This is a genomic window from Brevibacillus sp. BC25 (assembly GCF_000282075.1).
Classification (GTDB): domain Bacteria; phylum Bacillota; class Bacilli; order Brevibacillales; family Brevibacillaceae; genus Brevibacillus.
In genome coordinates this window covers 1-47,624 of sequence record NZ_AKIX01000125.1, presented here as the reverse complement: position 1 = coordinate 47,624, position 47,624 = coordinate 1, and the positions used below count along the sequence as shown (strand labels likewise).

Here is a 47,624-nt window from a genome sequence, read left to right as displayed (position 1 = left end):
GTCGAGGACTTATCCACACACTCTTAGCAATCATGCGTATTCAGTTTTGAAGGAATGAGACGAAAAGCTGTATTCCCGATTACTTGTAAAAAGTAATGGAGAATGCAGCTTTTTTTGTATTTCCGCCAGCACCTACAAATCTGATTCAAAAAAATACGTGCTCTAATAAAAGGAGCGTGTGCACAGCCGAGATCGGCGAGTGTGGTCATTATTGTGATTCCAGTCGATTATGCTATGCTGAATGACATACAGCTTTTTCAAATGAAAGAGGGATCAATATGCTTATTCTTGCAGTGGAGGATGAAAAAGCGCTGCTTCAAACAATTGCAGGAGTCCTGACCGATGAAGGATATCAGGTGGACACGGCAGAGCGCGGAGATGACGGCTTGTTATTGGCGGAACGCGGCATCTACGATTTGTTGGTCCTGGACATTATGATGCCAGGAATGGATGGTCTTTCACTGGTGAGAACGTTGCGTGCAAAAGGTATCATGACGCCAGTTTTGTTTTTAACGGCAAAAGATAGCGTAGAGTCGAGAGTCGAGGGATTGGATGCCGGAGCAGACGATTATTTGGTCAAGCCTTTTGCGGCCGAAGAATTGACGGCGAGAGTGAGAGCCCTCTTGCGCCGACAAGGGAAACAGAACGCAGAAGGCGAGCTGGCATACGGTCCTCTATCGCTGAAGATAAATGAATATGACGGTTTTGTTGATGATGAGCCGATGAAGCTAACAACGAAGGAGTACGAGCTGCTTAAGTACTTCCTGCAAAATCGGGAGCAAATATTGACGCGCCAACAAATTTTTGACCGCGTATGGGGAATTGATTCAGAAGCGAATTACGGAGTGGTCGATTTGTATGTCCACTACCTGCGCAAGAAGCTGGGTGCTTACGAAGGCTTCATCCGAACGATCCGCAATGTGGGCTACATTTTGAAAAAGGAAGACAAATGATGTTTCGGAAAACGAGGATTCGGCTCGTAACGTTGAACGTAATAGTGGTACTTCTTTTGTTGAACGGGCTGGGGAGTGCAGTCTACTACACGATGAAGTATCGTCTCTATTCGCAGGTGGACAGAGAAATGACCAAAGTCAGTCAAAGGCTGGCAGTTGATTCTTTGCCTCGTCTCCATCGAATTGAAGATGACCCTTTTCCATACAACCGTCAGGAGAGGAAAAAGTTTAACGATCTGGATCGCCGATATGTTTTACTTGTCTGGGATAGCTTTGGGCGTGTCATCGGGACCGCATTTGGTGACCGGCTGGAGCCGGAGGAGTATGCAGAATTCCAGCATAACGGAAAAGCAGACGGAATCGAAACGAAAACAGTGAATAGACAAGTCTATCGCGTGCAGACAGTTACCGTTCCGAAAAAGGTCGTTGTAGGCAATCGGATACAGACCGCGTACCAGTTTCAACTGATTTACAATCTGGCACCTGAGCAAAATATGCTGGACAGCTTGCTGTACGTTGTCATAATCGGCGACATTATCAGTATTGTCATTGCGATCGTGGCTGGGTGGTTTTTAGCGAGAAGAGCACTCATCCCGATCCAAGTCTCGTGGGAAAAACAGCAGCAGTTTATTGCCGATGCTTCTCATGAACTGAGGACGCCGCTCACGGCCATTATGGTCAATCTGGAGAGGCTTTTCAGACATCCGGATCATACGATTGAGCAGGAAAGCGAAAAAATCATGATTGGGATGCAGGAGGCCAAGCGTTTGAGCAAGCTCGTCTCGGATTTGCTCACACTAGCTCGTAGTGATTCTAACGAGTTGCAGATCATGAATCAGACGCTGCGCTTAGACGAAGTCACAAATAAATGCACCCAGGTTTTTGCACAACTTGCCATCGTACGGGAAATTCGTCTCGAAACAGACATCCAGCAACCCATTGAGATGGTGGGAGACCAAGAACGTCTGCATCAGCTCATGGTCATCTTGCTGGACAATGCTTTGAAGTACACGAACGAAGACGGCCGGATTTATGTCTCTTGCAAAAAGGAAGGCGGTCGCGTTTCGATTCTCGTAAAAGACAGTGGGATCGGGATTTCCAAAGAGGATATTCCGTATTTGTTTGATCGCTTCTTTCGGGTGGATAAAATGCGCTCTCGAGCGACAGAAGGAACAGGCTTGGGGCTTTCCATTGCCAAATGGATCGTGGATGCGCACCACGGAAAAATTCAGGTCAGCAGTGAGGTAGGTATCGGAACGAGTTTTTTGGTTACACTTCCAATAAAGCCTTAAAGAGATGGAAAGAACCGTGTTCCCAGCGTAGGGAATCGGTTTTTTTTCAAATAGTGGGACAATTCCATTTAACATACTTTTATGTTTCAAATATCTCTAAATAGAGGTAAACTATAGGAAGAGAGGAGTGGCGTACTAATGAACATGACGATCACTAAAGCAGCGGTAGCATGGTTTCGGGAAGAATGGGGATGCAAAGAAGGAGACAGCATTCGTTTTTTTGTCCGGTATGGAGGCGTTAGTACGGTTCAGGATTCATTCTCGATGGGGATTGCCAAAGAGTTGCCGAATGAAATCGGCATTTCGACAGTAGAGGATGGCATCACATTTTATATGGAAAAAGATGAGTTGTGGTATATGAATGGAAGAGGGTTGATTGTCGATTATCGGCCAGAAACAGACGAAGTAGAATTTAAGCTGGATTAAAAAGGAATATGATAGCTAGTAGATGAAGGGCTCCGGATATACGGGGCCTTTTTACATGAGCGAAAAAACTAAAATATCATACTTTACAAACAAAAATGTATGTTATATTATGGGTACATAAATGGAAAAAGGAGGAAGATATATGCGTTTACTTGATTCTTACTTGGAGCTTGGCATTACGGGAATGGCACGTGCAGCTGGAGCGGGATGGTTCGATGGTCATTATGGGGCAGCTTTATTGGCAGGGTACTTCATGGATCGTGAGCACGATCTCCCTGAACATGTAAAAGAGGGTATTGAGCGGACATGCGAGTCCTTCCGCAAGCAAAAACCTGAATGGTTTGTTCCACTAGATCAAGACGAGCAAGCTGATCCCTCCTTGTTACAGCACGTCATCGATGGCCTCCAGCAAAATGTGAAGCAGCTTCGGACCTCAGGTCATGGACTAGCACTAGGTGTGTTGGCATTAAAAGCACTGCGCGAACGCCCTGATATGATCACTCCAACTGTGGTGGATGGCTTGGTCAAGATTCTTCAAGCGACGACAGAAGACAGGAAAGACCGTTATTGGGGCATCGAGAATTACCATGGCATGACGATTGAAGATGTCAAAGACGAAGTTGCGCCTTACGATACAACCGCAGAGATGGCAGAGCGGGCATTTGGCGAGCTACATTTGGTTATACCGCCGCGTAATATTAACGGAGTACGCTTTCATTTGGCGAGCGAGGTCGTTCATAACATCACACAAGCTCATGCGTTAACAGATCTGGAGCGATTCGGTTATGAGGATATTGTGAAGCCTGGTATCGTAAACCATCGTCTTCAAATCTATTTGAATCGCCATGTTCCTCCGTTTACTTTGGAGGATGAGGTGAAGGAGCCAGCGTTCGAGGAAATTTTTTCACCGCTATACTGGGATAGACTATACAGCGATCCTCATGCATTGAAGCTTCCGTATGCTGCATTGGATCTGCTAAAGCGGTTTCCTCCAGAGAAGAGAGCTCTTGCCGAGCGAAATTTGTGCAAGCTTTTGACGATTACGGATTAATACAATCACCTAAATAAAAAGAACAGGGAGGCCAATAGGCACTCTCTGTTCTTTTTCACTTCGCTATGAGTATCGTCTACCAGGTTGGAATGACAGTCGTAGTAGACTCCCGATTTGCATAGTAGCTTTTATGCTCGATCAGGGCATTGCGAATGGCAGACTCATTGATGTCGAAACCGATTCCTGGAGATGTCGGTACAGCCAGCATACCAGGTGCTGCAAAATCGATGACAGGTGTCACGATATCTTCAGCAAAGTAGCGATGGGACGGGGATGTGTCGCCGGCAATCGTGAAGTTGCTAAGCGAGGCCATCGCGATATTATGCGCGCGTCCAATCCCTGCCTCCAACATTCCTCCGCACCATACTGGAACGCCGCGTGTCGCACACAGGTCATGAATCTTCTTGGCATCGGTCAGACCGCCTACGCGACCGATCTTGATGTTGATAATCCGGCAACTGCCGAGCTCGAGTGCTTTGCGGGCATCTTCCACCGTATGGATACTTTCATCGAGGCAGATCGGCGTTTTTAGTTCCCTTTGCAAGGTCGCATGGTCAATGATGTCGTCATGAGCCAATGGTTGTTCAATCATGATCAAACCGAAGCCATCCAAAGCCTTCAGCATCTCCATGTCTGCCAGCGTATACGCAGAGTTTGCGTCCGCCATCAGCGGAACATCTGGTCCAAATGTGTTGCGGATCGCGCGCATTGGCTCGACATCAAAGCCCGGTTTGATTTTCACTTTGATCTTTTTGTAGCCGTCACGGATGAAGCCTTCTACGCGTTGCAGCAGTTTTTCGATTGTCGGCTCGATTCCGATACTCACACCGACGTCAATCGTCGTACGAGTTCCGCCTAATGCTTGGGAGAGGGAGAGGCCGTTCATTTTGGCGTACAAATCCCAGACGGCACCTTCCAAAGCGGCTTTGGCCATGTGGTTGCGTCGCATCCAGGAGAAGAGGCGGGATACGTCATCAGGATGCTCGATCTCCCGTGAAAACAGCTGCGGGATCAAATACTTTTCGAGCATGTACCAGACCGTATCAACATCTTCCTCGTTGTAGACGGGGACGTCCATCGCGACGCTTTCGCCGAACCCGACATAGGCACCGCTGTATGCACGCACCAGAATGCATTCTTTATGGGTTTCGACTCCCATGCTCGTCTCAAAAGGGGAATTCAACGGAATTTTGATTCGTTGCAGGTCCACGCGTTCGATTTTCATGTTCATCTCTCCTCAACCGTTCATATGGATTGTCGCTCAAACGTTTTTAGTACCGTTCTTGCCAAAATCTCGATGCCGTCTAGCAGTGCTTCTTTTTCAAAAGTCATCTGTGGATGATGAAGTCCTGGTGTCAGGCCACAGCCTAAACCAAGCATGGTCGCCCGAAGATGTGGACGTTCTTTTGTGTAATAGTGGAAGTCTTCCGCGCCTGGTGTCTGAATCGGCGGTTCGAGCTTTTCTTCCCCCAAGGTTTGGGTAATGGCATCCGCCATGATCAGTCTCGCTTCTTCGTTCACTTCCGCCGCATAGACACGTTCGGTGATCTCGTAAGATAGCTCAACTTCATACAGACGGGAGACATGCTGCAAAATGTGCTCGACACGGGAAAAAAGGGCGTGAATGACTTCATTCGTCTGTGCCCTCAGGTCCAAGTGGAAATGCGCCGAGCCCGGAATGATATTGCTGCTTTTGCTACCGGCTGCGAGCTGCGTCATTTTGACGGAATAAGGGACGAGTGGATCGAGATGAATGCCTTTTAACTGCTCAACAATCGCAGCGGCTACCTCGATAGCATTGACTCCGAGATGAGGTCGTGCGCCATGAGCATCGGCACCCTTGATTTGCCCGAATACTGTACCTGCCGCTCCGTGCAGGATGGCAGAAGTAGCTGTGCCGCATGGGATTTCCTGAATGGGACGAAGGTGTACGCCGTACAGAAAATCAATATCGTCCACTACTTGCTTGTTCACCATCGCAAGTGCGCCATTTCCGCTTTCTTCCGCTGGTTGGAAAATGAGCTTCAGGCGCCCGGGGAGCTGGATGTCCATTGCTTGCAGTACCATGAGGACGCCTAATGCCATGGTCATATGCGCATCGTGTCCGCAGGAATGGTTCGCGGTAAAGACGCCGTTTACTTCTTGCCAGAGTGCGTCCATATCTGCACGTACGCCTACAGTCAATTTTCCTGGTGTCGGATCGCCCCATTCGCCAACAACTCCCGTCACGTCGTCAAAGGTAGTGACGTGGCAATTGTGTTTTTTCAAGAAGTCAGCAATGAATGAGGTGGTTTGGACTTCCTCCCAGCTTATCTCTGGATGCTGGTGTAAATGCTCGTATAGAGAAAAAATGGCGGGCTGCAATTGTTTGATCGTTGTGCGCATGGTTCCTCCATCGGTTTGTTTGAGGGTAGTCGATATGTGAAGCGAAGGCTACGCCAATCCACTTGACGCAGCCAGTTTTGTGAAAAGCTCATTTGTTACGAAACGCCGATTGTCACTGCTACGATGAGTGCGATCGAGGCGATCACGGCCCAACCTGCTAGCAGCTTCCAAATGAATTTGACCCATTTCTCATACGGAATGCCTGCAACAGCCAGATAGCCCATCAACGCAGAAGAAGTCGGGATAATGGAGTTGGTGACCGCATCACCGTATTGGAAGGCAAGAACCGCTATCTGACGTTGGATGCCGAGCAGATCCGCAATCGGTACCATGATTGGCATCGTTGTCGCTGCCTGTCCACTACCGGAAGAAATGAAGAGATTGAGAAAGGCTTGAATCACAAACATGGCGATGACGTTTACGGCATCTGGCAAATGACCAATCGCCGAAGTCAGACTGTTAATCATCGTATCGATAATTTTTCCGTCTTCCAAGACGACCGTGATCGCGCGGGCAAAACCGACGATCAGCGCACCAAACGTAACGGCTCTCGCTCCAGCGACGAAGGAATCAAACAGCGTATTGACCGACAAACCTCCGACGAGACCAGCAACCAGGCCCATGATCAGGAAGGAAGCGGTAAGCTCTGTCAAGAACCATTCGTACTTGAATACACCGTATACGTTGAAGGCGAGACCACAGACCATTACCAGGAACACGAGCTTGTGGCGTGCATTCAGATCTGGGATGTCTACTGTTTCCTGTTCTTGACTTGCGTGATTCTCTACACCATAAAGCACACTCTTGGTCGGGTCTGCTTTGACACGATACGCATAGCGCATGACGTACCAGATGGCAAAAGCGAGAACGAAGACATACACAACAGCACGGAAGGTAAGACCAGAGAAGAGCGGCAATTGCGCGAGCGACTGCGCTACCCCAACCGTAAATGGATTGATCATCCCGCCCATGAAGCCGGCTGCCGCCCCCATGGTGATCATGGCTGTACCTGTTACGGCATCAAAGCCCATTGCACGAGCCAGCGCGATACCGATTGGAACGAAGATGATGCTTTCTTCTGCCATTCCCATGGTGAAGCCACCGATGGAGAAGAGGAACATGGAAGCAGGAATGAGCAGTTTTTCCCGACCCTCCAAGTGTCGGACACCTTTATTGATCCCGGCTTCGATCGCTCCGGTCTGGCGGATGATTCCGAATACACCGCTTACAATAAAAATGTAGAAAATGATTTGCGCGCCTTTTTGCATCCCTTCTGGAATCGCTTTGAACATGTCGAAGAACGAGACCGGATCACTTTCTACAGGATGGTAGCTGCCGTTGACTACGACGGTTTTGCCTGAGGCGACGTCCTTGACCCGTTCGAACTCACCAGCTGGGAGAACATAGGAAGCTAGGGCTGCCAAAATGATGATGATAAAGAGGATGGCATAGGTATGCGGCACAGAAAAACGTTTCTTTGCAGGTTTCAATGGATGTGTAGACATGAGGTCACCTCGCTTTTTTTTGCTTATGATAAGCAAGGGTCGTGCCAAGTGTCGAAATTTCCCGAATATAAGCGTTTTCAGTGGATTTTCATGGACAAGGCAAGGGAATAAAATGAGCTTTAGGAATGTTTATTAGGTTTTATTCAGCCTAATACACCCTATTATTCATTGGGCGGAAGCTAAATCCGCCCGTGTTTTCGCAACAATTCGATACCCGCGGGGGTGATGGAGGTTCCTTGTCGGGTCGTTCCTGAACGAACCAAACCTTGCTGCTCTAGAAGTTTTAGCTTGTGTCGCAGTGCGCTCTCTGTCCATCCTACGGATTGTAGTTCAGGGGAGTGCGCCAATTGATAACGTCCGACTGGTTTGTTAGATACGTAATAATGATGCAAGCAATACAAAATATCCAGGTCGCGGTTGTCGTCCAAATTGGGGATAGGAGCCGTCTGCTGCTTTTGAAACAGGCTATCCGTCAATCGTTTGGGGAGATCCTGAATGCCGATGACAGGATGCTCGCTTACCGTAATGGCATAGTCGACGACATTTTTCAGTTCGCGAATGTTCCCCCGCCAGTCATGGCGATAGAATAGCTCCATGACTTCTGGCGACCATGTTTTGCTCATGCCTTGCTGCTCCAGATGCTCATCGATAAGAAGGGGAATGTCACTGATTCGCTCGCGCAAAGCGGGAATCTGGATCGGCAGGACAGCCAAACGATAGAATAGGTCCTCACGAAAGCCTCCTTGAGAAACAGCGTCTTCCAAATCGCGATTGGTAGCAGCGATGATGCGGCAATCCACAGAGAGAATGCCTGTACCGCCCACGCGGATGACCTGCTTTTCTTGCAGCACGCGAAGCAGCTTGACCTGAATGGCTCCAGAGATGTCCCCAACCTCATCGAGAAAAATCGTCCCACCGTCCGCTTGCTCAAACAGACCGGGCTTTCCGCCTTTTCGTGCTCCCGTAAAGGCACCGTCTTCGTAGCCGAACAGCTCGCTCTCCAGCAAGTTTTCCGGCAAGGAGGCACAGTTGATTGCGACAAAGGGGCCGTTTTTGCGTAGGGAGTGCTGATGAATGGCATGGGCGAACAGCTCTTTTCCCGTCCCATTTTCCCCTGTCAGCAGAATCGTTTGATTGTTTTTGGCCATCTTTTTGCCGAGCTCGATGACTTGGAGAAGCGGTTGACTTTGTCCTTTGATATCGGAAAAGGAGTACGTCGCTGTATGACCGCGCAACGTAAGAGTAGTTCGCAAGCGTTGGATTTCGGTCACGTCTTTTAGCGTACAAACGAAGCCTAAATGCTCATGTCTGCGGCGGATGCTTTGACTGCTGACGATAAATTGTTTGTGATCAATGGTTACGAGGGCGTCCTCCTGATCTTCCTGCTCAAAAAAGGGTTGCAGTAAGCTGTGCTCCTTCAACACTGTGTACGGTTGTCCAACAATGGAGGATGCATGTGGACAAAACAGCTCAACGGCGACATCGTTGATAAATGTGATCAGACCTTGTTCGTTGCAAGCGATCACAGGGTCTTTGACTGCCTGAAAGGTAGATTGCAGCTGGCTATTTAGCTTCTGTACTTCTGCGTAGGAGGTGCCGAGCATTTTCGCGAGCTCAGACATTTCTAAGATGAAGGAAGACAAGTACTCACGCTCCCATTCACTGGGCACGCCTACCTTGCGACCAATATCAATCAAGTCATGAATGTTGATTTTGCGAAATCCTAGATCGATAACCTCCACGTGAGGAGGCAGCGGTACATCAGCGATGCTCATAATGATCGCGTACTGAAATTCGAGATCATCAAATGAACAGCCAGGGTGAAAAGGAACGTAATTGATATGATCGACGTTCGCTTCTATTAAATTTTGGATGACCTCTTGTGCCGTCACGGGCGAATTATTCATGACAGGGACGGTCGTCCCCGGAGGAATCTGCATCAGCGCTTTCATTTTGCGCAACTCGAAAAAACGGTTTAAAACCGTGATGGGTACGGAGTCGGCGACAGCTTGACGGGCAACTGTATACAGCTCCGGGGATTTGGTTGTGATAAAGACATGATCGACTCCGCTCAAATCGGGAATGTGCTCATGGCTGGCATAACCGATGATTTTACAATACGGCTCGAAATAAGCCCGCAGTTCTTTTAACAAAAATTCGAGAGTGTCCGTTCCTTTTGCAATCAAGACAATGGTGTGGTCCATGCTGCACCGCCTTTGCTCAAACAATCGTGAATGTTTTGTAATCTCATGATAGCACAATGCCTGGCTATAATCGGATGGATTCGCTTGTATAGAGAGGAAAGACAAGGATTGATTTGCGGGCAAATGCTAGTTCAAAAAGTCGGCTTTTCAGCACCGAGAAAGTGGCGAGAGCCTGAAGAAGGAGGAGCGGAGTGTAGGGGACCTACATGAGCACCGGACTTCGAAGGTGAACGCCTCTTTCGATGTCGCAAGAGCTTCCAGAATTACTACGTGATCAAAAGCCGGCTTTTTGAACATCCGCAGCAGGGAAATGTGTTTTAATAGAAGATAGAGAAGATCAAAAAGCAATAACAGGAGCAGGAGGAATCAGCATGGGGGACAGAGTGGTTCCAGAGGTGCTGCAAATGATTGGGGAAGTCGTGCCAGACGGGGTATCGATTGCGATCTCGGACGGCTCACAATACTTGTACTATCAACCGAGTTCCAATATTGACTTGAAAATTACGCCAGGGGATCTCGTACCCATTGGCTCGGCTACACATCAAGCGCTCATGGAAATGGGAAAAGTGGGGCATCAGGTGGAGAGTCGTATTTTTGGCGTGCCGTACTACGGACTCTCGCTTCCATTAGTGCGAAATGGTCAGGTCATGGGCTGTATTACCGCCATCTATCCACCTCAAAACGTTCCGCTAACAAATCCGGAGCCGCGTCTATCGTTTTTGGTCGGAAAAGGGGAGGACGGCTGGTTGCCCATTTCGTTAACGGAGATCGTCTTTATCAGCTCTCATGAAGGAAAAACGCTTCTGCATACGGCTAATGGATCATATGCGAACAAATACAACATGGCTGAGCTGGAGTACATGCTCCCGCAAGAGCGATTTGTGCGCTGTCATCGGTCGTATTTCGTCAATATGGAATCGATCGGCTTTATTCACCCGCATTTTCATTCGACGTTTTTATTGGAGATGAAGGACAAGCAAAAGACGAGAGTTCCTGTGAGTCAGTCGTATGCCAGCTCGTTTCGGCAACTGCTCGGCTTCTGAAATATCTGACAAATGAGAATGGTTCGCTGCCGTTTTTTCTTGATAGCCGCGTAAATTTTCTGTTTTGTTGAAAATCGAGTGCCCGCTCAGAATCCATATGCTAGTGTAAAGGCAATAAAGATGGCATAGGAGGTCACAATGATGTGGGAGCGCTTACGCGATAAACGACTGGCAGATAAAATCGTGACGGCTGAGGTAGCAGCAGGATGGATTGAGGATGGCATGACAATCGGGTTAAGTGGTTTCACGCGTGCTGGTGATGCCAAGGTCGTGCCGCTCGCATTGGCTGAGCTGGCGAAAAAAGAGAACAAGCCTTTTGGCGTAAACGTATATACAGGAGCTTCACTCGGCTCCGATGTGGATGCTGTGATGGCGGAAGCGGGGATCATCAACAAGCGATTGCCTTTTCAAGCAGATCCGGTCATGCGCAAAAAAATCAACGATGGCAGCATGATGTTCGTTGATCAGCATCTGTCGCATACAGCGGAAGCAATTCGTCAGGGAGCGATAGACGCGATCGATTACGCAATTGTGGAAGCGGTTGCAATTACAGAAGAGGGCATGATCATTCCGGCTACGTCCGTGGGGAATTCCAATATTTTCGTGGAAAATGCCAAGCAAGTCATCATTGAGTTGAATATGGCTCAATCGGTGGAGTTGGAAGGCATCCATGATATTTATACACCAGCGAAACAAGGAGAGCGTGAACCGATTCCGCTCACGTCCGTTGATCAGCGAATAGGCACAGCAGGGATTCCTGTCGATCCGGATAAAGTAAAAGGGATTGTCCTGACGAACCAGTTGGATTCTCCCTCGACGATTGTGGAACCCGACGAAGAAACGGCGCAGATTGCGGCACATCTGATCAAGTTCTTGCGTCAGGAGGTAAAAGAGGGGCGATTGCCGAACAATCTCGCGCCATTGCAATCTGGAATTGGATCGGTAGCGAATGCGGTTTTCAACGGATTTTTGGATTCGGAATTCACGGATCTGACTGTTTTCTCGGAAGTGTTGCAGGATGCGGTGTTTGATTTGCTTGATGCAGGTAAAATTTCGTTTGCCTCAGGCTGTTCGATCACGCTGACGGCTGAAAAGATGAAGCATGTCACCGAGAATTTCACCCAATACCGTGACAAGCTGCTGTTGCGTCCGCAAGAAATCACGAACCATCCGGAGCTGATTCGCCGCCTCGGTCTGATTGCGATCAATACCGCGATTGAAGCGGACATCTACGGCAACGTCAACTCGACCAATGTATCGGGTACGCGAATGATGAATGGCATCGGCGGCTCTGGTGATTTTGCTCGCAACGCACGTCTGGGCATCTTCGTAACCAAGTCGATTGCCAAAGGTGGAAACATTTCGAGCATCGTTCCGTTTGCCTCTCATGTGGATCATACTGAGCACGATGTAGATATAATCGTGACCGAGCAAGGCTTGGCTGACCTGAGAGGCTTGGCTCCACGTCAAAGAGCCATCAAAATTATCGAGAACTGTGCGCATCCGATGTACCGCGATCAATTGATGGCGTACTACGAGGAAGCACTCACACGCGGCGGACATACCCCGCATGTACTGGAAAAGGCATTCTCCTGGCACGTACGTTACGCGCAGGAAGGCACGATGCTGGAAAAAAAGCCAGCGTTGGTATAGGCGAATGAATGATGAAAAACAAACCCGCTCGGAATTGAAGCCTTGGCGGGTTTTTCTCGTTTCTATTGTAATGTTACGTTTTTACGCTTGTAAGCTTTCCTGCCTTTTTTCCTGAGCAAACGAGGCCCAAGCAAAGCCAAAGCCGACGAGAACGAGCAGACCGCCGACCCAGCTGATGTGAACAATACCTACATGGTCTACGATTACCCCTCCAAGTCCTGCACCCAGCGCCAGCCCTAGCTGAAAGACCGATGTGTTCATGCTGAGGGCCACCTGCGAAGAGTGGGGAGATAACGTGATCAAATAATACTGCTGAGCTGGAACGGTGGTTTGCACGGCAGCTACCCAGAACATAACGCTGATGATCGCCCACGTGAACAGTTGCGAAGACAGCGGCAGGATAAGCAGGATAGCCGCATGGAGAAGCAAGCTGACATATAGAGTAGGGCGAATCCCCCATTTGTCGGTGGAGACGCCTCCGATTCGCGAGCCGGCCACACTAGCGAGTCCTGCCAAGAAAAGCGTGGTGCTTACCCAAGCAGTCGTCATGGCGGCGGTGCTCTGTAGAAGCGGAGTAATGTAGGTATAGACGGTGGAATACCCTGTGACAAAGAACAACGAGATAAATAGCGCATGGATCACCCGTTTGTTGCGGAGTGCTGCCAACTGTTTGCGTAGCGGGACGGCCTCTTCTCCTTGTTGCTTCGGCAAATAGGCCAAGATGGCGAAGAAGGGAATGAGTGTCAGGACGGCAATGAGCGCGAAAACAGGGCGCCATCCCCAAATGTCTCCCAGCATGGTGCCAAGTGGAACCCCAAGCACGAGCGAGAGGCTGAAGCCCATGAGGATGATCGCGATGGAGCTGCCTTTTTTCTCTGGGGAGGCCATGTTGGCTGCTTGCGCGAGAGCTACCACGGTGTAGACGCCTCCGCAAAGCCCCAGCAAAATGCGGGATAGCATCAATAGGGAGAAGCTTGGGCTTATTGATGCGAGCAGGTTTGCCACTATGAAAGAAAATAGCGTCCAAAGGATGAGTTTTTTGCGCTCTACTCCCGCAGTGAGTGCAATCAAGACCGGAGCTCCAAAGGCAAAAGCCAGGGAAAAGGCGGTCACTAACTGACCAGCGAGGGAGAGGGATACACCGGTGTCATCTGCGATCATACCGATGATTCCGGTGACGATTGACTCAGCCGTGCCAATCATGAATTCTCCCAAGGCCAGCAATAGGATTAAATATTTTTTGGACAAGGTGGTTCACTCCTCGAGCTAACAAAATTGATGTAGTGACATTTTACGAAACGATTTCTATAATTTACATACATGAACCAAGGCGTTTACGATGAATGGCTTACTATATACAAGTTATTTGGCAGGAGACACTTATGGATTTGAAAGGGTGATCTGCGTGGACCAAATCGATTACAAAATCATTAGCTTGTTGCACGAAAATTCGCGGATTCCATTCGCGGAGCTGGGGAGAATCATTGGGATGACGCAGCCTGCTGTGAAGGAGCGGGTCCGCCGTCTGGAGGAGCAGGGAATCATTACGGGCTACCACGCGTCGATCTCTCAGGAAAAGCTGGGCAAGCACACGACTGCTTTTGTCATGTTCCGCACCAAGCAATGTGCGGCGTTCATCGATTTCTGCAAGCAATCGCCGGAAGTGACGGACATGTATCGGATCAGTGGGGAGTACAATTACATGCTAAAAGTGGTAACAAGGTCGACGGAGGAATTGGTTGCCTTCTCGGAACGTACCGGGGATTTCGGTTTCTCCTATACGTTGATCGTGCTAACGTCGCCGTTTGAGCAAAAAATGATGCTAGAGGAAGAGAAAATCTTCTGATCGTGCTTCTGCCGAACAAAAAAGAGGCTCCGCCGTATCAGGGCGAAGCCTCTTTACTTTTGCGTATTGCGAAAATGCTATTTTTGCCGTACATACTGCTCATCCTTCATGAACAGACGCCAGAAATAAATAAAACCGGGTACGAGAATCGCAAAGCCGACCAAATAACAAATGAACAGAGCGTGGAACGTATCCGGATGTGTAAAGCTGGACTCAATCGTCACTTGGGGATAGACGATATAGGGGAGGCGCGCTGCACCGTACGCATAGCTGGCGAGCAGGTATTGCGTCGTGGCGACAATGACCGCAATCCGCGGAAGATGGATACCGAAGTATCGACGGTCTTGGGGCAGGAGGAGAGCGATATAACTAATGAAAAAACAGACCGCCGATGCAATAAGCCAAGGCAAATAGTCAAGCATGCGGTCATATAGCCATTTTGCCTCCAGTTGCATCGTGAGCACGGTAACCAATGCCGCAAGCAACGTAATCGGCCCCAGAAACACCGCATCCCGACGGTAGACGGCGAAGGCATGCTTTTCACCTGCGACGAAGGAGTAGTCAGCGAGAAGCAGCGACGAGAGATAGAGTGTGCTGCTGACGGCAAGACCAATAAAAGAATAGACGTGCGGGCTGGTCAAAAACAGTCCCCAATCGAGATACTCCACACCATTTATCGTTCGAGACAAACCGCCCTGTGTCACAGGAAGCACGCTGATTAACAGAGCTGGCACCAATATCCCGGTAACGCCGGAGACGATGCTGAGCATCTTGTCATATTTGTAAATCAGATGAGAAAACACCATGAACGTACTGCGAATCAGCATCAATAACACCACGAGACATCCGGGAACCAGCAGCAGGCTTCCCAATGTGTAGGTCGCGCCAGGGAAAAAGGTAACGAGCGCGACAACAATTAACACGATAAAGACATTCACGACCTCCCAGGAGGGCGAGAGGTAGCGATTGGCGATTTGAGTGGCTTTGGTTTTTTCCCGATTCAAATAGATCATCGACCAAAAACCTGCACCGAAGTCGAAGGAGGCCGCGACGGAATAGATGACGACGAAAATCCAGAGCAGCGTAATGGCAATAATCGTGTCGGTCATACCGTTCCTCCGTCCACTTTCGGCTGTTCTGGCGGATCGAGCTCCAAGGGGTGGCGGCCAAAATAGCTACGGAATACGAGCAGGGTGACGATCGCGAAAAATACGTACACCGAAAGGAAAATCCAGAACAGGGTAGAGATGCCTGCCGCTTGGGTAGCGGCATCTACTGTTTTCATCACACGATAAACTACCCATGGCTGGCGTCCTGTGCAGGCAAAAATCCAGCCGAATTCGATGCCTAACAAGGCGAGCGGTCCACTCGCGACAAATACCCAGAGAACCCAACGGGGAAACTGAGAGCGTTTCAGGAGCTTCTTCCAAGCGAAGCCGATGAAACCAACGAAGATCAACAAGCTGCCGATGATGACCATCCCGTTAAACAGCGTATGGACGTAGAGTGGAGGCCACAACTCCTGTGGAAAATCGTCCAGACCGACCACGACCTCGTCAAAGCGATTGGCTGCAAGGAAGCTGAGCGCCCATGGAATCTCGATGGCGTATTTGACTTCTTTCGTCTCGGGATCGGTAAAGCCACCAATCGCGAGTGGGGCGTATGCTTGTGTTTCAAACAGTCCTTCCGCAGCTGCCAGCTTTTCCGGCTGGTATTTATGCAAAAGCTGTGCGGATTCATGACCGTTCAATGCGGTTAAAAGGGAAAAGGTGCCGCCCACAATCAAGCCGGCCAAGAGTGCTTTTTGATGATACAAATAAATCCGACTGCCTTTTGCAGCGCGCAGCATTTTCCACGCTGCCACTCCAGCGACGATGAATGCCCCCGTCATATAAGCAGAGACAGTTACATGACCTGCCGTCACAATAAAGCTGGGATTGAAAAAAGCTTTCCACGGGTCCACGTCGACGATCTGCCCATCGACCATTCGGAACCCAGTTGGCGTACCTTCAAAGGCGTGGACATTCGTAATCAGAATCGCGGAGGCCGTCGCACCAAGCAAAACCATGAACAAACTCAACAAACGCATGTTGCGGGATAGGCGGTGAGCCGCGTAGACGTAGATGGACATAAATAAAGCTTCCACGAAGAAAGCGAATATTTCGATCTGAAAAGGCAGCGAGATCACTCTGCCGACAATCTCCATGAACCCAGGCCATAACAGGGAAAGCTGGACCCCAGCAATCGTTCCAGAGGGGATCGCGACACCTAGCAAGATCGCCTGGGCTTTTGTCCAGCGTTTGGCCATAATCTCGTAATCGCGGTCACGCGTCCGCCAAAAGAGGAGCTCTACCAGCAAGATCATGAGCGGGAGACCAACGCCCAAGGTCGCAAAAATAATGTGAAAGGCCATAGTCGTCCCGAATATGGCTCTGGTCATCACGATATCTTCCACGTTCAACTTCCTTTCTGATCGGCACCAAAAATTGTTAACGATTTCCTCGTTAATGTCCCATGAGGAGGCGGAGTTTATACGAAAAAGACCGTCACAAAAATGTGACGGTCGGGCTTGATGATAGAATAAGGGCGTTTGGAAGAATTGATTATTTACGATAGAGTGGATAATCAACATCAATCGGTACTTGAATCAACACCAGGCGGAGCGGAGCATCCGTGGATGCTTGGTAGATGACTGTGTTGCTTTCCTCGGAGGAGAGAACGACAAAGTCACCTTTGGTTGCCGGGGTGTGATTCTCGCTGACAGTTGCTTTCTCTGCAACGCTTCCGTTCCCTTCTACTATGACAACTGCGTGAGCATAACCAGCCGGGAGTTCTTTTGCATACGATTTTCCAGCGGGAATCGTGATGTCGCTCATCAAGGAATCTGTGACCAACTGAATGGGCGCAGACGATCCGATGATGTGTTTCACTTGCACACCATCAACATCCTCAGACGGAAACTCCTCATGATCATACTGATGGTAAGTCGGCGGTTGCTTCGTCGTTTGTGCGAGATGCGGTTCAAACCAGATTTGAAACATTTCCGTATCCTTGCCAAGCTCTTCTGCATGGTATGCGCCTGAACCGGTTTGCATGATCTGCGCCCCGCCTGTCGACACCTCTTGAAGATTTCCGAGTGTGTCCCGATGTCCGACTGTCCCTTTGAGGACGTACGACAAAATCTCAAAGCCGGAGTGAGGGTGCAGCGGAATTTCAAATGTCTTCAGTGATTTTGCCCATGCCCAGTAAAAAAGTGGTCCTACCCGTTTTACAACGGAGCCTTCATGTGGGAAGCCAATTGGTTTATTCTCTACGATTTCACCGTCGCCAAAATGTCCTTTTGCTTGCTCGTTCTGTGTGTAGACGCGGATTTCCATCTGATGTACCTCCCTTAGTACGATTGCTGGCTTACGGGTGGTGAGGAGTCACCATTAAAACAAAACGTATGCGCCCGGACCGATCAAGGCCACACCAATAACAACTGCGATTAACGTCAGGTTGTATTCGTATCCGTTTTGTGTGACCCAATATCCATTTTGCCCGTGTACCTTCAGAATGGCAACCAGCATTGTGAAAGCAAGCAGAATAGAACTTGCCCAGATACCTACGCCTGCCGCAAACATCAGACCGCCAACGAGTTCAGCGAATCCAGCAACAAAGGCCATCGCTACGCCAGGTTTCACTCCGATGGACTCCAGCCAGCCACCTGTTCCTTTCAAACCATAACCGCCAAACCAGCCAAACAACTTCTGCGCACCATGACCTGCAAACGTCAAACCGATGACCAAACGAATCAATAACAATCCAGTATCCAACACTTTTCATCTCTCCTTAATTGTTTTTAATTAGTATATCTTTATTTTAAGATATTTGTCCAAAAAGGCTGGCGGGCCTTAAAAGGATTCCGCCAGTTTTGCTGCTTTTTCTACACCAGCTGCAACGAGCTCAGCTGCTTTGTCTTGGAATTGGTTGTGACCTTCTACGATCACTTCGGATACATTGCTGATGCCCCAGAAGCCGAGGATCGTGCGAACGTATTTGTTTGCCATTTCAATCTCAGCCATAGGGCCTTCGGAATAAACGCCACCGCGTGCGCTCAACAGAGCTACTTTTTTGTCGCCCATCAGACCAACTGGACCTTCAGCTGTGTACTTGAATGTTTTGCCTGCTTGGGAGAGGTAATCCATGTACGAGTGCAGAACAGCTGGAACAGTGAAGTTCCACATTGGGAAAGCAAATACGATTTTGTCTGCTCCTGTAAATTGGTTCAGGTATTTGTTAACCAAGTCAGCGCGTTTTTGCTCATCAGCAGACAGCTCGATGCCGTTTCCAGCTTTCCACATAGCAGTCAGCATGTCGTTACCGTAATAAGGGAGGTTTTCAGCAAACAGATCCAACTCAACGATTTCATCGTTTGGATGTGTTTCTCTGTATGTTTTGGTGAAAGCTTCGTACAGCTTTACGCTTGTTGCCTGCTCAACTGGGCGATCGTTTGCTTTAATAAAAAGTACTTTACTCATGAAAATTTTATTCCCCTTCCAATTAGTAAGTCACTAACTTTTAATGTGTAAATCTTGATTTTAAGATTATTACGTATCAGATCTTTTGTCAACACTTTTTTAAAACGATTGTGGTGGAGAGAGGGGACTGCTCATCTAATAAGTAGCCTGAGCAGTACGTCCCAACTTTTTTAGCAGTTCGATTGCTTGACGTTGTTCTTCTGGTGTGAGACCTTCCATCGCTTTCTCAATGGCGAGTTGATGAGGAGGGAAGATTTCGGACAAGAATTGATGCCCTTTATCTGTGAGTTCCGCATAAATGACGCGGCGGTCTGCCGAACAGGGCTTGCGAATAAGCAGTTGCTTCTTTTCGAGTTTGTCCACAACGTATGTGATGTTTCCGCTAGAGATCAATATTTTTTCGCCAATTTGCTGCAATGGTTGAGGACCTTTATGAAATAATACCTCTAGTACCCCGAATTCAGTTGGATTAAGTCCATGCTCGCGAATGTGACGATTGGAGTGAGCGGTAACCCAGTTGTATGACCTTGATAAAACTACAAAAAGATCGAGGGGATCATTTCGCAGTGGTTTGTTAGACATACGGACCCTCCTTTATATCGAAATTTAGATATCTCTAATTTAAGATAATCCTACATGATCATATTCCTATTTGTCAAATTGAGATAAAAAATAAAATGAAAAACACGCCTGTACAAACAAATGTCCCTATGATAAACTTTTGTTTGTAAACGAGCTGTGAAAGCGAAACAGAAGAAAGGAGGATGACCGTGGAAAAAGACATGCAGATCCTTCATCATATCCGGCAAAATCCTTTTATCACGCAACAGGAGCTGGCTGATCTGATTGGCATCTCACGTTCAGCGGTAGCTGGCTACATCGCACAGTTGACCAAACGCGGAGAAATCAAAGGACGGGCTTATGTACTTCGTGATGAAGGAATGATTGCTTGTATCGGTGGAGCAAACCTGGACCGCAAAGCACGCGGCAAGCAACAGGTGCGTCTACAATCATCCAATCCCGTAACGATTATGGAATCGTGTGGAGGGGTGGCACGGAATATCGCGGAGAACCTCGGTCGTCTTGGCTGCAATACGTCACTCATTACCAGCATTGGTGAGGACAAAGAAGGCGAATGGCTCTTGCAGGAGACGAAAAAGCACGGGGTGCACATCAGCCAAGTGTGGCGACTGCCTACACAGCGGACGGGAACGTATACGGCGCTTCTCGATATTGATGGCGAGATGGTTGTTTCCTTGGCGAACATGGATATTTACGATGCTCTCACACCGGAGATGTTCGCGGAAAAATGGTCGCACATTGCAGCTGCCCACGTGATTTTCATCGATACAAACATTCCGGCGGACTGCTTGGCCTACATCATCGAACGATGCCGGGAGGAAAACATCCTGCTCTTCGTTGACCCGGTCTCTTCCATTAAAGCAAAGAAGCTCCCACAGCAATTGGACGGAGTAGAAGCGATTTTGCCGAATCGCGAAGAAGCAGAGCTGATGGCTGGCATGAAGATCACGACGATCGAAGAATGCGCCGAGGCTTGCCGCAAGATCAGGGAACGAGGCGTCAAGCACGTCATCGTGACCTTGGGCGAAGAAGGCATTTACTATCAATCCGAGGACGTTGAGGAGCATATGTCTCCATATCCAACGGAAGTGGTAGATGTAACAGGTGCGGGAGATGCGTTCGCATCGGGAATCTTGTATGGCATTGTAAACGGAGAGTCTTTCCAGAGAGCGTGCCGCCTTGGATTGGCAGCATCCGCTCTGACATTGCAAACAGAGCAGTCCGTATCTCCTCTATTAAAAGCAGAACAATTGGAACTGGCCGTAGAACAATTCGAAAAGGAGCGATAAGAGATGAAACAATATTTGACCTTTACTGAGGAAGTACGCCACGCACTGGAGAACAACCTGCCGGTAGTTGCTCTGGAGACAACGATTATTTCGCACGGTATGCCATATCCGCAAAACATTGAAATGGCAAAAGAAGTAGAGCAAATCATTCGCGACAACGGTGCTGTACCAGCTACGATCGGGATCATGGATGGCAAAATCAAAATCGGTTTGACTGACAGCGAGCTGGAAGAGTTTGCGACGAACAAAAATGTAGCAAAAGTAAGCCGTCGCGACTTCGCGTACATTTTGGCTAGCGGTAAAATCGGTGCGACTACAGTAGCCGCTACCATGATCGCAGCTGAGATGGCTGGCATCCACATGTTTGCAACTGGCGGTATCGGCGGGGTACACCGTGAAGGCGAAATCACTTGGGACGTATCTGCTGACCTGACTGAGCTGGCGCAAACAGATGTAGCTGTAGTATGCGCAGGTGCGAAATCGATCCTCGATATCGGCCGCACACTCGAATATTTGGAAACACAAGGTGTACCAGTTGTGGGCTACCGCACAGATGAATTCCCATCCTTCTTCGCTCGCGAAAGCGGATTTGGCGTAGACATGCGCATCGATACACCGGAAGAAGTCGGTAAGATGATGAACACCAAATGGGATCTGGGACTAAAAGGCGGTATGATTATCGCGAACCCAGTACCAGAATCTGATGCACTGAATCACCAGGAAATCGAGGCTGTGATCCAGAAAGCACTCGCAGAAGCAAAAGAAAACAACATTGCAGGTAAACAGGTAACGCCATTCATGCTCGATAAAGTGAAAAAGCTGACAGAAGGCAAGAGCTTGGCAACGAACATCGCGCTGGTGAAACACAATGCTGAAGTAGCTGCGAAAATCGCGGCAGCTTATCAGAAAGAAGCGAATCAAGGTAAATAAGAGAGATTGAACAACAAAACAGTCAAAGAAAAACGAGCCTCTAGAATCGCTTCTAGGGCTCGTTTCGTTTATTTTACTCACTCCCACCAATGTTGCATTCCACGGATTCCAACGTCCCACAGCTTAGCGTTTCCGGAAACGATAATGGTAATTTCGTTTACCTCGTTAAAAGGCAACTCCCTCAAAGCCTCTGCCCCTTGATAGGATTGTTCGTTTAACTGAGATATTTCTTGTCCATCTACGATGATTTTGGCTTCACCCTTAGAGTCTCCATTGTCGGGAATGCCGAAATAGAAATAAAGCCAGACATTTTTTTGGTTCCCCAGAATATAGTTGTATGTTTTGGTTGATTCCCCTTCACTGCTATACACGTTCATTTTCGGCTCTATTCGCTCACCTGCTACGGTGAAACTTGGGAGGTTCTCAGTCATAGGTGTAGTTCCTGTCACTTCTTTCATAACAGTTAATGATTGAATAGGGCCTTCTCTTTTTTTGATGATTTCAGAGACCACCATAACTCCAATTATAAGGACAACAATAGATAGAGCAGAAGCCATGAGCTTTTTATAAGAAATTTTTGAAGAAAATCCAACTCTATAGGCAACATAACCAATCGCTGCCCCTATTGTATTGGATATCACATCATTAATATCAAAGCTACCAAGATAGGTTAAAGCCTGAACTGTTTCTAGAACGAGAATCGCTAAGACAAACAAGGATATGAACTTCCCAAATCTTACACGATACAACAGGGGAAATAATATTCCAAAAGGGATAAAAGCAGCAACGTTTCCGAAATCAACAATCCATGAATAATTTAGTTCTGGAAATTTAAGTGGTACTCCTTCTGGAGCAAGGATAAAGGTGTATCCATCTACACTAGTTGCACCGTCGAGCCTGTTAAACGCAAAGAACATAAAAAATAAAATGAAAATCGTATAGCATATGGTACCAGCTAAAATGACTTTCCGTGATTTCGTTTCCATAATTTCAATCTCCTTAAAGCTATTTGTATCTGAATGATTTTACTCTGAATGAATACGTAAGTAATTAGCTGTTAGTCACATCCTTCATTAACGGTGTGAAGCTCGGGGATGACATTGCTGTTAAGAAGTACTGCCATATGTTTGGAAGGAGACCGCCCGAACGAAGTGAGGAAAAAGGCGACTGGAAAACATGTGGCAGGGCTTCGTTCGGCACCAAGGATAGAGGACCACTCATCATTTTTCCCTGTGTTTTCAGCACTTGAAGCCCATTTAGAAAAAAATTGAAAAAAGTACTTGATATACCCTCAGGGGGTATTGTATAGTAAAGGTGTGATCAGGAAACAACGTAAGGGAAACGATACGATAAAATATACCCCTCGAGGGTATTTGGAGGGATTATAATGAGTGCCAAAACAGCAGAGGCAACAGTCGCAATCTCAGGGATGACTTGCGCAGCTTGTGCACTGCGCATCGAAAAGGGCTTGGGAAAAATGGAGGGAGTGGAGACTGCCAACGTCAATCTGGCTTTGGAAAAATCCACAGTCGTGTTCGATCCAACAAAAACGAACATCGACGACATCCGCTCCAAAATTGAATCGCTCGGCTATGGCGTCGTCACTGACAAGGTGGAGCTAAACATCTCGGGAATGACATGTGCGGCTTGCTCCACACGGATCGAAAAAGGCTTGAACAAAACAGCTGGGGTTCTGAAAGCAAACGTGAACCTGGCGATGGAAACAGCCACTGTCGAGTACGATTCATCACAGGTAAGTGTGACGGACATCATTCAAAAGGTAGAGAAGCTAGGGTATCAGGCGACTCGCAAGGAAGATGGAGAAGAAGAAGAAAAAGTAGATCGTCGCCAGGAAGAAATCAAACGTCAGACCCGCAAGTTCTGGATTTCCGCGATTCTGTCGCTCCCGCTGCTCTGGTCGATGGTGAGCCACTTTTCCTTCACTTCGTTTATCTGGCTGCCTGAAATCTTGATGAATCCGTGGGTACAGCTCGCATTGGCAACACCGGTACAATTCATCATCGGAGCACAGTTTTACGTGGGAGCTTTTAAAGCCCTTCGCAACAAGAGTGCCAACATGGATGTGCTGGTTGCTCTCGGTACCTCAGCTGCTTATTTCTACAGTTTATGGGTCGCGATTAATTCCATCGGTGCTCATGGCGGCCACATGCTGGAGCTGTATTTTGAGACCAGTGCGGTACTGATCACATTGATCGTCTTGGGTAAACTGTTTGAGATGAAAGCAAAGGGACGCTCTTCGGAAGCGATCCGCAAGCTGATGGGCTTGCAAGCAAAAACAGCAGTAGTCGTACGGGATGGCGTCGAAATGACCATTCCTGTAGAAGAAGTGAGACTGGGCGACGTCGTTCACGTGAAGCCGGGCGACAAAGTACCTGTCGATGGCATCGTCATGGAAGGACAGTCCGCAGTCGATGAATCTATGCTGACTGGAGAAAGTATTCCGGTGGATAAAGCCGCAGGCGATACCGTTATCGGCGCCACCTTGAACAAAAACGGCTTCTTGAAGGTTCAAGCAACCAAAGTCGGAAAAGAAACGGCTCTGGCACAAATCATTAAAGTAGTGGAAGAAGCACAAGGAACAAAAGCACCGATTCAGCGCGTAGCTGACAGCATCTCCGGGATTTTTGTCCCAATCGTAGTAGGGATTGCTATTCTTACCTTCTTGATCTGGTACTTCTTCGTTATACCTGGCAACTTCGGTGAGGCTTTGGAGAAAGCAATTGCTGTACTCGTAATCGCTTGCCCGTGCGCCCTCGGTTTGGCTACACCGACCTCGATCATGGCGGGCTCTGGACGCGCAGCTGAGCTGGGTATCCTGTTCAAAGGCGGGGAGCATCTGGAGACGGCTCACCACCTGGATACGATCGTCCTCGATAAAACAGGGACCGTAACCAAAGGCGAGCCAGAACTGACAGACGTCATCGCCATTGATATCGAAGAGCAAGAGCTACTCTCTTTGGTAGGTGCCGCTGAGAAAAACTCCGAGCACCCATTGGCTCAAGCCATCGTTCGTGGTATTGCAGATAAAGGAATCACCCTGTCCGATACAGGTTCATTTGAAGCCATTCCTGGTTTCGGTATCCGGGCAACCGTTGCTGGCAAAGAAGTACTCGTCGGTACCCGCCGCTTACTGGAAAAACATCAAATTTCGTACCAATCAGTGTCTGATACCATGCTGGCACTGGAGCGCTCCGGTAAAACGGCGATGCTCGCAGTCGTCGAAGGCAAGCTCGCTGGCTTGATTGCCGTAGCGGATACGATCAAACCAACCTCCAAGCAAGCTGTTCAGCGCATGAAAGCGATGGGATTGACTGTAATCATGATGACCGGTGACAACCGTCAAACTGCTGAGGCCATTGCCCGTGAAGCAGGAATCGATCACGTCATCGCAGAAGTCCTGCCTGAAGGCAAAGCCGCAGAAGTGAAAAAACTGCAAGCACAAGGCAAAAAAGTCGCGATGGTCGGCGATGGTATCAACGATGCACCAGCACTCGCTACCGCTGACGTCGGCATGGCAATCGGTACAGGTACAGATGTCGCTATGGAAGCAGCAGATATTACGCTGATGCGTGGCGAACTGACCAGTGTCGCAGACGCCATCGAGATGAGCAAACGCACCATCCGCAACATCAAGCAAAACCTGTTCTGGGCATTGGCCTACAACACTTTGGGCATCCCGATTGCTGCAATCGGCTTCCTCGCTCCATGGCTTGCCGGTGCCGCAATGGCCTTCAGCTCCGTATCCGTTGTACTCAATGCTCTGAGATTGCAAAGAGTGAAGCTATAACAACAGTAACAAGCGGCTTTGTCCGCCTTACTCATACACGATAAAAATTAAGGAGAGATTGATCATGACAAATATCACATTGAACGTAGAAGGTATGTCTTGCAACAAATGCGTAGCGCGCATCGAGAATACATTGAAAGAACTGGGTGCAGAAGGCAAAGTAAACCTGGCTGACAAAAAAGTTGAGGTTTCCTACAACGAGAGCAACTTGACTCTCGACGCAGTAAAAGAAGCAATCGAAGACCAAGGCTACGACGTCGTTTAATCATCCAGCCATTACAAATGAAAGCTCCTGCCTGATTCAATGAGGCGGGAGCTTTTTGCTTTCGTGGTAGGGAGTGGCTGTAGGGGAGGGGAAGAAGCCCATTTCCAGTCTACGCTTCGGCCTACGCCCCGCAAGGGGTTAGACTGTCCGCTGCGAAATGAATGTCGGGAGCGCTTCAAAAGTAGAGTTTCGAAGATGTATTCGCAGAGGTTGAAGCTGAAAACCCCCGCCAGTCATTTCTCCGCTAGGTAGGGCTCCAGAGGCGCTAGGACTGGAAATGTTCTTCTTCCCAAGTCGCTTTTTTCATCTTGAAAGTAGCATTCAAAAGGTCTTTAAAAAAGCATGTAGGAACCCAACAGCTCGTAGAGGAAACAGGAGAAATAAGCGAAGATCTTTGGACACACCTACCGAGGCGCAGTGAAAAAAAGAGAAACTGCCTTTAGCGTCCACCTCTGAGACGCATCCTGAACAGTCAACTTTGGACGCGGTTTCGCTTTTTTTCACGGAGCCGGGCACCCCATGCTCCCGCGCAGGGGTTCCAAGAATCTGAGCGTTTTCTCCTGTTTCCTCCCCACCACAACAGCGAGTATAGCGCACTAATCTTTCAATCGAATAAGCAACCAACAGCTAATTCAATCCGACTCATAAAGAAAGCCGTAATCCGGTTAAAACCTTGCTAAACGAACGTTCACAATAACTGGAAGCAAGCGTATAATTCAAATCACAATCACGATTCAATAAGAAACAACACATACGGCCTAGTTCCGAGATTCTCGGAAGCGGGGGAACCAATCTTTTGGGGTTAATCCTGAGTGATCAGGAGGGATGAGGAAATGTCTTCTCTGCCATCCTACCCGTCAGCTAACCTCGTCGGCCAAAGCAGGGAAGGTCATGGATGGATAAAGTCTAGGCATATAATGCGCAACAAGGGGATTCCTTGCGGGCGTGTGATAGGCCGATGCAGGCTTTTTCTTTGGGACCTTTGTTCTGGAGAAAAAGGATGGATCGGCCTATTTTTTTATGACAATACCGACGAGCAGCTTACGCCGATACAGTCGTGAAGGAAATGGTGTGGATCGCTGGGAGGCAGTTGGTACGACATAAACCGCTGACAATCGAAATCAGGAAGACAGAGTACAGGGAGTCCTGAAAATGGACGCCAGGTATTACGTAAGCCTGCGGATTTTCAACACGAGTAAAAATCAAGCGTGCCTTGGTTTTGCTGGAGTGTGGAAACTTCGCGGGCTTTTTACATTTACGAAAAAACAAAGGATGAGGGATACCATGCCCAAAATGAAAGTCCATCAACTGACAAAAGTGTTCGGCAAGCAGCCCGAGCTGGCCTTGAAGCTGCTGGAGGAAGGACGTACAAAAGAACAAATTTACAAGCAAACGGGCCAGTCTATCGGGGTAAATCAGGTCAGCTTTGAAGTCGAGGAAGGTGAAATCTTCGTCATCATGGGCCTGTCAGGCAGCGGCAAATCCACCTTAATCCGACTGTGTAATCGACTAATTGACCCAACGAGCGGAAGCATCGAGATCGATGGGGAAGAGATCGTGGACATGAAGGCAACGGCTTTACGCGAGGTGCGAAGGAAGAAGCTCGGGATGGTTTTCCAAAACTTTGCCCTGTTTCCGCAGCGGACGGTACGAGAAAACGTCGAGTTTGGATTGGAGATTCAACAAATACCACCAGGGCTCCGGCAAGAAAAATCACGGGAAGCGCTCAAGCTCGTTGGATTAACCGAGTGGGAAAATGCGTACCCGGATCAATTGAGCGGAGGGATGCGCCAGCGGGTCGGATTGGCGCGGGCGTTGGCTAATCATCCAGATATTCTCTTGATGGACGAAGCATTCAGTGCACTGGACCCGCTCATTCGAAAAGACATGCAGGATGAACTGCTGGAGCTTCAGATGACGATGAAAAAGACGATCCTGTTCATTACACATGACTTGCACGAGGCGTTGCGACTGGGCGATCGGATTGCCTTTATGAAAGACGGGCAGATCATTCAGATCGGCCGCCCGGAAGAAATCATGGCAGACCCAGCGGATGAATTCGTGCGGAAGTTCGTGGAGGATGCCGACCTGTCCAGGGTCCTCGTTGCTGAAAATGTGATGAAACGGGCAGAAGCAATCACGCCTGACAAAGGGGCTCGAGTGGCACTGCAACTTATGATGGATAACGGCGTGTCCAGCTTGTACGTCGTGGACAAAAAGCGCACACTGCTCGGCTTGATTACGGCGTATGACGTATCACTCGCGATCAGTACGGGGGATTCGCTGGAGACGATCATGAAAACTGACCTCCCTACCGTTTCACCTGACGCACGTCTGCACAGTTTGTTTCCGATGATGGCAGATCTGCATGTCCCGATTGCTGTAGTGGGCGAGCAGCAGCGTTTGTTGGGTGTCATCGTAAAAGGAGCGGTGTTAGGCGGGCTGGTAGGCAAAGTCAATGTCCAAGAGCACCAGAGAGCAGAGGTGATGAGTGATGGACGTCGTGCCTAAGCTGCCGATTGGTGAATGGATGGAAGGGTTCGTGGAGGTGCTGGGCCAGTACAAAGGGGTATTGTTTGATCCAGTGTCTATCGTCATTTCCACGATGGTGACTTACTGTTCCACGGTTTTGGCAGAGATACCTTCGCTGATTCTCATCTTGCTGCTAGGGGCCGCTGCGTGGGTTTTTGCAGGGAGAGCGTCCATGGTCTTTACGGTTATCGGACTTTCTCTCATCCACAACTTGGGGTACTGGGATGAAACGATGGAGACATTGGGACTCGTCCTCAGTGCCACCATGATTTCGATCGCTATCGGGATTCCGGTGGGCATTCTTTGCGCGAGACACGATACGTTTCGCAATCTGGTCACGCCAGTACTGGATTTGATGCAGACGATGCCAGCGTTCGTTTATTTGATTCCCGCGATCTTTTTCTTCGGCTTGGGCGAGGTGCCGGGAGTCATTGCCTCCGTTATTTTTGCTTTGCCGCCAATCGTGCGTCTCACGAACTTAGGCATACGTCAGGTCCCAGCGGAAATGGAGGAAGCGGCGGACGCCTTTGGAGCAACTGGCTGGCAAAAGCTCGTGAAAGTACAACTGCCGTATGCGAAATCCACGATCTTGGCGGGAGTTAATCAGTGCATCATGCTCGCTCTGTCGATGGTGGTCATAGCGGCTATGATCGGGGCGAAAGGCTTGGGTGCAGACGTATATCGTGCCGTTTCGCAAGTGGATATAGGAAGAGGATTCGAGGCGGGGCTGTCCATCGTGATAATCGCTATCGTCTTGGATCGGCTTACTCAACATGCAGGAAAAAAGGAGAGAAATACATGATGAACAAAACGGTTCCAGCTTTACTGGCAGTGATGATGGGAGCGACAGCTTGGCTTGCAGGCTGCTCCAGTCAAAACACAAACACACAAATACCGACAGCAACGGTGATCGGTCCTATTCCTTCCGAGACGTCGGACAACGCGCTAGGAGAAAAGCTCGACTACAAAATCATCGGAATCGACGCAGGAGCAGGATCGATGGTGAAGACAGAGGAAGTCATGAACCTGTATGGCTTGGATAAATGGCAGCTTGTCGAAGGCTCGGATGCAGCGATGACAGCAGCTTTGATCAAGGCTTACGAAGCGAAGGAACCGATTATCATTACAGGCTGGACGCCGCATTGGATGTTTAAAAAGATGGATTTGAAATACTTGGAAGACCCGAAGAACGGATTTGGTGGAGCGGAACAAATCCATACCATCGTGCGCAAAGGGCTGAAAGAGGATCAGCCTGCTGCCTATCAATTTCTGGATAAGTTCTGGTGGGAGCCAGCCGATATGGAGTCAGTCATGGTCCAAATGATTGACGGAAAAGATCCGGAAGTGGCCGCTGCGGAATGGGTAAAAAACAACGAAGCCAAAGTAGCGAAATGGGTGGAGGGCATCCAGCCTGTCCCAAAAGAGAAGCTGACTCTCGCTTATGTAGCATGGGATTCCGAGATTGCCAGCACGCACGTCGTAGAGCATGTGCTGGAGCAGAAGCTGGGGTATGAAGTCGAATTGAGTCAGGTGCAGACTGGACCGATGTGGGCAGGAGTGGCCATTGGGGATGTAGATGGGATGGTTGCGGCTTGGCTGCCGTCTACAGATACGAGCTATTTGAAAAAATTTGGTGGGCAAATCGAGGATTTGGGTCCGAATCTCGACGGAACCAAAATCGGACTCGTGGTTCCTTCGTACATGAACATCTCGTCCATTGAGGATCTCCAATAAGGAAGGGAGGCGCTACTATGAAGCATTATCTCGTAATCGGTAAGGGGGAAGCATTCACTTCTTTTGTCCAGACACTATGCTGCGACAGTTTGCCAGCTTTTTGGGGAAGGAATCCCGGTGCCTTTTCATTGACAGCGGGGCCTGGAGACAAGACGATTCAGCGGTTTTTGCCCATCTCATTTGACGAGTGCTACCGCGATCAGGAATCCTTGCTGCTCTACCATTCCGTCTACATCTTTCCCGACGAGTGGGCGGAGGGACGTGACTTGCTGACACTGTTCAAGCAGCTGGGCACCTGCCGGATTTTTGTGATGACGCAGGAGCATCGGAACGCGATGTTATACAAGGCGCTTGGGGCGAATCACGTCATCGTGAGTCAGCCCGGGTATAAAGGCTACGGCTGGTTGGCTGAACAGATGAGTGGGTAAGAGAGGAATAGAAATGGCTCCGCCTGCAAATGAGGCGGAGCCTTGTTTTCGTGAAATTAGCCCAACATTTTTTCGAAGTCCTTGTCCAATACATAAACTTCGATCCGTTCACCCATTTTCGTGCTGATGTCGCTATGACTCGATAGTACCTTGCAGCTTGTCAGCTTTTCTACGATTTCTTCTGATTCTTCGCTGTACATTTCACGGAGAACCTCGCGCATTTCTTTGACGATGCGGCGACCTTTATCGTGACTGGACAGATGCTTTTCTTCGACGGTGAGAACACCTTTGAATCTGACGATGACCATATCACCGACGATGTAGGTCTTCGCTTCCTGTGGACCTCGTCCAATCAGATCGCGCTGAAATTTTATGAATGCTTCGCTGATTTCGGCTTCCAGCTTTTTTTTGTTAGAGATGGCCAAACGCCATACCTCCCATAATTTATCATTGTGCCTAATATTACTCAGCAGTCTTGGGGCTGTCAAACAAATAGGCTGATAATGTGAAAACGCGAGAGAATTGATGAAATATCATGATCGGATGAGGCCTGATAGGTTTAAATCGCTTACACGGATAAAGAATGCAGAAATCGTGTGAAAAAGACTGAAATAGGACATTAACATCCGATTATGCCAGACGTATAATGAGACTCGTAACCAACAATTGCAAATATGGCCAAATCCCGAGGCACTCGGGAACGGAGGACCCAATCAGTAGGGGTTAATCCCACGAATGAATCGTGGGAGGGATGAGAAACTCTTTCGCCATCCTACCCGTCAGCTAACTTCGTCGGCTAAAGCGAGGGAGGTCTAAAGACCGCCTGTTTGAGGAGGCCTTTTTGTTATCCTTATGGGAACAAAGGTTGACTCGAAACGTAATGCAGGTCTTTTCGTTTTGCTCAAAAACGGTCAATGACCGTTGTTACTTACAAGTAAATAGCTGTTTTTTTGAAAAAGGAAACGGGAGACAAAACGCAAAGAAGGCAACTTCAAGTCGGCTGGGCGTTAGGTAGACCAATGAGTACTTTTTCTCCGATACAAAGGATCGTTTTTATTTGCCGCGAAAAGGCGGGCGACTTGTTTCGTCTGTTTATCTTTCGCTCGGTCAAATGTGGCGATCTTTCGGGGAAATCGTAAGCATTGGTCTATTTTTTATCCCAAATGGCAGGTTTTCTTCAAAAAAGAAAGCTTGTACAGGGGATAGCGAGAGAGACGGGTCGGCCAGACTTCACGGAATAGTTAGTACGACAAAAAAGGAGGGACATTGCATGGACGTGGTTTCCATACTGCTCTTGGCGCTTTCATTCGGTGTATTTTTTGCACTCATCAAGTTTTGTGACGCCGTGGTAAGAGAACAGGGAGGGAAAGAGAAATGATCTGGTTGCTGCTGATTGTGGCAGGGCTTGCGTTGTACTTGTGCCACGCATTGATTTACCCGGAAAAATACTAGAGGTTACCCGAATCATTGGTTTATTTGGAACCATTTTTTAAAGGGAGTAGGAGGAACTGTCGTGGACTTTATACAAATAGCGTTGGTTTTGGTGGTGCTTTTCGTGCTCGCCATACCAATGGGAAAATATTTGGCACGCTCCTTTTCGCTGGAGACAACCCGATTAGACCGTGTTTTTGGCGGGGTGGAAAAAGCGATATACAAGCTGTCTGGCATTCGCGTAGCAGATATGACCTGGAAGCAGTACGCAATGGCTGTTCTGGTCAGCAACATTTCAATGGTAGCTATTGCGTATCTCTTGCTTCGTTTGCAAGGGATGCTGCCCGGAAACCCAAGTGGTATTGCGGCGATGGAGCCGTTGCTTTCCTTTAACACGGCTGTCAGCTTTTTGACGAATACGAATCTTCAGCATTACAGCGGGGAGAGCGGATTGTCGTATCTGTCACAGATGCTGGTCATTATTTACCTGATGTTTACGACGCCAGCGACAGGGATCGCGGTCGTGATGGCCTTCATGCGAGGGTTGACCGGACAGCGCAGCATCGGTAACTACTACGTAGACTTGGTGCGTGCTCACACACGGGTGTTGATTCCACTGGCGATTGTCGTGACACTGCTCTTGGTATCCCAAGGCGTGCCGCAGACAATGGAGCCGACTGCTACAGCGACAACCATTAGCGGAACGGAGCAGCAAATCGCTCGCGGTCCAGTGGCTTCACTCGTTTCGATTAAGCATTTGGGGACAAACGGAGGCGGATTCTTTGGCGTAAACTCTTCGCACCCATTTGAAAACCCGACACCACTTACGAACGTGATCGAAATTTTGTCGATGTTCTTGATCCCGGCGGCGCTGCCATTCGCATTCGGCTTCATGGCGAAGAGCCGCAAGCAAGGCTGGGTTATTTTTGGAGCGATGTTCGTGATGTTCCTGGCGTTCCTCATTACGGCGTATGCCAATGAAGTAAGCGGCAACCCGGCGCTGGAGCGGGCTGGCCTGTCACAACAAATGGGCAGCATGGAAGGAAAAGAAGTCCGTTTTGGTATCGCACAAAGCGCCTTGTTCACTGCCGTGACAACAGCGGCAACGACGGGAACTGTGAACAACATGCACGATACATTGACGCCACTTGGCGGCTTGGTTCCGCTCGGTGAAATGATGCTTAACTGCGTATTCGGCGGAGATGGTGTCGGAACGATTAACATTTTGATGTATGCGATTTTGGCTGTATTCTTGGCGGGCTTGATGGTAGGGCGTACACCTGAATTCCTCGGCCGCAAGATCGAAGGAAAAGAGATGAAGCTGATCGCCATCGCGATTCTCGTTCATCCCCTGATTATCTTGGCACCAACCGCTATTGCATTGGCGACAGAAATGGGTTCATCTGCAGTGTCGAACCCAGGTTTCCACGGTATTTCACAAGTGCTGTACGAGTACACTTCTTCGGCAGCCAACAACGGTTCTGGTTTTGAAGGATTGGGCGACAACACGCCATTCTGGAACATTTCTACCGGACTCGTCATGCTGTTCGGTCGATACGTTTCGATCATTACGATGCTGGCGGTAGCAGGCTCCTTGCTCGCAAAAACGCCGGTTCCGGAAACGATGGGTACACTGCGCACAGACAATAGTGTATTCACGGTGATTTTGATTGCGACTGTGGTGATCGTAGGCGCACTGACATTCCTCCCTGTGCTTGCGCTCGGCCCAATCGCCGAGTGGCTAACGATCCGATGATAAGAGGAAGTTCAAAAGCTGACTTTTTGAACTTCGATTTGAAAATGAATACTAGAGGCAAAGGAGTAATTTTCCATGAGTAGAACGCGCACGGTTGCGCTTCCTAAAGATTTGTATCAACGGGCCTTTGTCGAGTCTTTCAAAAAACTGGACCCGCGTGTGATGATGAAAAATCCAGTCATGTTCGTGGTAGAGATCGGGTTCTTCATTACGCTTCTCCTGACGTTTGTACCCCATTTGTTTGGGGGAGCTTCGGACCCGTTTTACAACGGTGTCGTCAGCTTTATCCTGTTCGTGACGATTTTGTTCGCCAACTTCGCAGAAGCCTTGGCAGAAGGTCGCGGCAAAGCACAGGCAGAGAGCTTGAAAAAAACGAAGCAGGACACGCAAGCACAAAAAGTGGGGAAAGATGGTCGCATTCAGGTTGTCAGTTCCACAGAATTGCGAAAAGGCGATCTGGTCATAGTGGAAGCGGGCGAGCTGATTCCATCTGACGGGGAAATCGTCGAGGGTGTCGCCTCTGTGGACGAATCAGCGATTACGGGTGAATCTGCTCCGGTCATTAAAGAAGCAGGTGGCGATTTCAGCTCTGTCACAGGAGGTACGCGTGTAGTCAGTGACCGCATCCGAGTCCGTGTGACGACTGATCCCGGCGAATCGTTTTTGGATCGCATGATTTCGTTGGTAGAGGGTGCGAAAAGACAGAAGACCCCGAATGAAATCGCGTTGAATACGCTGTTGGTCAGCTTGACGTTGATTTTCCTGATCGTCTGCACGACCTTGCAGCCTATTGCCAACTATGTAAATGCAGCCATTCCGGTTGCGACACTGATTGCTTTGCTCGTCTGCTTGATTCCGACCACGATTGGCGGACTCTTGTCAGCGATTGGGATTGCGGGTATGGACCGGGTCACACAGTTTAACGTCATCGCCATGTCTGGTAAAGCCGTTGAGGCATCTGGTGACATCAACACCATTATTTTGGATAAAACGGGAACGATCACGCATGGTAACCGGATGGCTGCCGAGTTTGTCACCGTAGGCAACAGCAAAAGCACCGAATTAAACCGAGTAGCTGCACAAAGCTCGGTCCATGACGAAACACCGGAAGGACGCTCTGTTGTAGAGCTGGCGAAAAAACAAGGTCTGGCACCTGCTGAACTGGAATTGCCCGGTTCCGAAGGCGTGGAGTTCCGCGCTGAAACAAGAATGAGCGGGACGAATCTGGCAAGCGGCGTCCTCATCCGCAAAGGGGCCGTCGACGCCATCAAAAAATACGTGGCAGAGCAAGGGGGCAACATCCCTGCTGATTTGGATGAAAAAGCAAACCGGATTGCAACGGCTGGCGGCACGCCATTGGCTGTAGTAGAAGGTAATACGATTCTCGGTTTGATTTACTTAAAAGATACCGTAAAGCCAGGGATGCGCGAACGCTTTGAAGAGCTGCGCCGCATGGGAATTCGTACGGTCATGTGCACGGGGGATAACCCGCTGACAGCAGCGACGATTGCCCGCGAAGCAGGTGTGGACGATTTCGTAGCCGAAGCCAAGCCGGAAGATAAGATTGCGCTGATCCGCAAAGAACAAGCGGCAGGCAAGCTGGTCGCCATGACAGGTGACGGTACGAATGACGCGCCAGCTCTCGCACAAGCCGATGTTGGTTTGGCGATGAATACGGGTACAGTAGCGGCGAAGGAAGCAGCGAACATGGTCGATCTGGATTCTGACCCGACCAAAATCATCGAGGTCGTGGCGATTGGCAAGCAGCTTTTGATGACACGCGGTGCATTGACGACGTTCAGTATCGCCAATGACGTAGCGAAATACTTCGCGATCATTCCTGCGATGTTCATGCTGGCGATCCCACAAATGAGTGCCCTCAACATTATGGGCCTGGCTACACCGCAAAGTGCGATTTTGTCCGCGTTGATCTTCAATGCGATCATCATCCCGATCCTGATTCCGCTGGCGATGAAAGGTGTGAAATATACGCCGATGAGCGCGACAAAGCTGCTTAGCCGCAACCTGGTGATTTATGGCTTGGGAGGAATTATTGTTCCGTTCGTGGGTATCAAGCTGATTGATTTGATTTTGGTCGGATTGAATCTAGTTTAACTTATATTGAAAAAAGAAAGCTCAGGTGAACCGATATGATATTGAAAAATTTGCGTCTCAGCCTCGTTTTGCTGCTGATTTGCGGTATTGCCTACCCGCTGGCGATGACAGGGGTTGCACAGGTGGTCATGCCTGCACAAGCAAGTGGTAGTCTTATCACCGATGCGAGTGGCAAGGTGGTCGGCTCCGAGCTGATTGGGCAGACTTTCACCGATCCGAAGTACTTCTGGGGACGCATTTCTTCTATTGATAATAATGCGTCAGGCTCTGGCTCGAATAACTACGCGCCATCCAACCCGGCCCTGATCGAACGTACGCAAAAGGATATCGCCACATTTCTAGCAGCGAATCCTGGCGTGAAGCAGGAAGACATCCCGGCTGATTTGCTGACTAACTCCGCTTCCGGTCTGGACCCGCATATCTCTCCAAAGGCTGCCCAGATACAAGTAGAGCGTGTAGCCAAGGCGCGCAATCTCGAGCCGTTACAACTACAGGCTCTGATTGAAGCGAATACAGAGGGAAGAAGCTTGGGTGTATTCGGAGAGCCGCGTGTCAATGTAGTGAAGCTGAATTTGGCTTTGGACGAATTGAAGAAGTAAAGAATGAAGGAGGGCTGCGAGATGGTAGAGCAGTTTCGGCGAAAGTCCCCGGAGGAAATCTTGCAGTCCATCTCCAGAATGCACCGGGGCAGGCTGAAAATCATTCTGGGGGCAGTCAGTGGCTCAGGTAAAACCTATCACCTGCTAATGGAAGGGCAGACGCTTAAGAAAAAAGGGATTGATGTGGTCGTAGCTGGCTCAGGAGAGGCCACTCATCCCAAGCTGGCGCAAAAGCGGGAGGGCTTGGAACAAATCCAGCCAATCATCTGGTATTCCCTCGGGGAAGCGAGACATGATCTGGACGTTGCAGCCATTATCGAACGAGATCCGGAAGTCGTGCTCGTAGACGGTTTGGCTCATCGTAATCGTCCAGAGGCCCCCCGTCCAACCAGGCTCGACGATGTTCAGTTTTTGCTGAACCACAATATTAGTGTGATTGCGACGGTCAACATTTACGAATTGGCCGGGATGAAAGAGATGGCGGAGCGACTGACGAAGGCAGAAGTGCGGATTGACCAGTGTGTCCCTGAGGATACGCTTGCCATGGCTGACGAGGTGAAATTGCTCGACGTCACGCCAGAAGCTATTCTGAAACGGCTGCAAGAAGACGATCGCAACCCGACTCGAACGAAACACCCATTGTTCCGCAGAGACAATCTGCACATGCTACGAGAACTCGCTCTTCGGTTCGTAGCTACGGGCGTGAACGAGGATTTGGAGGATTATCGGGAGAAGCACGGCATGGTGGGGGCTTCAGGAGCCACAGAAAAGGTGCTGGTTTCTGCCCAGTATCATTGGAACGGCTCAATATTGGTTCGTCGCGGACAACAGGTTGCCAAGAGGCTCGGCGGAGAGCTTTTGGTCGTCTGTTTTCTCCCTTTATCTAAGAAGCTGACGAAGGAAGAAGCGACTTTTAAGAGATCCATCGGAAAGCTCGTGGACAAAGTCGGAGGTACCTTTGAAGAGCAGATGCTTGCACGTGAAACGGACGTGGCAAACGAGCTCGTCGCTTATGCGATGGAGAATAATGTGACCCGAATCGTCATGGGGCAGTCCAAGCGTACGCGCTGGGAAGAGATATGGTACGGCTCCATCGTCCATAAGATTCTTCGACAAACGAGAAATATCGATATCTTGATCGTGGCCGATCGTTCGGAGCGGGACGGTGAGCGCGTCATGCCGACCAAGCGAGAACAAGCGGTAACGGCCAATCCGTACCGACGTCTCTCCGATGAGGAGATGCAGCAGGAAATCGGTAAAATCAAGCGCGGGACGCTAAAAGTATATGTAGGAGCTGCACCTGGAGTCGGCAAGACGTACACGATGCTCCGAGAAGGCAACGAGCTCGCCGAAAATGGCATCGACGTGGTGATTGGGCTTTTGGAAACGCATGGACGAAAAGAAACCATTGAGCAAGTAGGGGGACTTCCTCTGATCCCGCGCAAGCGCATCCCGTATAAAAACGTGACGCTGGAAGAAATGGACACCGACGAAATTATCCGGCGAAATCCGGAGGTCGTACTGGTGGATGAGCTGGCACATACGAATGTACCAGGGAGTGCCTATGAGAAGCGATACCACGATGTCGAGAAGATTTTGGCTGCGGGTATTTCCGTTATATCTACGATGAATATACAGCACCTCGAGAGCTTAAACGACAGCGTCGAGCAAATCACGGGAATCCGTGTGCGAGAGACGGTGCCGGACCATATTCTACATCAGGCAGATGAAGTAGAGCTGATTGATATTTCACCCAAAGCACTGCGTCAGCGGATGCGGGAGGGCAATATTTACGCGATGGAAAAGGTAGAGCAGTCGCTGACCAACTTTTTCAAAACAGGGAATTTGATCGCGTTAAGAGAGCTGGCCTTGCGTGAAGTGGCGGACGACGTCGACGAACGCTTGGAGGCGTGGGAGCGTCGAACGCTGCGCGGGCCTTGGCGGCAGCAGGAAGTCATTTTTGTCTGTGTGAATTTACGAGAAGACAGTGAACGTTTGATACGCCGAGGGTTTCGAATTGCCTATCGGTTGAAGGCGTCCTGGCATGTAGCCTACGTGCAGGATCATCCGTCGCTGACAGAAGTGGAAGAGACACAGCTGGCGAAGCTGAAGGCACTAACAGAGCGGCTCGGAGGTCGTTTCGAACGATACGAAGCCCCTTCCAGACGCAAGGTTTTCACCAAGCTGGTTTGGCATATGAACGAAAAAGGAACGACGCAGGTCGTCATCGGGCAGTCGGCGCGAACCCGCTGGAAGGAAATTCTCGAGGGTTCGGTCATTCAGCGATTATTGCGGGAGGTTCGACACATGGATGTGCTGGTCGTGGCCGATCACGCACCCGATATGATGTGAGGGAGGTTAATGATGGGCACTGAAAAAGAAGGGCAATGGGACCAAAGCGTGGCAGACGCCTATAGCCGTTTGGAGTGCCTGATACTAGAGCCAACTACGGAGGCAGATTTGTTTTCCAGGCTGATACGGGTCTACCTGGAGGAAGAAGAGGTGCGCATACGGCAAAAGCTAAAGCGCAAATCCTCACAGCGAATCTCTCGCGTCATGCATGAGCGGGTGGGTGAGTTTTTGTCCGGGCAGTTGACCGGGCTTTCGTTTCAAGTGATCGACGGTCTCTTGTTTATAAAGAGGGAGGAACAGTTAGTCGCGGCACTCAAATGCATTCCTGATCTCGGCAGCTATGATACGCCTTCCTGGAATGCGACACTTGCCCGTTTTGCCAAGCAGTATCAAAAACGGTTCAAGCTGGCGCCAGAGAAGCTGTTGTTCGTTGTTTGCTCACTCGCCAAAAGCTTGGATGCAGCTCATGCCAAGGCGTTGACCGGAATTGACGTGTGGTGTGGCGCGGCGCTAACAACTCCAGCCTATCGAGATGCGTTGCAAGTGTACGTCAACAAATATGTGGAAGTCATGGACGCGCTTCCGCAGCCTGTGAACCAAGTGTATTTCTTAAGTGCAGATGTCCATCCGAATGCACTCGCTTGCCAATTGCTGCGAGGGGAGAAAGCATCTTTGCCAGATGGCTGGCTGCGACCGTCCGTCAGTGATCTCATCCATTTATTGCAAGCTAAGCCGTGATATACTTGTAAGGACATTCATACCATGAATTCCTTGGGAGGGACTTTTTATCGACGTGAAAGTGGCTGGAATTCCGCATTTCACAGGGGCGTACGTCTCTGGTACAGAGCTTGCTCCAGATGCTTTGCGAAATGCAGGATTGATTGAGCGATTGCAGCAGCATGGCTTGGGCGTGCAGGACGTAGGAAATCTGCATCTTCCCGATAATTTGCCTCGCCATAATATTCCGCCTGTTCGTAATTGGCCGGCTCCGCGTATGTTTTGGGATTTGCTGCAAAAGGACGCGCAAGAGTGGCTCGATACAGACGACTTTGTTTTGATGCTCGGCGGAGACTGCAGCTTGGTCGTTGCAACGGCACAGGCTCATCAGGATCGGTATCAGGAAAAAGCGTATCTGCTCGTGATTGATGGTCATCTCGATGCTGTAGTTCCATCGGCTTCTCGCTGTATTGGGGCAGCAGGGATGGGATTGTGGTTTTTGCTTCAAGATCGCGGACATTGGATCGAACCAAGCGGCTGGGATGCAGAGCGAATCCGCCTTGTCGGCTGCCAGCAGATGCCTGGAGAAACTTTCGGCGTTGACGTCATGACCTTGGCCCAGCTCATAGAGGGAAGCCTAGTGGAACGAGTTTCTCATATGCTCCAATCGATCCCGCCTGATGCCAAAATCCTCGTCCATTTCGACGTAGATATCATGCACAAAGACGCGATGCCAGCGGCCTATTCTCCAAGTGAGATTGGCTTGTCGCTGTCCGAAGCGGAGGCATTACTGGAAACTGTCTTACGAGATTCGCGCGTGACGAGTATGGAAGTGACGGAGTTCTCTGGGGCAAGAGATACGACTGGCGAGTATGCAAGGAGACTGGTAGAGTTGCTCGCTCGGGCACTATCTGCACGTGTTTAAAGCCCATCCCATCTATGAAATAAATTCGATAACGAGTGAGCTCGGCAGTCCTGATTTCGTTCAGGCTGTAGAGCTCTTTTTTTGGGGCTTTCTTAGTTTTAAGAGGCAGCAAAGCTGGTGAGAAGAAAAAGCACAGGACTCGCAGACCTTGACAACACCTACCCAGTCGGAACTTTAAAAAGAGGACCACGCTTGTCGAACACTTCTTCCCTGAGAAACGTCCGCCCGTAGGGTGGCTTTGGCTCGACGGTCCTCTTTTTAAAGTGGAGACGGACAGTCATTCCCCCACGCTGGCGTGTCAGAGTCGAAGAGAACTGTGCTTTTTCTTCTCCCCCACTATGCTGATTCAATCCACAAACCACAAGCTTTTAAGCACTCATTTTACAGGAAAATAAAATTTTTCAAAAATAAGGAGAAAGGTTTTTCCAGCCAATCCGTATTAGCTTATGAATCAACCAAAACGGAAGCTGCGCAGCATTCCCCGCTGGCTTGATCTGTGATAGATGGAGGAGTAGCAAAATGCCGGACGATCAGGAACTAATCGAGCAAATCCTGGCTGGCGATCATGAGCAGTACAGACAAATTGTCGACAGATACAAGGGCAAGATCGTTGGCTATTTGTACAGGATGATCGGCAACATGCCAGACGCACAGGATTTGGCTCAAGACGTGTTTATCAAAACCTTTTATCGTTTACATGACTATCGGCCTGAGTACAGGTTTTCTTCATGGCTGTATCGAATTGCGAGCAATCATTGTTTCGATGAAATGCGAAAACGCAAAAGGACAGAGCAGGTAGAAATCGATGAGGAGCAGCTGATTGACCCAGACACGCCAGAGACGACTTTGTTGAAAAAAGAACGGGACGCCGAGCTGGAACGCAGCATCATGCTGCTGGATGAGGAGTATCGGGAGGTATTCGTCCTGTTTTACCTACAGCGACTGTCGTATCGGGAAATCAGCGAGCGACTGTCTCTCTCGGAGAGCTCTGTTCAGATGCGATTATTCCGTGCCCGCAAAAAGATGAAGGACAGCCTAGAGAAAACGATGGGAGGGGGAGCTATTTATGAAATGCTTCATGTTTAATCAATTGAAGCTATACGTAAACGATGAGCTGGCCCCTGCCGAGAGCAAAGGATTGGAGCAACATGTGGAAAATTGCCCACAATGCCAGAAGCACCTGCAAGAGTGGGTAGAAGGCATGCAGGAAGAGGATTTTCCCACCATTCCGGAGGCTCCTGTACCCGATTCGTTTACAGATGAGGTCATGGATAAGCTGTCTGATGCAGTTCCTCCACGTTCTACGCGAAAGCACTCCTCCCGAACCAGAAGACAAAGGGGTTGGGATATTGTGAAGAAGACAGGATTGGTAGTAGCAGGAATTACGGCGTTGGTGGTGACAGGAACGGTTGTATCGCCGACATTTGCGAATTATGTGAATAGCTTGTTCCAGATTGAAAAAAATGCGGATAGCGGTATGAAAAATGCTGTCAATAAAGGCCTTGTCCAAAAGCTGGAGCAAAAAGTAACCGATCAAGGGATTACTGTCGAGTTAAAAGAGCTGTTGGCTGATTCGATGAGGATCGCAGTCATCTATGATATGTACGACGAGAGCGGCAAGAAGATTGAAGATCATATTTTGAATGCGAAGCTGATTGATCAGAACGGAAAAGATTGGTTTGAGGATGATGGAGGAGATAATTCGGGAAGTCATGGAGAGTTTTTCATCACAGAGCGATTTTTGAACGAAATCTTCGAATCAACTGAGGCGACTCCTGACCAACTGACCTTGCATTTAGAACAGACAGAAATCGCAGATAAGACAGGACAATGGTCATTGGAAGTTCCGATCGATATGAAGAAAGCCAAGGAAGCGACGAAAACGGTTGCCTTCAAGGATACTGTTTTTCAATCGCCGCAAGGGCTCGGGATTGAGCTGAAAAATATCGAATTTTCCCCGAGTGCGACACGGGTCATGCTGGATACCACTTTCCCAAAATCAGCTTATTTGGAAGTTGAACGAACGTCGATCCTGTACGATCGGAAAAATCCGCAAGGCGCCATTATCACAGAAAAAGAGCGTGATCCTGCTTTTTCGGGAGAGAATATGATGTACGAAATCACCAATGAAAAAGGGGAAGTGGTAGCAGCTTGGGATATGAAATCATTGGATGATGAGCTTGATAACAAGGAGAATGTTCTTTTCACACCAAGAACAGAAGAAGAAGCGGAAGAAAGACCAGAAGGCGATGTCTTGAATTGGTGGCATACATTTGGCCCGATACAGGGAGAACAAAAATTAAAGCTTGAGCTAAAGAAAATTTATGAGAAAAAGCTGGCTTCGCCTAAATTTGATCTGGTTCCAACAGAACTAGACAAGAAAGCTGCGACTGTCAAGGATGAGACAGGCAGTACCTTTACATTCTCTTCTTTTGCATGGGAGCCAGGTAACGGCGAAGATCTAGGTGAGGTCGTAATGACCATAGAGGGTACATTAGGAAAAGGCATAGTCGAGAACCGCGATTGGTCTGTAAAAGATGAAAATGGGAAGACTTACGCTGCGTCAGTGAGCACGGAAAGCACCAGAGACAAGGACGGACGGGTACAGATCAAAGGTGAGATCACGATTCCGCGCTTGAAGCAAGTACCGAAAAAGCTCACGGTATCCTACGCTACCTATATGGTGGAGCATGACGTGAAGTGGGAAGTACCGATTGAAATCAAATAGTTCAAAGAAAAGGAAGAGGCCGACAGTGGCCTCTTCTTTTTCTTTTTAGGAGCTGCGAGAATTTTCATCCTGATGATCCAGTTTGGCGTGGTTACCATTAAACAGTCCGGCAAAATATCTCGGCAATGATTTGTTGGCACATCAGCGGAGCTTCTCGCGTATACCTAATAGGCAATGGGAAAGAGGTGACCACATATGAGCGGATGGCTCGCACTCCTGCTCGTTTCCCTGGCCATCAGCATGGACAGTGTCAGTGTAGGATTGACGTATGGTTTACGGAAAATGAGAATGCCCTTTTTATCGCTCGTCGTCGTTTCCGGTTGTTCGTTTGCTGTTGTATATGGTGTCATGCTCGTAGGCTCATCCCTCACCGAATGGTTAACACCCGAGATCGGCAAGTATATTGGTGCTGCGGTCTTGATCCTCATGGGTTTATTTACTCTGTGGCGGCTCATTGCGACACGGTCTGGGACAGAGGCTCAGGAGTCTACCATTGCGAATTGCAACGCCGTTGTAGCCTCAGAAAAACAGGAAGAGCAGGAACCCATCGTATTATTGTCGCAGTTCCGCATTTTTGGTGTCATGATTCAGATTTTAAAAGATCCGTCCAAAGCCGATGCTGACCGTTCTGGGCATATTATGGGCTGGGAGGCCGTCATGTTGGGGCTTGCTCTGTCTTTGGATGCTTTCGGCGCAGGCATTAGCCTTACGTTTTTGGGATACTCGCCACTGCTTGTCGCTCTCTGTATCGCGGTGATGAGTGCTTTGCTTCTTGTGGTAGGAATTGCTCTCGGCAGGCGCGCAGGAAAAGCCAGCTGGTTGACGAGACTCACCTGGCTGCCGCCGATTTTGTTGATTTGTATTGGTGTAGCCAAAAGTTTGAAATAACTGCACCTGAACATAGAACCCGTCCTTTTCTCCAGGACGGGTTCTATGTTCAGGTGCATGGGATAGAGACGTTGTTTATTTATGAAAAAGGTGTGGAACATGGTAAACTAAAGACAAACAAAAGGGCAGGTGAGTGGAATGGCTTGGGAGCCTACAAATTTTAGGTATCTTTGCCAGACGATTTTTTGCCACTGTTGAATCAAAGGAATACGAATGTGAGCCTCGATGAGCAGGTGAAAGTTACTATAGCGGTTGGTATGTTTTTAGAGAAGAAGGAAAAAAAGATGACTAAGGTCATTTCTAATTCAAGCCCGATTATTGCCTTGTCAATGATCGGGCATCTTTCGCTTTCGAATGAACTTTTTGAGGAGATCTACCTTCCTGCAGAAGTCTTTCGTGAATTTGTAGAGAGTGAAAGTATTCGGGAGCATGGAAAGGGAGAATTACAGGAAGCGGTGGTGCAGTAGCGGTTTCAAATATATCAGGTGTAGAATGAAGATTTAGTAAAGTAACTTTCGGGAAGCTTCATCGTGGAGAGCTTGAGGTCATCATTGGGGCAAAAGAGTTAGGGCTAGAGGTTGTAATCATTGACGCTGATACGTTTGTGCTGAGCTCAATTGGAACGGTGGGGTGTACTCTTATTGCCAAAGAAGAAGGAAGAGATTTCTGAGATTAAACCTTATTTAGATCGTTTACTGTCCAGTCACTTTCGTATCTCGACTAGCTTATACAAAAAAGTGTTATTTCAGGCCGGGTAAACGGACGAGTCTTGAAGTTAGAGATCTTCCGTTCTTCTACTACGTAAGCTAGTGAATACTGTGGTATATTACAATAGAACTAGTCCAAAAAATTACCATTTACCTATAAGTAAACATAGATCGGAGCCAAAAGAATGCTAACAGGAGAAATTCGCAACAAGGTAGATAAAATATGGACGGATATGTGGGCTGGTGGGATCTCCAATCCACTGACCGTTATCGAGCAGCTTACGTACCTCATGTTCATTCGTTCACTGGATGAAAAGGAGCTGGAAACTGAGAGCTTCGAGGCAGTAAGTGGCGAAGAAATGCCAAAAATCTTCCCACAGGACGAAGATGGACAAGCCATGCGCTGGAGTAAGTTTAAAACGAAAGATTCCCGCGTGATTTACGATATTGTCGGCACGAAGGTCTTCCCTTTTATCAAGACGATGAACGGCGAAAAGACGTCTGCCTTCTCTCGCTATATGCAGGATGCCATGTTTCTGATCCCGACAGCGCAGGTACTCCAAAAGATTATAACCGGATTGGACGAGCTCTACGAACATGACATCAAAGATTTGGATATGCAGGGTGACCTCTACGAGTATATGTTGGGAAAGCTCGCTACTGCGGGTCAAAACGGCCAATTTAGAACACCAAAGCATATCCGCGATATGATGGTGCGTCTGCTTGCGCCTACACCAGACGATAAGATTTGCGACCCTGCATGTGGGACAGCGGGTTTTCTCGTATCCAGTGCTGAGTATATTCGAGAAACATATGAGTCAGAAATGACAAGTGAGCAATGGGAGCATTTTGCAAGTAACATGTTCACCGGGTTGGACACGGATCGTACGATGTTACGACTCTCTGCGATGAACCTGATGCTCCACTCCATTTCCAATCCGCATATTGATTATGTAGATAGTGTTTCCAAGCAAAATGAAATTGTGTCTGCTTACGATATGATCCTTGCCAACCCACCATTTACGGGGACAGTAGACGCCGATAGTATTCACGATAACTTGAAAGCCGTATGCGATACTAAAAAGACCGAGCTTTTGTTTGTTGCGCTGTTTTTACGGATGCTGCGCAAAGGCGGACGTTGTGCTTGTATTGTACCGGATGGGGTTTTGTTTGGTACGACCAAGGCGCATAAATCTCTTCGCAAAGAATTGGTAGAAAACCATCAGCTACAGGCAGTCATTTCCTTGCCGAGTGGGGTTTTTAAACCATACGCGGGTGTTAGTACAGCAGTTCTGATCTTTACGAAAACAGGTGCTGGCGGTACTGACAGGGTTTGGTTTTACGATATGAAAGCAGACGGCTTCTCGTTGGACGACAAGCGTTCTCCGATTGAGGCGAATGATATTCCAGATATACTTGCGAGATTTCATGATCTTGAGGGCGAAGATGACCGAAAACCGACTGCACAGAGTTTTTTGGTGGACAAGTCTGTAATTGAAAACAACAGCTATGATCTGTCTATAAATCGTTATAAAGAGGTTGTGTATGAGAAGGTGGAGTATGATGCGCCTAGGGTGATCTTGGAGAGACTTGATAAGTTGAACATTGATATTGCTGCCAAGATGGAGGAGTTGAGGGGGCTTATCGGTGAGTAAGTGGGAGAGAAAATCACTAAAAAATATTACTAATCTAATGGTTGATGGTGATTGGATTGAATCAAAAGATCAATCAATAGAAGGCGTAAGGTTGGTACAAACTGGTAACATTGGCGAAGGGATATATTTAGACAAGCCCAAAAATGCCAAGTATATTAGCGAAAAGACGTATGTTAATTTAAACTGCACAGAGGTTTTTGAAGGGGATGTTTTAATTTCACGGTTACCATCTCCTGTCGGTAGGGCATGCATGCTTCCACAGCTAAAGACAAGAATGATAACGGCAGTAGACTGTTCTATTTTGAGGTTTAATAAAAACCTCTGTTTACCGCCATATTTTGTGTTTTTTACAATGTCTCCTAATTATCACTTTCAAGTATCAAAGCATCTTGCTGGTTCTACAAGAGTTCGTATAAGTCGAAAAAATTTAGAAACCGTTATGATTCCACTTCCACCACTCGAAACACAAAAACAAATTGCCAAAACCTTAGACATCGTAGTAGAACTGCTTGCCATGCGCAAACAGCAGCTTGCAGAGCTGGATAACCTTATTAAATCTACTTTTTATGATATGTTTGGTGATCCTGTTACGAATGAAATGGGATGGGAAACTGTTACATTAGGAGATTTGAATACTATTTTAACGGATTATCATTCTAATGGGAGTTATGAAAAATTAAGAGAAAATGTGGAACTATTAAATGAACCGAATTATGCCTTAATGATAAGAACCACTGACCTAGAAGAAGAGAACTATATAGATGATGTCAAATATATTAATGAAGAGGCATATGAATATCTTGAAAAGTCGAAAGTATTTGGCGGCGAGATTATTATCAACAAAATAGGTAGTGCTGGAAAAGTTTATTTAATGCCGCATTTAGGTAGACCAGTTTCATTGGCAATGAACCAGTTTTTATTAAGGTTCAATCATGATACTAATACGCAATATGTTTACTACTACTTAAATACAGAGTTTAGTAAAAAAAACATATCTGATAAGGTTCGTGGTGCTGTTACAAAAACCATTACCAAAGATGCAATTCGAAGTATCCCGTTTAGATTACCACCTCTGTCTCTCCAAAACCAATTCGCCACCATCGTAACCAAAATCGAGGAACAAAAATCTCTCGTAAAAAAATCAATCGAAGAAACCCAACACCTATTCGACAGCCTAATGAGCCAGTACTTCGACTAACTAACTGAGGTGAAAGAATGACTGCAAACTTCGACTTCCTACATGGACAATCCGAATATAATTTGTTTGCTCTCGCATGTATAGAGGCAGAGCGTGTACTTACCACC

The 47,624-nt window shown here is 48.5% G+C and carries 42 protein-coding genes and 2 riboswitches; of the genes, 29 read left to right on the top strand and 13 right to left on the bottom strand.

Annotated elements, in window-relative coordinates; all coding sequences use genetic code 11:
- Positions 1 to 278 precede the first annotated feature (278 nt).
- The 4 genes from PMI05_RS27345 to PMI05_RS27330 all read left to right on the top strand — a co-directional run bounded on the left by PMI05_RS27345 (position 279) and on the right by PMI05_RS27330 (position 3,722).
- Positions 279 to 953 carry a response regulator transcription factor gene (locus tag PMI05_RS27345; RefSeq protein ID WP_007728963.1) on the top strand — a complete coding sequence of 225 codons (675 nt, stop codon included), beginning with the start codon at positions 279 to 281 and terminating at the stop codon, positions 951 to 953.
- Positions 950 to 2,245 (top strand): cell wall metabolism sensor histidine kinase WalK, encoded by a 1,296-nt coding sequence (locus PMI05_RS27340; protein ID WP_052006456.1) that lies wholly within the window; start codon positions 950 to 952, stop codon positions 2,243 to 2,245. The genes PMI05_RS27345 and PMI05_RS27340 overlap by 4 nt, the downstream gene beginning before the upstream one ends.
- 138 nt (positions 2,246 to 2,383) lie before the next feature.
- Positions 2,384 to 2,671, top strand: a complete 288-nt coding sequence (locus tag PMI05_RS27335; RefSeq protein WP_007728959.1) for a HesB/YadR/YfhF family protein — start codon at positions 2,384 to 2,386, stop codon at positions 2,669 to 2,671.
- Positions 2,672 to 2,813: 142 nt separating this feature from the next.
- On the top strand, positions 2,814 to 3,722 hold the full coding sequence (locus PMI05_RS27330) for a hypothetical protein (RefSeq protein WP_007728957.1): 909 nt from the start codon (positions 2,814 to 2,816) through the stop codon (positions 3,720 to 3,722).
- Positions 3,723 to 3,798: 76 nt separating this feature from the next.
- Here the strand turns inward: PMI05_RS27330 and menC are convergent, their stop codons facing one another.
- The 4 genes from menC to PMI05_RS27310 form a co-directional block, all read right to left on the bottom strand.
- On the bottom strand, positions 3,799 to 4,947 hold the full coding sequence (gene menC / locus PMI05_RS27325) for an o-succinylbenzoate synthase (protein ID WP_007728955.1): 1,149 nt from the start codon (positions 4,945 to 4,947) through the stop codon (positions 3,799 to 3,801).
- A 20-nt stretch (positions 4,948 to 4,967) separates the two neighbouring features.
- Positions 4,968 to 6,107, bottom strand: a complete 1,140-nt coding sequence (locus PMI05_RS27320; RefSeq protein ID WP_007728954.1) for a M20 peptidase aminoacylase family protein — start codon at positions 6,105 to 6,107, stop codon at positions 4,968 to 4,970.
- 95 nt (positions 6,108 to 6,202) lie between these two features.
- A complete protein-coding gene (locus tag PMI05_RS27315) occupies positions 6,203 to 7,612 on the bottom strand; it encodes a YfcC family protein (protein WP_007728952.1) in 1,410 nt (469 codons plus the stop codon).
- 179 nt (positions 7,613 to 7,791) lie between these two features.
- Positions 7,792 to 9,816, bottom strand: a complete 2,025-nt coding sequence (locus PMI05_RS27310) for a sigma 54-interacting transcriptional regulator (protein ID WP_007728949.1) — start codon at positions 9,814 to 9,816, stop codon at positions 7,792 to 7,794.
- Between the two features lie 371 nt (positions 9,817 to 10,187).
- On the opposite strand from PMI05_RS27310, the gene PMI05_RS27305 reads away from it, so the two are divergent.
- The gene (locus PMI05_RS27305; protein ID WP_007728946.1) at positions 10,188 to 10,859 is read left to right on the top strand and encodes a LytTR family DNA-binding domain-containing protein; all 672 of its coding nucleotides are present in this window, start codon (positions 10,188 to 10,190) and stop codon (positions 10,857 to 10,859) included.
- A 141-nt stretch (positions 10,860 to 11,000) separates the two neighbouring features.
- Positions 11,001 to 12,512 carry an acetyl-CoA hydrolase/transferase family protein gene (locus PMI05_RS27300; RefSeq protein ID WP_039961500.1) on the top strand — a complete coding sequence of 504 codons (1,512 nt, stop codon included), beginning with the start codon at positions 11,001 to 11,003 and terminating at the stop codon, positions 12,510 to 12,512.
- An 81-nt stretch (positions 12,513 to 12,593) separates the two neighbouring features.
- On the opposite strand, the gene PMI05_RS27295 is transcribed toward PMI05_RS27300, so the two are convergent.
- Positions 12,594 to 13,760 (bottom strand): MFS transporter, encoded by a 1,167-nt coding sequence (locus PMI05_RS27295; protein ID WP_007728942.1) that lies wholly within the window; start codon positions 13,758 to 13,760, stop codon positions 12,594 to 12,596.
- Between the two features lie 157 nt (positions 13,761 to 13,917).
- On the opposite strand from PMI05_RS27295, the gene PMI05_RS27290 reads away from it, so the two are divergent.
- Positions 13,918 to 14,358, top strand: a complete 441-nt coding sequence (locus PMI05_RS27290; RefSeq protein WP_039961499.1) for an Lrp/AsnC family transcriptional regulator — start codon at positions 13,918 to 13,920, stop codon at positions 14,356 to 14,358.
- Positions 14,359 to 14,435: 77 nt separating this feature from the next.
- On the opposite strand, the gene PMI05_RS27285 is transcribed toward PMI05_RS27290, so the two are convergent.
- The 6 genes from PMI05_RS27285 to PMI05_RS27260 all read right to left on the bottom strand — a co-directional run bounded on the left by PMI05_RS27285 (position 14,436) and on the right by PMI05_RS27260 (position 19,460).
- Positions 14,436 to 15,467 carry a cytochrome d ubiquinol oxidase subunit II gene (locus tag PMI05_RS27285; RefSeq protein ID WP_007728937.1) on the bottom strand — a complete coding sequence of 344 codons (1,032 nt, stop codon included), beginning with the start codon at positions 15,465 to 15,467 and terminating at the stop codon, positions 14,436 to 14,438.
- Positions 15,464 to 16,798: a cytochrome ubiquinol oxidase subunit I gene (locus tag PMI05_RS27280; protein WP_007728934.1), complete on the bottom strand. Its 1,335-nt coding sequence runs from the start codon at positions 16,796 to 16,798 to the stop codon at positions 15,464 to 15,466. The genes PMI05_RS27285 and PMI05_RS27280 overlap by 4 nt, the downstream gene beginning before the upstream one ends.
- A gap of 163 nt (positions 16,799 to 16,961) precedes the next feature.
- Positions 16,962 to 17,735 carry a pirin family protein gene (locus tag PMI05_RS27275; RefSeq protein ID WP_007728932.1) on the bottom strand — a complete coding sequence of 258 codons (774 nt, stop codon included), beginning with the start codon at positions 17,733 to 17,735 and terminating at the stop codon, positions 16,962 to 16,964.
- Positions 17,736 to 17,789: 54 nt separating this feature from the next.
- The gene (locus PMI05_RS27270) at positions 17,790 to 18,176 is read right to left on the bottom strand and encodes a DoxX family protein (RefSeq protein WP_007728931.1); all 387 of its coding nucleotides are present in this window, start codon (positions 18,174 to 18,176) and stop codon (positions 17,790 to 17,792) included.
- A 75-nt stretch (positions 18,177 to 18,251) separates the two neighbouring features.
- Complete coding sequence (locus PMI05_RS27265; protein WP_007728929.1) at positions 18,252 to 18,878, bottom strand: FMN-dependent NADH-azoreductase; 627 nt, start codon at positions 18,876 to 18,878, stop codon at positions 18,252 to 18,254.
- A 135-nt stretch (positions 18,879 to 19,013) separates the two neighbouring features.
- Complete coding sequence (locus PMI05_RS27260) at positions 19,014 to 19,460, bottom strand: MarR family winged helix-turn-helix transcriptional regulator (protein ID WP_007728927.1); 447 nt, start codon at positions 19,458 to 19,460, stop codon at positions 19,014 to 19,016.
- Positions 19,461 to 19,648: 188 nt separating this feature from the next.
- Between PMI05_RS27260 and PMI05_RS27255 the strand changes: the two genes are divergently transcribed.
- Together PMI05_RS27255 and PMI05_RS27250 are read left to right on the top strand one after the other, a co-directional pair.
- On the top strand, positions 19,649 to 20,749 hold the full coding sequence (locus PMI05_RS27255) for a carbohydrate kinase (RefSeq protein ID WP_007728925.1): 1,101 nt from the start codon (positions 19,649 to 19,651) through the stop codon (positions 20,747 to 20,749).
- A gap of 3 nt (positions 20,750 to 20,752) precedes the next feature.
- Positions 20,753 to 21,679, top strand: coding sequence for a pseudouridine-5'-phosphate glycosidase (locus PMI05_RS27250; protein ID WP_007728920.1), 927 nt, complete (start codon positions 20,753 to 20,755; stop codon positions 21,677 to 21,679).
- Positions 21,680 to 21,756: 77 nt separating this feature from the next.
- Here the strand turns inward: PMI05_RS27250 and PMI05_RS27245 are convergent, their stop codons facing one another.
- The gene (locus PMI05_RS27245; protein ID WP_007728917.1) at positions 21,757 to 22,665 is read right to left on the bottom strand and encodes a VanZ family protein; all 909 of its coding nucleotides are present in this window, start codon (positions 22,663 to 22,665) and stop codon (positions 21,757 to 21,759) included.
- Between the two features lie 401 nt (positions 22,666 to 23,066).
- On the opposite strand from PMI05_RS27245, the gene PMI05_RS27240 reads away from it, so the two are divergent.
- The 6 genes from PMI05_RS27240 to PMI05_RS27210 all read left to right on the top strand — a co-directional run bounded on the left by PMI05_RS27240 (position 23,067) and on the right by PMI05_RS27210 (position 30,446).
- Positions 23,067 to 25,487 carry a heavy metal translocating P-type ATPase gene (locus PMI05_RS27240; protein WP_007728913.1) on the top strand — a complete coding sequence of 807 codons (2,421 nt, stop codon included), beginning with the start codon at positions 23,067 to 23,069 and terminating at the stop codon, positions 25,485 to 25,487.
- 64 nt (positions 25,488 to 25,551) lie between these two features.
- Positions 25,552 to 25,752: a copper ion binding protein gene (locus PMI05_RS27235; RefSeq protein WP_007728911.1), complete on the top strand. Its 201-nt coding sequence runs from the start codon at positions 25,552 to 25,554 to the stop codon at positions 25,750 to 25,752.
- 745 nt (positions 25,753 to 26,497) lie between these two features.
- A riboswitch (cyclic di-AMP (ydaO/yuaA leader) is annotated at positions 26,498 to 26,644 on the top strand.
- 392 nt (positions 26,645 to 27,036) lie between these two features.
- Positions 27,037 to 28,263 (top strand): glycine betaine/L-proline ABC transporter ATP-binding protein, encoded by a 1,227-nt coding sequence (locus PMI05_RS27225; protein WP_039961509.1) that lies wholly within the window; start codon positions 27,037 to 27,039, stop codon positions 28,261 to 28,263.
- Entirely contained in the window at positions 28,247 to 29,086 is an 840-nt protein-coding gene (locus PMI05_RS27220) for a proline/glycine betaine ABC transporter permease (protein WP_007728902.1), read from the top strand. Before PMI05_RS27225 ends, PMI05_RS27220 begins: the two co-directional genes overlap by 17 nt.
- Entirely contained in the window at positions 29,083 to 30,018 is a 936-nt protein-coding gene (locus PMI05_RS27215) for a glycine betaine ABC transporter substrate-binding protein (protein WP_007728899.1), read from the top strand. The genes PMI05_RS27220 and PMI05_RS27215 overlap by 4 nt, the downstream gene beginning before the upstream one ends.
- Before the next feature lie 17 nt (positions 30,019 to 30,035).
- Positions 30,036 to 30,446: a hypothetical protein gene (locus tag PMI05_RS27210; RefSeq protein ID WP_007728896.1), complete on the top strand. Its 411-nt coding sequence runs from the start codon at positions 30,036 to 30,038 to the stop codon at positions 30,444 to 30,446.
- Positions 30,447 to 30,502: 56 nt separating this feature from the next.
- Here PMI05_RS27210 and PMI05_RS27205 read toward each other — a convergent pair whose 3' ends face one another.
- A complete protein-coding gene (locus PMI05_RS27205) occupies positions 30,503 to 30,871 on the bottom strand; it encodes a DUF2294 domain-containing protein (RefSeq protein WP_007728893.1) in 369 nt (122 codons plus the stop codon).
- A gap of 241 nt (positions 30,872 to 31,112) precedes the next feature.
- Positions 31,113 to 31,259: riboswitch (cyclic di-AMP (ydaO/yuaA leader) on the top strand.
- A gap of 561 nt (positions 31,260 to 31,820) precedes the next feature.
- Between PMI05_RS27205 and kdpF the strand changes: the two genes are divergently transcribed.
- From kdpF to PMI05_RS27145, 14 genes are all read left to right on the top strand, one after another.
- Positions 31,821 to 31,898, top strand: coding sequence for a K(+)-transporting ATPase subunit F (kdpF, locus tag PMI05_RS31865; RefSeq protein ID WP_081496885.1), 78 nt, complete (start codon positions 31,821 to 31,823; stop codon positions 31,896 to 31,898).
- Positions 31,899 to 31,959: 61 nt separating this feature from the next.
- On the top strand, positions 31,960 to 33,633 hold the full coding sequence (gene kdpA / locus PMI05_RS27200) for a potassium-transporting ATPase subunit KdpA (protein ID WP_007728889.1): 1,674 nt from the start codon (positions 31,960 to 31,962) through the stop codon (positions 33,631 to 33,633).
- Positions 33,634 to 33,708: 75 nt separating this feature from the next.
- Positions 33,709 to 35,748, top strand: a complete 2,040-nt coding sequence (kdpB, locus tag PMI05_RS27195; RefSeq protein WP_007728887.1) for a potassium-transporting ATPase subunit KdpB — start codon at positions 33,709 to 33,711, stop codon at positions 35,746 to 35,748.
- A 35-nt stretch (positions 35,749 to 35,783) separates the two neighbouring features.
- A complete protein-coding gene (gene kdpC, locus PMI05_RS27190) occupies positions 35,784 to 36,347 on the top strand; it encodes a potassium-transporting ATPase subunit KdpC (RefSeq protein WP_007728885.1) in 564 nt (187 codons plus the stop codon).
- 21 nt (positions 36,348 to 36,368) lie between these two features.
- The gene (locus PMI05_RS27185) at positions 36,369 to 38,699 is read left to right on the top strand and encodes a universal stress protein (protein WP_007728882.1); all 2,331 of its coding nucleotides are present in this window, start codon (positions 36,369 to 36,371) and stop codon (positions 38,697 to 38,699) included.
- A gap of 12 nt (positions 38,700 to 38,711) precedes the next feature.
- Positions 38,712 to 39,437, top strand: a complete 726-nt coding sequence (locus PMI05_RS27180) for a hypothetical protein (protein WP_007728879.1) — start codon at positions 38,712 to 38,714, stop codon at positions 39,435 to 39,437.
- A gap of 61 nt (positions 39,438 to 39,498) precedes the next feature.
- Positions 39,499 to 40,341 (top strand): arginase family protein, encoded by an 843-nt coding sequence (locus PMI05_RS27175; protein WP_039961505.1) that lies wholly within the window; start codon positions 39,499 to 39,501, stop codon positions 40,339 to 40,341.
- A 519-nt stretch (positions 40,342 to 40,860) separates the two neighbouring features.
- Entirely contained in the window at positions 40,861 to 41,427 is a 567-nt protein-coding gene (locus PMI05_RS27170) for an RNA polymerase sigma factor (RefSeq protein ID WP_007728877.1), read from the top strand.
- Positions 41,408 to 43,069 carry a DUF4179 domain-containing protein gene (locus PMI05_RS27165; RefSeq protein WP_007728876.1) on the top strand — a complete coding sequence of 554 codons (1,662 nt, stop codon included), beginning with the start codon at positions 41,408 to 41,410 and terminating at the stop codon, positions 43,067 to 43,069. The genes PMI05_RS27170 and PMI05_RS27165 overlap by 20 nt, the downstream gene beginning before the upstream one ends.
- A gap of 195 nt (positions 43,070 to 43,264) precedes the next feature.
- Entirely contained in the window at positions 43,265 to 43,957 is a 693-nt protein-coding gene (ytaF, locus tag PMI05_RS27160) for a sporulation membrane protein YtaF (RefSeq protein WP_007728875.1), read from the top strand.
- Positions 43,958 to 44,172: 215 nt separating this feature from the next.
- Complete coding sequence (locus PMI05_RS31520) at positions 44,173 to 44,424, top strand: hypothetical protein (protein ID WP_007728873.1); 252 nt, start codon at positions 44,173 to 44,175, stop codon at positions 44,422 to 44,424.
- Between the two features lie 150 nt (positions 44,425 to 44,574).
- Positions 44,575 to 44,715 (top strand): DUF3368 domain-containing protein, encoded by a 141-nt coding sequence (locus PMI05_RS31515; RefSeq protein ID WP_369751252.1) that lies wholly within the window; start codon positions 44,575 to 44,577, stop codon positions 44,713 to 44,715.
- Positions 44,716 to 44,849: 134 nt separating this feature from the next.
- Positions 44,850 to 46,319 (top strand): class I SAM-dependent DNA methyltransferase, encoded by a 1,470-nt coding sequence (locus PMI05_RS27150; protein ID WP_007728871.1) that lies wholly within the window; start codon positions 44,850 to 44,852, stop codon positions 46,317 to 46,319.
- Positions 46,312 to 47,517 carry a restriction endonuclease subunit S gene (locus PMI05_RS27145; RefSeq protein WP_007728869.1) on the top strand — a complete coding sequence of 402 codons (1,206 nt, stop codon included), beginning with the start codon at positions 46,312 to 46,314 and terminating at the stop codon, positions 47,515 to 47,517. Before PMI05_RS27150 ends, PMI05_RS27145 begins: the two co-directional genes overlap by 8 nt.
- Positions 47,518 to 47,624 lie beyond the last annotated feature (107 nt).

What these genes read in the sequence shown, in the direction of transcription:
- PMI05_RS27345 (WP_007728963.1), top strand. Translation starts at nt 279, where the DNA reads ATGCTTATTCTTGCAGTGGAGGATGAAAAAGCGCTGCTTCAAACAATT.
- PMI05_RS27340 (WP_052006456.1), top strand. Translation starts at nt 950, where the DNA reads ATGATGTTTCGGAAAACGAGGATTCGGCTCGTAACGTTGAACGTAATA.
- PMI05_RS27335 (WP_007728959.1), top strand. Translation starts at nt 2,384, where the DNA reads ATGAACATGACGATCACTAAAGCAGCGGTAGCATGGTTTCGGGAAGAA.
- PMI05_RS27330 (WP_007728957.1), top strand. Translation starts at nt 2,814, where the DNA reads ATGCGTTTACTTGATTCTTACTTGGAGCTTGGCATTACGGGAATGGCA.
- menC (WP_007728955.1), bottom strand. Translation starts at nt 4,947, where the DNA reads ATGAAAATCGAACGCGTGGACCTGCAACGAATCAAAATTCCGTTGAAT.
- PMI05_RS27320 (WP_007728954.1), bottom strand. Translation starts at nt 6,107, where the DNA reads ATGCGCACAACGATCAAACAATTGCAGCCCGCCATTTTTTCTCTATAC.
- PMI05_RS27315 (WP_007728952.1), bottom strand. Translation starts at nt 7,612, where the DNA reads ATGTCTACACATCCATTGAAACCTGCAAAGAAACGTTTTTCTGTGCCG.
- PMI05_RS27310 (WP_007728949.1), bottom strand. Translation starts at nt 9,816, where the DNA reads ATGGACCACACCATTGTCTTGATTGCAAAAGGAACGGACACTCTCGAA.
- PMI05_RS27305 (WP_007728946.1), top strand. Translation starts at nt 10,188, where the DNA reads ATGGGGGACAGAGTGGTTCCAGAGGTGCTGCAAATGATTGGGGAAGTC.
- PMI05_RS27300 (WP_039961500.1), top strand. Translation starts at nt 11,001, where the DNA reads ATGTGGGAGCGCTTACGCGATAAACGACTGGCAGATAAAATCGTGACG.
- PMI05_RS27285 (WP_007728937.1), bottom strand. Translation starts at nt 15,467, where the DNA reads ATGACCGACACGATTATTGCCATTACGCTGCTCTGGATTTTCGTCGTC.
- PMI05_RS27280 (WP_007728934.1), bottom strand. Translation starts at nt 16,798, where the DNA reads ATGACCAGAGCCATATTCGGGACGACTATGGCCTTTCACATTATTTTT.
- PMI05_RS27275 (WP_007728932.1), bottom strand. Translation starts at nt 17,735, where the DNA reads ATGGAAATCCGCGTCTACACACAGAACGAGCAAGCAAAAGGACATTTT.
- PMI05_RS27265 (WP_007728929.1), bottom strand. Translation starts at nt 18,878, where the DNA reads ATGAGTAAAGTACTTTTTATTAAAGCAAACGATCGCCCAGTTGAGCAG.
- PMI05_RS27260 (WP_007728927.1), bottom strand. Translation starts at nt 19,460, where the DNA reads ATGTCTAACAAACCACTGCGAAATGATCCCCTCGATCTTTTTGTAGTT.
- PMI05_RS27250 (WP_007728920.1), top strand. Translation starts at nt 20,753, where the DNA reads ATGAAACAATATTTGACCTTTACTGAGGAAGTACGCCACGCACTGGAG.
- PMI05_RS27245 (WP_007728917.1), bottom strand. Translation starts at nt 22,665, where the DNA reads ATGGAAACGAAATCACGGAAAGTCATTTTAGCTGGTACCATATGCTAT.
- PMI05_RS27240 (WP_007728913.1), top strand. Translation starts at nt 23,067, where the DNA reads ATGAGTGCCAAAACAGCAGAGGCAACAGTCGCAATCTCAGGGATGACT.
- PMI05_RS27235 (WP_007728911.1), top strand. Translation starts at nt 25,552, where the DNA reads ATGACAAATATCACATTGAACGTAGAAGGTATGTCTTGCAACAAATGC.
- PMI05_RS27225 (WP_039961509.1), top strand. Translation starts at nt 27,037, where the DNA reads ATGCCCAAAATGAAAGTCCATCAACTGACAAAAGTGTTCGGCAAGCAG.
- PMI05_RS27220 (WP_007728902.1), top strand. Translation starts at nt 28,247, where the DNA reads ATGGACGTCGTGCCTAAGCTGCCGATTGGTGAATGGATGGAAGGGTTC.
- PMI05_RS27215 (WP_007728899.1), top strand. Translation starts at nt 29,083, where the DNA reads ATGATGAACAAAACGGTTCCAGCTTTACTGGCAGTGATGATGGGAGCG.
- PMI05_RS27210 (WP_007728896.1), top strand. Translation starts at nt 30,036, where the DNA reads ATGAAGCATTATCTCGTAATCGGTAAGGGGGAAGCATTCACTTCTTTT.
- kdpF (WP_081496885.1), top strand. Translation starts at nt 31,821, where the DNA reads ATGATCTGGTTGCTGCTGATTGTGGCAGGGCTTGCGTTGTACTTGTGC.
- kdpB (WP_007728887.1), top strand. Translation starts at nt 33,709, where the DNA reads ATGAGTAGAACGCGCACGGTTGCGCTTCCTAAAGATTTGTATCAACGG.
- kdpC (WP_007728885.1), top strand. Translation starts at nt 35,784, where the DNA reads ATGATATTGAAAAATTTGCGTCTCAGCCTCGTTTTGCTGCTGATTTGC.
- PMI05_RS27185 (WP_007728882.1), top strand. Translation starts at nt 36,369, where the DNA reads ATGGTAGAGCAGTTTCGGCGAAAGTCCCCGGAGGAAATCTTGCAGTCC.
- PMI05_RS27180 (WP_007728879.1), top strand. Translation starts at nt 38,712, where the DNA reads ATGGGCACTGAAAAAGAAGGGCAATGGGACCAAAGCGTGGCAGACGCC.
- PMI05_RS27170 (WP_007728877.1), top strand. Translation starts at nt 40,861, where the DNA reads ATGCCGGACGATCAGGAACTAATCGAGCAAATCCTGGCTGGCGATCAT.
- PMI05_RS27165 (WP_007728876.1), top strand. Translation starts at nt 41,408, where the DNA reads ATGAAATGCTTCATGTTTAATCAATTGAAGCTATACGTAAACGATGAG.
- ytaF (WP_007728875.1), top strand. Translation starts at nt 43,265, where the DNA reads ATGAGCGGATGGCTCGCACTCCTGCTCGTTTCCCTGGCCATCAGCATG.
- PMI05_RS27150 (WP_007728871.1), top strand. Translation starts at nt 44,850, where the DNA reads ATGCTAACAGGAGAAATTCGCAACAAGGTAGATAAAATATGGACGGAT.